The organism is Streptomyces sp. NBC_01431 (assembly GCF_036231355.1).
In the GTDB taxonomy this organism is placed as follows: Bacteria; Actinomycetota; Actinomycetes; order Streptomycetales; family Streptomycetaceae; genus Streptomyces.
Genome location: NZ_CP109496.1, coordinates 1,491,005 through 1,548,187 on the forward strand (window position 1 = coordinate 1,491,005; position 57,183 = coordinate 1,548,187).

Genomic DNA, 57,183 nt, shown 5'->3' on the forward strand with positions numbered 1-57,183 from the left:
TGCCGGAGGAGAGGACTACGGATGCCTCCGTGCGGTAGTGCCCGCCTGGGGTGCCGTCAGAGGGGTGGTCCGGCTTGACCTGCACCCACTTGGATCCGTCGACACAGTCCCGCAGTTCGACCTTGTTCTTGGTCGACTTCACAACGGTCGGCGCGACACTCGCCTCGCCCCTGCTCGTAGCCCCCTTGTCACGGATCTGCTCCATCATGTACTGGAGCAGCCCCAGCGCACCGCCCTCCGCATGGTCCGCCAGTCTGGGAGACTTCGGATCTGACGTGAGGGAAGCTTCTGCTGCGTCCTTCCACATCGCCCGGTACACCGCAATCGCCTCGCCGTCCACGCCAGTAGGCGAAGCAGACAGCGAAGCTGACGCGTTCGAAGTCGGCAAAGCCTTCGCACCCTCTGCGCGGGAGGCATTCTGCGTGCAGGCACCTAACCCGAGCCCCAGCACAACAACCGTAGTAAGAGCCGCAGCCCCTCGCACTCCATTCACTCTCACGACTCTCCCACTCTCATCAGCCACCCATCACGCAGCGTGCTCGAACCGTCACTAGTGCATCGCTGATGCCCCAGGGTTCTGGCGAGATAAACCCCATGCGGAGGGCTTGCCTCCCTTTCACCCTTACGGTGCGAATATCGTCAAGCCCGCACCAGGCAGCGTCACTTCAACTCACCTGAATGAGTGCAGAGTTCTCGGTGTCAGAGGCCCCCCGTCGGGAATAGGGGCTCATCTCCAGCGCAGCGGACGTCCCCCGCCTGCAGCGCAACGCGCCTCATAGTCCGGAGGCAGCCAGCCGGGCCGCGGTGCAGGGTTTGATCAAGTTCCCTGTGCGTCGGGCTTGGGTGTGATGCCCAGGATGGGGAGTGTTCGTTCTGGTTTGTCGCGGATGGCGCGGGTGGTCTTGGCGATGTTGGTGGCTCCTCGGGTTTTCAGGGCGCCGATCGCAAGGTTGCGGAAGGCGGCCATGACGCGGAGTGCGTTGCCGGTGTGGACGGTGGAGGCGTCCTCGGCGAAGACACGGTCCCGGATGTGGTGCTGCGCCTCCACGGTCCAGTGTCCGCGCAGGTGGGAGGAGAGCTCGGCGGATTTCGTCTGGTGGGCGTCGAGGCTGGTGACGGCGTAGACGCTCTCGCGGGTCTCCTTCGCGCCGGCCGTCTTGCGGCGGCGGTGGACGCGGATGGCGAGTTTCGCGTAGGGGAAGGCGATGCCGCCGAGGTTGTCGGCGATGGCCAGGGTCTTGATCGAGCGGGACTCGCGGCGGCCGTGTCCCTTGTTCGAGGCGGTGTGCTGGACCTTCACGGCGTTCCAGTCCAGTGCGTCCAACTGGGCCCATGCTGTGGGCTGGTTGGGCTTGACCACGGCGACGTAGTGCGCCTTCTTCGTCTCCACCAGCCAGGTGACGTTGGCCTTCACCGAGTGCAGCGCGTCGAAGGTGACCACGCCGCCTTCCAGATCGAGGGGTGAGAGCAAGGACTGGAAGTGCCGGGTCTCGTTCGTCTTGGACCCGACCTCGGCCTGGGCCAGGGTGACCGCGAGGCCGTGGGTGACGGCGGACAGCAGGTGCCGGCGGGGCCGGTCCAGGCGGGCGGAGCCGCGCAGTGCCTTGCCGTCCACGGCGATCACCCGCCGCCCGCCCTCGCCAGGCGCGGTCGCGGCGGTATGGCGCTGGGCGAGCCAGGCGCCCACAGCCGCGTCGAGCGCGTCGGCATCGAGACGCTCCAGGACCCGCCCGATCGCCGAGCGGGACGGCGCGTGCCGCCATCGCAGAAGGTGACGGCGCACTCCAAGGACGGCGAGGAGCCCGGCGTCTGCGCGGGCGCCCCACTCGGCGAGCTCGTCGATGGTCCTCGCGCCCGAGACCGCGGCAGCCGCGCAGACCAGCAGGATCGAGGCCAGCGAGTACCAGCGCCCCCGCCGAGAGCGCGGATCGGGAACCGCTTCCAGGAAGACGCGCAGGTCAGCCACATCGTCCGGGTTGACGGGACCCAGCTTGGCCAACACGGCAGGGATCGGGGAAGATGAGACAGCGGACACGGGAACCTTCTTGATCACTCGGCGTAGACACCTGAATGATCACGGATCCCGTGTCCGTTCTGTCATCCACCCCAACCCGCGCCATCCCCAGGCCAGTTGGGCGATCCCGGGAACTTGCGCAAGCCCTGGCCGCGGTGGGGACCTGCGGGCCATCCCCAGGCGATCCCCCCTCCTTCCAACCAGCTCGTTGGTCCCCTGACAGGTGTAGAGCAGGCACTCATCCAACGCCGGCCAGGCAAGCGGCTGCCCGACGTACGGGCGCACCGCGTACGGGTCAGCGTTCATAAACCCCTGGCGCCCAACGCCAGCACCCCACATGGCAGGGACGCTCACTCAGTGAACCTCCGCCATCTTGATTTCGGCTGGTCACGGCCGCTGGCGTGAAGGCGTGCGGGGCTGCTCGGGGTGGTGGTGAGGCAGTGTCCAGCGTGTAGATCGTCGGGCACGGCGGTTCCTGTGTTCCGGCCCGCTGTCTCGTTCCCTTCACTACGATCCGCCGCATGGTGGATCCCAAGGTGACCGAGCGGATCGCGGTACGCCGCGCGGAATTGGACGATCTGGAAGAACAGCTGGCCAAACAGCTGACGGAGGTGCGAGGCGAGCGCGATGAACTCGCCGCGGCCGAGCGGGTCCTGGCCCGAATGGGCGAGCAGATCGCCGCCGAGCGGGCCGCAACGGCGCCCGCTGCCGCGCAGGTGGGCGGGAAAGCGGTGCTGCTGATCCCGCACCGCGCGCCGGAGGTCACCGAGACCGCGCTTCCGCCGGAGTACCAGCGCATTCTCGCCGCAGTGCGTGACGCGGGCGGGCCCGTCACAGTCCGTCACAATCGCTGAAGCGCTCGGGCTGGATACCGGGGTGCGGGGCAAGCTGGAGCCGCTGCGCGGGAAACTGACCAAGCTGGCCGATCGGGGTTGGCTGCAAAAGCGTCCCGACGGACGGTTCACCGCCCGCCCGTGAAATGCGAGCCGATGGTGGCGGACGTAACTGCGGTGCCCCCGGAGCTCGTTGGGAATGTGTGAGCAAAACCGAAGAGCACGCCGGGGACACCGTGTCCCTTGTCTACCAGTGCCGTCTGCCGCTGTCCACGAGCACCGTCAACCACCTCGCCGACCTGCTGCGCCGTCACCTGAAATCGATAGGTTCCCGCTGGCGGTCCCTGCCACCGGGGAAGATCGCAGTGATCGTCCTGGCCGTGCTCCGCCACGACCAGCGCCTGGCCGACATGGCCGGTGGCAACAACGTCGCCGAATCCACCGTCCGCCGCTGGCGCGACGAAATGATCCACCTGCTCGCCGCGAAGGCCCCGCGTCTGGGCCGGGCCCTGAAGAAGATCGCGAAACGGGGCGGGGAAGTCGTCCTGATCAACGGCACCCTCATCCCCACCCAACGCCGCACCGGACGCGACGATCGGAAGAACTTCTCCGGCAAACATCACCGCCACGGCCTGCACTTCCTCGCCCTGACCGACGAGAAGGGACGGCTACTCTGGATCTCCGCCGCCCGGCCCGGCCGCACCCACGACGCCACCGCCGCCCGCCACGACCACCTCGTCGAACACCTGAAAGCGGCCGGCCTCGGCGCGCTCCCCGACCTGAGCTTCCTCGGCGTGGACAAGCCCGACGACCTGGTCATCGTCACCGGCTTCAAGGCCACCCGCTACCGCAAGCTAACCGCTGGGCAGAAGGAAGCGAACCGTGTGCTGGCCGCCGGACGCGCCCCGTCGAACACGGCTTCGCCCACCTGAAGAACTGGCGGATCCTCACCAAGCTCCGCACCGACCCCGGCCGCGCCACAGCCCTCCTGCGCGCCCTGCTCGTCCTGACCAACCTCGAGGTCAGCCGCTGACGGACATCGCCGGGGCCTCGTCAGATCGAGCCAGGATCCGGCATGGTCGGCAGCAACACGATTCCGGCCTGGGCGTAGGCACCCTGCGGATCAGGCCGCCGCTGACGGAATCCGAGCGCCGTCAGACGGCAGTCTTCTTCCTTGGTAATCCACGCCAGTCGCAGGCTCTCAGAGATCAGGACTACGACATCACCCGCGCACTCCGCTGCACCCAGGCGGGACACGATCTCCCCGACCGGGTTCATGTGCTCGTAGTGGAACACCGCGCGCCCGGGGTCGAACTTCGGCTGGGAATGCCACGTTTCGCGGCGCAGGTCAACTCCGAGCCCCGCGGCCAACTCGGCTGCGGCGGTGCTCACCTCGGGTATCCGGGCATCGGGGCATCGGGGCATCGGGGATGTCGCAGAGCTTGCGCACGTCGACGGAGACGGACTCGCGAAGCCGGGCCCGCTGGTGCTGGTTGAGGTCGAGCTCGATCAGTGCGCGAGCCTTGTCGAGCAGTCCCTGGGCGAAGGGACGGCAGAGGTACTCGAAGCGAGCTGTGGCCATGTAGATCCCGTTCAGGTGTTCCAACGGTCGGCGGCGTCGATCCTCGTCGCCGCGAGAGGATACCGTCCAACAAGGTCGCCGAGGAACCGCCCGCTCACCGCTGCCACCTGTTGCTTCGAGAACCTTCTCGGCTTGGACGACGGCCCACGATTCGCCGGTCTGGTCCCAGCGGCGGTCCCAGGCGCGCGTGAACTCTGCGGTGAAGTCGGTCGCCGACGATCCCCGCTGCGGCGCACAGGGCGCCGCAGACGGCGAAAACATCGGGATGCCGTCTCGGCCTGCAGTGCGCGCCACCGCGCCAGCGAGGAGCAGCAGCGCCCCGATGGCAGCGAAGCCGCCGTAGGCGGCCTTGAGCCCGAGACGCGGAGGAACGGGCGAAACCGCCCCACCCCGTCAAACGATCAAGACCGCAGACTACCGCCCACGACCAGCACGAGGACGCCAGTCAACCGCCACGCCAAACCCTCCGACCAGCACGTTCGAAGATGGCGAAGGCTCAGTCACCGCGCTTGGTCGCAACCACTGCCATCCGGCCGTCGAATGGCTATCGGACGTGACCGCCGGGCGTCAGAGGAATGGCCAACCACGCCGCCTTCGACCTCGCCTCTCGGCGGAACCCCCATGCGCCTTTGGTGAGTTCATTGACGATGAGCAAGCCGCGTCCTCGCTCGGACAGCAGTGCACATAGTGCATCGAGCCCGCCCCCACGGCCCTCCTCCACCGGGGCGAACGGAGCGGCAGCCGGAAAGGCCGGGAGCTCGGGAACGCGGGGGTCGCAGTCCCAGATCTCACAGATGACCTCTGCCGCCGTGCTCCGAAGACGCATCTCGTACGGACCCACTGCGTGCTCGGTGGCATTTGCGACGAGCTCCGAAACAGCCAGCACGGCATCGCTGATCACTTCGCCTTCATAGCCGAGTTGATCCAGTGCGCACCGCAGAGCCGCGCGTGCCCGAGTTGTCGGGCTGGGGGTGCAGTTGGTCCAGCGCCACACGACGTGGATGGTGTCCCGAGGCGGACGGGCGGGGCTCATCGGCTTCCCCCCTGCGTACGGGCTGCGTGTCGGCCACGGCGAACGCGGCGGTGGCGCCCGGTCCCTCGGCGGGCACACGCCTGTGCCTCGGTGAGCATGAGCGGGCCGGTCGACACCGCGAAAGGTGCCAGCAGTAGGGCAGTGAACAGGAACGGAGCCATCACAGGACCTCCACGGCATTGATCACGCTAGGACGCGACCACAACACCGTGGAGTGGCTGAAGAGCGGAACCGCTCTCGACGAAGTACTTTCAACGGCGGACATCTCGACGTGTGGGCCGGCGGCTGGACCACACAACGTCGACAAGCTCCCAGTGCCCGTTCGGATATGAGGAGCGGCCTGGTCGACCTCGGGCCTACGACCGCTTCGAGCACGTGCAGTGTTCCAGACACTCTATGGTCCCGCTCGCCCTGGCCACCGCCGCGCCGGGGATCTAGGTCTCATCGGCGCGGAGGGGCCACCGATCCATGGATTCTGCATGGATGGCCCGATCCATGGCCCTGCTGGCCGCTACCGCCCAGCGGCATGGGCGGGCTCGCTATCCGTTGTGCTTGAACCAGGGAATGGCCGTCGGCGACTACGGCTTCGAATCTGTAGCTCAGCCGGGCTCCATAGCCAGGCGCCCGGGCCCCGGGACCCCCGGCGCAAACCTCAGACGCTGCCCAAAGTGCGCCCTCACGCCATAGGCGTAAGGGCGCACTCTTTCGTCATCTCCCCTTCCTCGAAGGGGAGTAGCGTTCTGAGTGTCTAGGTCAGAACGGAGTTCAGTATGCCCAATCCGAACGACACCGAGCCCGAGACAACGTCGACCTTCGCCCAGCGCGTACGCCGCGCACGGGAGCACAAGGGTATGACGCGCGTTGCGGCAGCTGCACGAGTGGGCCGCTCCTACGAATGGTGGAAAGCCATCGAGACAGGCCGCCTGCGTATGCCTCGGCTGCCCATGCTCCTGAGGATGGCCGATGTCCTCGACGCTGCTTCACTCGCTGCTCTAACAGGCGATGACCGTGTCACCGCGTCCACGTACAGCAATCTCGCCCATCCCTCGCTGCAGCGAGTAAAGGACTCCCTCACCTCGTACACGCTCGGCACCAGCAACGAGGAGCCGCAGAGCCCCAAAGCGCTGGCGGCCCGCGTCCGGCAGGCGTGGCAGCTCTGGCATGGCATCGGCGACCACCGCACGCATGTCGCTGACGTGCTGCCCGGCCTGCTTGCAGACCTTCAGCACTCCGCCCGGGCCTGGGACGGGGTGCAGCGGCGGCATGCCCTCGTCGACCTGGCCCAGGTCTATCACCTCGCGCAGCTCTACCTGTCGTTCCAGCCTGCTCCCGAGCTGGTGATGCTGACCGGGGACCGGGCCATGGCGGCCGCGCAAGACGCGGACAGCCCGCACGCCATCGCCGCCGCCGCTTGGTACATGAACCACGTGTATCGGGACGCCGGAGAGGCACATGAAGCGCGTGTGGAACTGGCCATGCAGGCATCGGAGTTGCTCCAGAGGGACCGTAGCGACGAGGACCTGGCCTGCTGGGGACTGCTGCACCTCGCAGCCGCCCTCTCGTACGCGAAGATCGGCCAGGCGGGGAGCGCGGACTACCACTGGGACAAGGCCGATGACGCGGCCAAGGCCCTCGGAGCCCCGTACTCCCATCCTTGGCTGATCTTCGGGCGGGGCATGGTCGATGCCTACCGGTTGACCATGAACATCGACCTTCCTCGGCGCGGGCCCGCGGTGGATGCGGCTGCCGGCCTGAGCTTGGAGGCAATGCCGTCAGCGACCCGGCGGGGGTTCCACTCGATCGAGCAGGCGCGCGCTTACTCGCTGGCCGGGGAGGACATCGCGACCGTGCACTTCCTAGAAGCGGCGAACCGGCTCAGTCCGGAGACGGCACGGTTCAACCTCTTCGCTCGAAGCTCGGTGGCGGACCTGATGGAGTCGGGTGCGGCCTCGATCCGCCCTGGTGCGCGTGCACTGGCTCGGGAGTGGGACGTACAGGCCGCGTAGGTACAGGCCGTACCCATAATTGAGGGGGCATCGCGCGTACCCATGAACTGAGTCACACCCTCCTACGGTCGGTGGAAGAACAACCACCGACCGAGGGGTTCTCGTGGATACCACGATCGACGGACAGAGAGCAGCCGTCGCCGCATGGCTCGCCAGCAGCCTCAAAAGGCCCAGTAACGCCGGTCAGGAGTGGACTGACGTTGGCATCGCTGTCCTCGCGCTGGGGCGCCGCTTCTCGGCTGTCCGCATCGCGGAAGAGCTGGTGTACGCCGTCACCGCCGACACGAACCACGCCACGCTGGCCCACCTCCTGCGCGACATCCTGCACGGACCCGTCATCCACGACCCGCGGGGGCAACGGTTCTACGCACTTGTGCCCCCTTCACCATCCAACGGGAGCCTAGGCCGGTACGCGACGTACCTCGGCCTCGGTCACTACGTAGGCGTCCCCAGGGTCGAACGCACCGGGCCTCACGAGTCCCTCGCAAGCTACTGGGCCGTACCCATGATCCGGCCCAACGACCTGTGTGACCCGATCCGGCTGGATGGCATGCTCACGGTCGGCTCGGCCGAGCTGGCCAGTCAAGGCGAGACGTGACACCGACACAGAGCCCGAGCACCTACGTGACCCCCGAGTGCCGAGAGGCTCGAAAACTCCGCTGGGAGGCGGGACACCTTCACTGCCCTGGGCCACTCGAAGTACGGCAGCCGTCGGGCACTGTGGCCCTCGAACTACTCAAGTGCGCATGCCTCTGCCACCAGAAGAAGCCCGAAGTCGCACCGACCAAGTCGGTCTGGGCGACCTTCGAGATGGCACAGCCGACCAGCACTTGATCCCTGGCTTCAATTCGATGTAGAGCGACAGCAGTTCAGTCCGCTCCGCCGGCGGGCGGGTTCGTACGGCTCGCCCACCGGCACGAACGACATGCAGCCCGGAGAACCTTCCGGTGGGGCGCACGACCTCAGGCGGTACTGCTGTTGACTCGGTAGACGATCTTGCCGTCGAACTCTGCGAACCCAAGGTCTTGGTAGAAGGAGCGAGCGGCGGGGTTGTCGCGGTCCGTGGTCCACTCGACCCGGCTGCATCCCGGGCGGCCGTCCGCGATGGCGCGGAGCTCGTTCATGAGGCGGGCGCCGATACCCTGCCGGCGGAGGGTGTCGCGGACGTAGAGCTCTTTTAGGTAGAGCGAGTGGGTCGACCCTGCCGAGGGCCAGAGGTAGGAATAGGCGGCAAGGCCGACGATGTCGCCCGCCTCGTCCTCTACCAGTAGTGCGGAGGCCAGCGGCGGAGCCCCGAACAGGGCCTCCTCCACCTGCGCCTGTCGCTCGTCGAAGGGCTGGATCTCTGTCGAACCGTAGAATCGCTCGATCTCTTCGATCAGTTGGGCCACGGCCCGGACATCGCTTTTCTCGGCAGGTCGGATCGTCACGCTCATCGGCGTCTCCTATTGTTCGTCGTTCGCACGCACCAGTGGGGTCTCCCATCCTCGCAGCGCAGAGGGACTCGCGGTCGGCCAAGGGAATCAGGAGGCTGGTGCGCCCAGCTTCCAGTCGTGCCGCCGGAGCGAGTCCTGAATGTGCCGTATGAGGTACTCCAGGTCTGCGCAGTAGACGGAAGGGTTGCGGTATCCGCGGGCCGCGCTGAAGCGGTGCGGGAGGTAGCCGCCTCCGCATACTTCCACCAGCGGACAGCTCTGGCACTGCTCGGCCAGTGCGCTCTTGCCGTGCTGCCGGTGCAGGAGTTTGGGGTGGTGAATGGCTTCGTCAAGGGACTCGTTGTAGACATCGAGCCCGAGCCAGGAGGCGCCTTCCTCAACGGAGCGCAGAGTGTCCACGCCCTCGATCGAGCCGTCGGACTCGATCACGATGCTGGTCGGCGGTGCCAGCCCGAGGGATTCCACCGCACTGTGCACGCCGGAGCTGAGGGCCACGATGTCCTCCAGCATCCGGACGCTGTGCCGGCACTGGGGGCGAGCGAGCCAGGCGTCATAGACGCGGCTCATCCAGAGTCCGTATTCGGGGAGCGCGGGATCGTTCCGATGTGGTGGTTCGTCGTGTGTCCCGTGCGGCAGGCCGAAGTCGATCGTCGGAGGCTCAAAGGATGCCAGGTAGTCGTGGACCTCTACCGGGTCGTTGGCCAGGTCCACGACGGCGAGCAACCCGGCGAACAGATGCGGCCGGCTGCGCAGCAGCTCGATACCTCGAACCGCCGAAGCCGCGCTGGAGCGGGAGGCATGCGTCAGGCGGTGCCGGTCATTCGCGGCGGGCGGTCCATCGAGGCTGACACCGACGGAGACTTCGTACTGCTCAAAGAGATCGAGCCAGGCCGCCGAGAGGAGCGTGCCGTTGGTCTGAAGCTCGAAGCGAACCTCGGTGTCCGGTGGGATTCCCTCCCGGAGCGCACGGAGGAGGTCCTCCAGGTGCCGAGGGCCGGCGAGCAGCGGCTCGCCGCCGTGGAGCACAACATGCACGGTCCGCAGGCCGTACTTCGTTGTGTGCTCGGCGATTCTGCGGGCCGCCGCACGGGCCACGTCCACGCTCATACGCGCTGGGAGGGTCCGCCACGCCTGATCTTGCGAGTTGAAGACGTAGCAGTAGTCGCAGTCGATGTTGCAGCGATTCGCGACCTTGAGGATGAATGACCGGAAGGGCGTATGAGGCGGCGTCATTTTAGCGAGAACAGTCAGACAGGAAAGGGCCAGATGATCGAGGCCATGTGTGCGCCTTCACCGACCTTGTTCGAGGCGGCCTGTTCCGCTGCCAGGCGCTGGTGGACTCGGGCAGCGACCCGGTCCAGGACCACGTTGCCGAGCGGCACTTCCATGGCCTCGGCGGGGGACAGCCCGGGAACAGTCGTAGGTGACGGCATGCAACGCTCCTCGTGGTGTGCGCCAGCGATCGGGAAGGATCATAAAGCAGCGCGGTACAAAGGCAGTTGGGGCTGACTGATCAGCTGGCAACGTAGCAGCGGGCGGGGCGCACTGGCATACAAAATTCAGCCACATGACCTTGCTGTTGGCATGGCCGCGACCAAGGCCAAACCGAGCACGCACGAGAGGGGCTGTCTACCGCGCCTGTGTGGCCAGCAGACGCTCGACCTCATCAACTGCCCGGGTTGAGCCCAAGCGTCCGTATATGGCCAGTGCTTCGCGTAGCGATTCCCCTGCGAGGTCGGCTGCGCCCGTCGCCAGCCCGCAGCGGCCGATTCCCTCCAACGCCCGAGCTTCCTCAAGCGGGCACTTGATGTCCCGAGCGAGGCTCAGCGCACGGCTAGAGCGCTCTCGGGCTTCAGCCGCTTCGCCGGAGGTACACAGCAACAGTGCCTGGTGGTTCAGCACCTCTGCTTCGCCGCACCGATCACCCAATTCACGCAGAATCGCCAGGCTCTGTCCGAACGCGTCCGCAGCGCCCGCCCTGTCTCCTGCGACTCCTCGCGCCGCGCCCAGTTCGCTCAAAGCGGCGGCCTCGCCGCCCCGGCTTCCCAGGTCGCGATAGAGGCCAAGCGCTTCTTCCTGCGCGCGCATCGCGTCCGTCGGCCGCTCGGCAAGTCGCTCCAGGACTCCCAGGTACCGGATGCTGTTTGCCCGGCCGAACTGGTCACCGAGGTCCGTGAAGTTCTCGAGTGCATGCGTGTGCGCTTCCCGCGAACCGGCCAGATCGCCAGTCAGCCGATGCACCACACCGAGCTCGTTCAGTGCATAGCCCTGGTGGACCCGGTCGTTGAGCTCCCTATAGATGTCGTACGCCTCGCCATGCCGCTGAGCAGCCAGGTCGTACTCACCCATCAAGCAGTGGACAACACCAAGGTCACGCAGCGAGTTCGCCTCCCCATACCGATCAGTCAGCTCTCGGTAGATGGACAGCGCCTCGGACTGCGTCACGACGGCCTCGTCGAACTTGCTGGTCTGGCGGCGCACCATGCCGAGATCCGCGAGAGCGTTGGCCTGCCCAAGTCGGTCTCCCAGGTCTCGGTAGATCGTCAGGGCTTCTGTCTGCGCTTGGGCGGATGCCTCGTTGTCTGCCGTCAGGTACCAGACGATACCCACCTGGTTGAGCGCGTTGGCCTTCCCTCGTAGATCACCGACTGTGTTGTAGTGCGACACCGCCTCGTTCAGCGCCTCAGCCGCCTTGGCGTAGTCCGCCGTGAACCGGCGGATGACACCGAGTTCGGCCAACGCATCAGCCAAGGCCTGCTCGTCTCCTGTGCGTTGGGCCGCGTCGGCAGCAGTGCGGTGGAGGCTGACGGCTTGATCCCACGGTCCCGCCTGCCGCAGGAAGGGAGCCATGGCCCCGGCCAGTCGGATGACCGTGGAGTGCAGGGCGAGGTTGCTCGCCTGCTCGATACAGGCCAATACATTCGGGCGCTCGTTCTCCAACCAGCCCAGAGCAGCCTCCCGCGTTCCCAGGTCGGGAATCTGCACACTCGGTGGCACCTCAGGGTCAGGCCCAGACCGGGAAACGGCTCCGGCCCGAACGAGATGCCGGTTCACGCTGGCCAGAGTGGCCAGGTAATACGTGCACACCCGCTGAACTGCCTGAACTCGGTCCATACTGTCCCCCTCGTCAGCGAGGCTTCGGGCATAGTCACGGAGCAGGTCATGGAGGCGGTACCGGCTCACCGGGTTCTCGTCGATCAGATGGTCCTCGTAGAGCGCGTCGAAGTGCCGGCGCGCCTCCGCCACCGATACCGAGTCAAGCGCAGCGCCGACGTAGGCGTCGATATCCGCGCCCGGATAGAAGCCCAGCCGACGGAAGAACCGCTGTCGCTCCGCCGGAAGATCCGCGTAGGAGAGATCGAACGCCGCCGCCACCGCACGCTCACCGGCACGCATCTCACCCAGTCGCCCCTGTGCGGCCGACAACCGGTCACGCAGGTCCTCGGCACTCCAAGCCGGGTGGTGCCGCAGTCGGGCCGCCAGGAGAGAAACGCCCAGCGGCAACGAGCCGCACAACCGGACCAGGTCCTCCAGCACAGCCCGGTCAAGACTCTCCGGAGGCCGTCCACTGAGCTGCGTGAACAGGGCCATGGCGTGGTCAGACGGCAGAGCCTCGACCGCCAACACCACCTCCTCGTGCACAGCCAGCCGCTTGCGACTGGTCACGAGTACGAGGCAGCCACCACCGGCGGGGAGGAGCGGTTCCAACTGCCCATAACTGGCCGCGTTGTCGAGGATGAGCAAGGCCTTCTTGCCGGCAAGGCGACTGCGCCACATGGCGGCACGGGCCTCGCTGACCGCGCCCACGTCGTCGCCGACGGGGATGCGCTGTGTGGGCACCCCGGTAGCCGTCAGCAGGGACGCCAGCGCCTCGGTGGCCTGGACCGGAGTTCGGCCCGGGGTGTGCCCGTTCAGGTTCACGAAGAGCTGGCCGTCCGGAAATCGCTCCGCCAACGCATGCCCGGCATGCACAACGAAAGCGGTCTTCCCAACGCCCGGCATGCCGTCGATCACGTGAACCGGCAGCGGCTCCCCGCTGTCCTGAGAAATCTCCACCAGGTCGGTCAACCGCTCAAGCTCCGCAGACCGGTCGGTGAACGCGGCCGTGTCTCTCGGCAGAGCCCGCAGCACCAAAGCGGCCCCCGGCGGCTCCACCCCGTCGTCCGGGCGGACGAGGGGGTTCGGCGCACCGTCAGGGGCGCCGCTGTCCGAAAGGACCGCGAGCAGTGCCGTCAGTCCAATCAGTACCGCCCCCAGCACTCCCAATGACAGCCATCCATGCTGCTGCACCACACCGAGCGCACCAGGCCAATGCGCCTGCGCCGACACCGCGTTCGTGACCAGCCCGACCAACATCGTCATCAGAGCCCCACCGCCGGCGAGGGCGATGACCAGGACTGTCCGTCGTGGCCTCATGAGCCCACCGCCCCAAGGCGTGTAAGCCGCTCCGCGACCGCTCCCGGATCAGTGCCCAGATAGCCACAAGTCGCAGTGCGCGGCTTTGCCAGGCGTTCTGGATGCCCTCCCCGTACGCTGAACCCCGATGGTCCCGTCGGAGTTTTGCCCTTCGTGTCGACCGCCAGACAGGTAGGGCGGTCCACCGCCCTCCCTTCCCGGTCGTCGGACCGGAACGGTGCGCACCCACCTGGTTTGGACACCTAGAAAGCCCCCGAGATCGACTGCCCAATCGTCACAGCGCATCAGGTCCCCCAGCAGTGGGTCAAGGGCTCCACAGGCCAACATCCGCAGTAGCTTCCATGCCAGAAGCAAGCAGCCAGCAGCACCTCCCAGGTCACAAATCATCCTCTGCAAGGTTCGACGGTCATCGGTGATCGATCCCGGCAGGACTTGCGCAACCATGACGCTTGGCCGCCGCCGCGGCGAAGGCGGTCAGAACTTTGCGTTCGACGGCGGGGGTGGGCGCCGTGGAGGTGAGCGGTTCGCGCTCGGACACCACCCCGCCCGGCCGGTCCTGGGCGCCAGCCGGGCAGACCCCGACCGTGAAGGTCAGCGCCCGCCGGTTCCGCGTGAACATCATGTCCGCGATCGCCTCCCGCGGCTCGCTCTGGTTCACCGTGTTCACCGGGAAGTTCACCGCGAAGGTCTTCATCACCTTCCTCGACCGGCTCGCCCGCCAGGCCGGACGGAAGGTCCACGTCATCGCCGACCGGCACCCCGTCCACGGCGCCAAGGCCGTGACCGCCTGGCTCGCCGACAACACGGACTGCGTCGAGCTGCACCCGATGCCCGGATACAGCCCCGAACTCAACCCCGACGGGCTCCTCAACGCGGACATCAAGCGGAACGTCCACGCCGCACGCGCCGCCTCCGCCGACAATCTCGCCCACGAGACCCGCCGCTTCCTCCACCGACGCCAGCACCAACCCCACCACGTCCGCGGCTACTTCCACGCCCACCACGTCCGATACACCCTCGAATAGGCAACCAGACAGTTTCGGCTCAATAAGTCAAACCCTGGAGTTCACGCCCAGTGTCTCCGCACTTCGTCGGGTCGCCCAGCAGAACGGCCTTCGGTTGATCGCCGAGGCCGACGGTGAGCAGCAGACCACGATGCTCACCCAGCCTTCGGTGCAAGAGACCCTGACCACCGTGGTGGCAAAGGCCGACGTCGGCGAGGGCGCGGAGTTGTACCTGAAGGTCGGCCGGAAGGTCGCACGCGTAGAACGCTGAGAACCGGTTCGGGGAGGTGTGCGCACGCCTCCCCGAGCCGGTCGGCGCAGTGTTACTCGGCCGTCTCCGCTTGAGTGGAGCGCCGAGTGAGCAAGGACCGCACGCGCTTCAGGTTCGCGATCGCGCACTAGGGCCTACGAGCGCTGTCTCGCCGACCCCGCGGCTGGGCCCAACGAACCCCGTGGGGTCATTTTGAAGGGCCCGGGAGGGTCAAGGTTGAGTGAGCGGTGCCACGGTCGGCTGCTCGAGAAATAGCGGATGAGCGGTGGCGGCGTACACGAGTTGCGCGAGGGTGCAGTCCTCTGGCGTTGGGGACCTTGGACCGTCTCCTCAGCGCGAGTAGTCCGCGAGGGTGAGTAGCAGGTGTGCCGACTCATCGCGCACGTGATCGGAATGGGCACCTGCCGGATTGAGGTGGCGCCCGCGAACATACACGTCGGAGGCGTCGACGTTGACGAAACGGTGGTCGAGCGCGGAGTGCGGATACCGCTCGTCGAGTGGCAACAGGGTTGTGGTGAACATGGGCGCGGGGGCCGGACCAATTCCGGAGTGCCCGATGCCGGGTTGCTGCTCGGCCCGCAGGTGCCAGAACCCTGTCGCCCGGTCGTGACGGGAGTAAGTGGCGACGACAGGCCCCCTCAGCGGAGCGCCATCATGCGCCTCGCTCGGCAGGATGTTCGGAAAGAGCGAGAGGAACGCGTCCCGGCGTGCGGCCATCTGGAATAGCAGCATGCTGTCGGCGGTGAACGGGCGGGATGGCGAGTGGTCTGTCACGCTCCAGCCGAGTGTGTCATCGAGGCGGGCGTCTGCCGACCATTGGACCGCCTCGCACAGGAAGCGGCAGCCGAAGGAGTGCCCGACGAGGTGGAGGTACTGCCCGTCTCGGTTGGCGAGCACGGGCGCTGCTTCAGGGTCGGCGCGCTCGGCGTCCAGATAGCCGAGGAGTCGGCCCAGGATGTGGGCGGCGTGGCCTCCTCCTTCGCGTGCGCCCATAGCGTGCGCCCGGTCCCGGATCCTGCGGTAGCCGGTGGGGGTGACCAGGCTGGATGATGGCCAGCGCACGACGACACACCATGGGCTGAAGCCCTGGGCCGCTAGGGTCGGATACCGGGCCGGGGCTGTCACAAAGACGTCTTGCATCAGAGACAACAGCCGCTCAGCGGTGTGGTAGGCGGAGTCGGGCGAGGTCTGCCAACCATGGACATAGACGAGTATGTCCGTCGCCCAGACAGGCGGGGCGAGGCGCTCCGCGAAGTAATGGCGCAGCCAGGCCTCAGGCACAGGCTCACCCGTGTCAGCGTCGAGCAGCCAGCCCGTCGCGTCCAGGTCAACGACCTCCACCGTGCCGACACGGCTCACGCCTCGCCTCCACTTGTCCGATCCAGGCGAGCATCCATGCCGCAGTGCAGACCATAGGCGAACCCCAGGGGATTTCGGTATCGGGCGGCGAACTCCCGGGCCAACTCATGAGTGATCTGGCCAGCGCTCGCCGCCCCGCGCAGGTAGCGGGTGACGAACTCGAGCGCGTACTCGGCGGCAAACGCCTGCGGCATCGCGATCTGCGGCCCGAGCACGCCTTGCGCGCCGTGCTCGATGAGCATGCTCCCAAGGAACGCTCGGTCCGCGCTCGCCGCGGAGACTCCAGTGTGGCAGGCGTTGAGTAGCACAAACGGTCGGAAACAACCGTGCCGATAGTTTGCCCTTAGCTCGCGTATGGTGTGGCCGTCGAAGGGCCTGCCGTCGGTGAGCTTGATGACCAGGGTCGGGGGTTCGGGAACGTTGCCGACGAACTCTCCGTGGCACCAGAAGTACATCAACTGCTCGTCCAGCTCGGGCTTCCCCAGATCGCGGACGAGTTCCTCATAGGTCGTTCGTACGGTGTACTCCGTGCCCGTCGTCAGTGCCTTCGTGACTTCATCCGCACGGGTGGCGCTGCCCACGCGGACGTCGTGGTTCAGGCTGACCGTGGGCCGCTCGTGGGCTGCTCCGGGCGGACCAATCCACGCGTATGCATCACCGGTGTGCTCGATCTGATGCCGATGGCCGAGGAAGCGAGTGAAGAGAACCTCCAAGGTTGCAGGCTCGGTGGAATCATCGGTTGTACAGAGCAATGGCCAGGGTAGATGGAGATCAGAGTCGAACCGTACCCGCAGCCCCTCCTGGGACAAGGCCGAACGCAGGGAGTTGCGGAATATCTTGGTCGGTTCGTCGTCACCGCGCAGCAGAGTGCCAAACAGCAGTGATTCCCCGCTTCGTGCCAGATCGGCCACTATCCAGCGCAGCTTCTCCTCAGGTTCGGTGCTGAGGTCCGCGGACGTTGCGTACGGGCGCCGTCGACTCTGTAGAAACCGACCCTGGTCGTCGACCGGCTGGAAATCAACGAACTCCGATTTCCATCGGGCACGAAGCCTGGCCGCCGTCCCATGGACCTCATCGGGCCGGGCATGCAGGTCAACCTTATGCTCGGTGCCGTGGAGTGCCGGAACGGCCGATCCTGACATCCGTGCCCGGATCCGGCCTCCGCCGAGGACGTCAAAGCTGACGAGGAGGTCGGGAGCCTCCGTCGTCAGGTGCGGCAGGAAGCGGAAGCCGTCGCTGGGGTCCTGGACAATGCGGGTGGTCAATTCACGGGGCATCGGTCAGGCCCTCCCCGTGCGTGGCCACGGCTGTCTATTCCCCGACCCACTGGGCTTCGTCTCCGTGATGGACAGGTCGGACTCCACCTGCTGCAAGACGGTGCCTGTGTCGTGATGCACCAGGGTGAACCGGATCCGGTGTGTGCCGGGCTCCAGGGCCGTGAAGCGGAACTGTTCGGATTCGGCGTCTCCAGGGCGGTACGCCATCGTGGCTGGTGCAACCTCCGCGCCACTCAAGGGCACGGCCACGATGTCCAGCGCGGGCCGCTCACCCGGGCGCGCCCATGGATGCTGGGGCTCAGCGATCAGCTTCAGTGTCACGTGTACTGGAGTCCCCACACTGGGGTTGTCGTCCAAGAGCGTCAGATGCGCTCGGCAGCGTGGCGGTGCCCAAAGCGCCGGAGGAACCACGTCAACATCAACCACGCTGCCGGCGACTGCGTAGGGGGCGACCGCTGCTTCGTAGAAGGCATCCGCGAGGGCAACGATGATCGAGTTGATCGCCGGCCCGTCGGTGAAGAAGTAGTTAGCCATCGTGTTGTGAGCGTCCTGGTTTTCTGCGACTGCCTCCGTAACGGCGGCTTGGAAGTCCTGCGACTCCAGGAACTGCTTCTTAGAGTTCACCTTGGTTTGCTGGACCAGGTTCGGGTCGGCGAGCAGCCGCTGCACGAGACCATGCACGAACTCCCTGACCTGGGAGGCAGCGAACGTTTCGGCGCCGAAGAGGTCGTTCATCTTGTCTATGACGACCTGAAGCGCAACGTACTTCGGATCCTTCTTCGCACCGGTACCGGCGGCGCTGATGCCCTTCAGCTGCCCGTCGCCCACGAGCGAGATGTCGACCGGGTTCGCCTTGGTGTGCTTGACCCCGACCAGCACCACATCGGAGAGGTCCACGTCGGCTGCCCAAGCGGACTCGGCGATCACCTTCTCTAGCAGGCGCAGGAAGATCGAGAGCATCTCCATGTAGGGGTCGCCGTAGTCGACGATCTGGGACATGAAGTCGTAGAGCCGTACGTAGGTGGAGACGTCCTTGCGGAACAGGTCGAGCTCCTGGAGCTTTACCTGGTCTTCCTCCTCGATCGCCCGCGCGTAGCGGCGCCGGAAGTCGTGCTGTGCCGGGCTGATCGCTGCCGAGAGAGCGTTGTTGCCCTTCCGTGTCACCCACAGTTCGGCGACCTTGCGGACGTCGTCCTCGGTGTAGATCCCGGCCTGGGCAAGCTTGTTGGCCAGGTGGACGACAACGTACGGGTCGGTCTCGGTCTCCAGAGTCGCGTTCTTGAAGTACGGCTCGAAGGCCGCCTTGATGTCCTCGGGCTTGTTGGCGAAGTCGATGACGAACGTCTTGCGCTTCTGCTCCCCGCCTGCGGTGCGATGGGTGCGGTTGAGCCGCGAGAGCGTCTGCACCGCGGTGACCCCCGACAGCTTCCTGTCGACGTACATCGCCGAGAGCAAGGGCTGGTCGAAGCCGGTTTGGAACTTGTTGGCGACCAGCATGATCTTGTAAGTGTCGCCCCTAAACGCGGCCGCCAGATCAGCCCCGGCGCCGGGGTTCATGTTGGCCTCGGTGAACTCGTCGTCCTTCGATGGCTGCGGGCCCCAGTCGCTGTGCCAGGTCTCATCCTCGGGCATCGTCACCCCGCCAGAAAAGGCGACCAGGGTGCGGTAGTTGTACGAGGCGTCCTCAGCGCGGCGCTTGGCGATGTAGGCATCTATCGCAAGCTTGTACTTCACCGCGGACTTGCGCGAGTCGGTCACCACCATGGCCTTCGCCTTGCCTTCGAGGAGGTAGGCGACGTTGGCGTGAAAGTGCTCGACGACGATCTGCACCTTCTGGCTGACGTTCGTCGGGTGAAGCTGAACCCATCTCATCAGCCCCTTGCGGGCGGCGGCCTCCTCGACCTCGCCTCCGTCACCGGCCTCGGCCTTGCCGGCGATCTGCAGCGCGGTGTCGTAGGACTGGTAGCCCTTGAGGACGTCGAGGATGTAGCCCTCCTCGATCGCCTGCTTCATCGAGTACAGGTGGAACTCGCGCGGCTTGCCGTCGGGGCCTTTGCGGCCGAACAGTTCGAGGGTCTTGTTCTTCGGCGTCGCGGTGAAGGCGAAGTAGGAGATGTTCTCCGACTCGGCACGCTCGGTCATCTCCGAGGCCAGCACCGACTCCACATCGACCTCGCCGCCCTCCTCGATCTCCTTGAGCTCCTCGGCCGTCAGTACCTGCTTCAGCTTCGAGGAGATCTGCCCCGACTGGGACGAGTGCGCCTCATCAGCGATCACGGCGAATCGCTTGCCCTTCAGGCCGGCGTCGGTCCGGATCTCTTCCAGCGCATGCGGGAAAGTCTGCACCGTCACCGCGATGATGAGCTCGCCGTTTTTCAACGCCTGTGCCAGCAGACCCGACTTCGACTTCGCGCCGGCCTTGCGGACGTCCTCAGGGCTGATCGTCGCGACAATCTTCTTGTTCCCGTCGATCTGCCGGATCGCATCCTGTAGCTGGGAATCGAGCACGGTTCGGTCCACAACCACGATGACGGAGTCGAAGACCTTCTTGTCTTCGGCATCATGCAGTCGGGCCAGCCCGTGAGCTGTCCAGGCAATGGTGTTCGTCTTTCCTGACCCGGCCGAGTGCTCGATCAAGTACCGGTGCCCGACACCCTCCTCCTTCACTGCGGCGACGATGCTCGTGACAGCCTCCCACTGGTGGAAGCGCGGGAAGAGCATGCTCGTACGTCGCACTGAGGTGCCGGTGGTGACGTCCCACTCCTCCTTGATCTGCACGATCATCAGCCGCCCGATGACGTTCAGCCAAGCGTGCTTCTCCCAGACTCGTTCCCATAGGTACGTCGTCGCCGACCCGTCGTCCGCGCCAGGCGGGTTGCCGGCACCACTGTCGAAGCCGATGTTGAACGGAAGGAAGTGGGTCTTGTCCCCCTCCAGCTTCGTGGTCATGGCTGCTAGGCCGTTGGAGACCGCGAAGTGCACCAGCGCCCGGTGACCGAACGAAAGCAGCGGCTCCAGGCGCCCGTTCGTCAGCGGGTTGCGGTCGTGCTTGTACTGGTTGATCGCCTCGTCCAGCGACTGGGTAAAGTCGGTCTTCAGCTCCACCGTGGCCACCGGGAGCCCGTTGACGAAGAACACCAGATCGATGGTGCGCTGATCGGCAGTCGAGAAATGCACCTGCCGCACCACCCGCACCCGCATCGCCTCGTAATGCGACACGGTGGTCGCGTTGAGAGTGGTTTCGGGGCGGAACTGCGCCATCTTCAACCTGCCGCCACCGATGTACTGGACCCCGTTGCGCAGGATGTTCAGTGTCCCGCCGCCATGTTCCAGGGGCTTGTCCAACGCTGCGGTCAGCACGTCAAGGAACTTTGCCTGCGACCCCGCCGCCTTCAGCGCCTTCTCGTACGCCGTCTTCTGCGTCGCTTCCAGCCACGCGAACAGATCCGCCGGGAACAGCGCTCGCTCGCGGTCGTACTCGCCTCCGTCGTGGTCATTCACCGAGTACAGCCAGCCGCGGGTCTCGAGGTACTCGCAGATCTCCTTCTCGAAGATCGCCTCGTTGTGGTCGGCCATCACGCCACCTCGTGTACGTCGATCTGTCCCGTCACTGCCGCCGTGATCAACGCTGACCGTCGCTCTCTAGAGAGCTCAATGAAACGATCTGACTCGGCGATGAGTCTGTCGATCTTCGTGGACTCTTGGTCCAGCATGGCGGCTACGCGCCGTTGCTCCTGAGGCTGCACCACGGGAATACGCATCGCTCGCAACTTTTCAGCCGTTAGATGCGGAATGGTCGACTTGTTGCACACGATGTCGATCACTCCCACGTCTCGATAGGTCCGCAGCACGTAACCCAGCCAGGAAGATGACCAGTTATTCAGCGGCCGGAGTCGATTGACGGTCTTCTGGAAGGACCATCCGGGCATGTCGCGATCGACAACCACATTCGTCCCGACTGCGCCGCCCTCGACAACGAGCAAGTCGCCCTTGAGCAGGTTGAGACTTACTGCCTCGGTGACTGAGTAGGGCATTTTCTTGACATCGCTAAGCCGCAGCCCGGAATCTTGGATGTTCCCGGCCCTGATGTACGGGAGCATCAGATCCCCGGCGCGGGTCTCTTTACTTCCGTCCAGCATCTTCCCCAGCGTTACCGAGAAGTGATATCCGATGGCGGTGAAAGCGACATCCGGCGGGGGCGAGAACGGATTGATCGCACCGAGGACCGCGTCCCGGATAAGGTCCTGTCGACGCTCACGGAGCATCTCGATCAAACGCTGCTGTTCCTCGATGAGGGTGTCAAGGCGAGCCGTTTCACGGTCGAGGTAGTCGGCGATGGCGCGCTGTTCTTCCAGCGGCGGCACTGGGATCGCCATGCTGAGGAAGACGTCAGGGTAGATCCGAAGGCGCGACGACCAGATGCCGCGGGAGAGGCGAGTCATCTCCATCACGTACGGCGTCGATCGGTAGAGGTAGTCGTAAAACCCAGGACAGAAGGCTGCGTTCGGACGCGGCCTGTACACACCGTACGCAGGGCTCACGATGCCAGCCTGCTTCGAGACGCCGAGCGCCCCCATCCACGCCCACATCGTATTAATGACGAGATCGCCCGCCTCCACGAGGCGGTAGCCATCGAGGCTCTCCGCTGCAGTCATCGTCACGGTCTTCTCTGACCTCGGGGTGATCCCGGTCAGATGCGACACGCTGAGGAGTTCCTCTGTACCTTCGGGTGAGACAGACAGCGACTCTGCCAGGAGTTCTTTGTTTCTACTCCAGCGCCAGTGGGATGGGACGTTGCCGGCCCATGCCTGCTCAAGATCAAACTGGGCTTGTGTCATCCCTCAACCTCCCGCAGCAGATCGAGGATCTTGGCAACCTGCTTCTCCAGGTCGGCGTCGATCTCCGCGAGCGGACGAGGCGGAACATACTTGTAAAAGTGCCGCGCGAAGGGGATCTCGTAACCCGTCTTGGTCTTGGCCCAGTCGATCCAGGCGTCGGGAACGTGCGGCTTCACCTCCGCATCGAAGTACGCCTGGATGACTTCGCGCTCCGCCGCCGCGCCGGCGGTCGAGCCGCCGTAGGTGAAGGGCACGTTCTCCGTGTCGCGCTTCTTCGAATCGGGCTTCGGTTCGCCCTTGCGGTTGACGACAGGGTTCCCGCCCTCGTCCAGCAGGGGGCGCTCGACGGTGACCGTCCAGTAGCCGAACTCGTCGTTGCGCAGCACCTTGGAGAGCTCGGGATCGGCGTCCTCGAAGTCGTCGTACAGCCGCAGGACCTCGGCGCGGTCGGCGTCGCTGATCTCGCGTCCCTTGGCACCGAGGTTCTTGCGCATCTTGGTCCAGAACGACGTGCCGTCGATCAGCTGCACCTTGCCCTGGCGGTCGGCGTGCTTGGTGTTGTCCAGAATCCAGATGTAGGTGGCAATGCCGGTGTTGAAGAACATGTTGGTCGGCAGGGCCACGATCGCCTCGACCAGGTCGTTCTCCAGCAGCCACCGGCGGATGTTGGAAGGGCCGGATTCAGCTCCGCCGTTGAAGAGCGGAGAGCCGTTCATGACGATGCCGACGCGGCCGCCGCCGTCCTCGGGTGCGCGCATCTTGTGGGCTAGGTGAAGCAGGAAGAGCATCTGCCCGTCGGAAGTCGCGGGGAGGCCCGGTGCGAAGCGGCCGTAGGGGCCGGCGGAGTCTCGCTCCTCCTTGACCGCCTTGGCGTACTGCTTCCAGTCCACGCCGTAGGGCGGATTGGACATGCAGTAGTCGAACTGGCGGCCCTTGAAGGCGTCGTCGGTGAGCGTGTTGCCGAAGGCGATGTTGGTCGCGTCGTGGCCCTTGGCGAGCAGGTCGGACTTGCAGATGGCGTACGACTGCGGGTTGTACTCCTGGCCGTACAGGCCCAGCTTCGCGTCGGGGTTCCCTGCGAGCAGGTGCTCCTCTGCCAGGGAGAGCATGCCGCCGGTGCCGGCGGTGGGGTCGTACAGCGATCGGATGATGCCGCCTTCGGTGAGGTCGACATCCTTCTCCGCGAAGAGCAAGTCGACCAGCAGTCGGATCGCGTCGCGTGGCGTGTAGTGGTCGCCGGACGTCTCGTTCGCTGCCTCGTTGAACTTGCGGATGATGTATTCGAAGGCGTCGCCCATGTCGGAGTTCGACACCACATCAGGGTGGAGGTCGACCTTGCCGAAGGACTTAACGATCTCGCGTAGGAGCCCGGCCTTCTCCAGAGCCAAGATCTCCTTCTTGAAGTCGAAGTACTCGAACACGTCCACGTCGCCGGAGAACCGGTCGATGTAGTCGGCCAGGTTGTCCGCCAGCCCGTCCGCGTCGGCCAGCAGGTTCGCGAACGAGTAGTTGGAGGTGTTGTAGAAGGTCCGTCCTGTAGCCTTCTTGACCTCGACCTTGAGCCGGTTCGGGTTCTCGAACTTCGCTGCTAGCTCTCGCACCGTCGCGTGATCGGGTTCAAGGATGCAGTCGAGCCGCCGCAGGATCGTGAACGGGAGCACCACTGTCCCGTACTGGTTGGGGCGATATGGGCCCCGAAGCTGGTCAGCGATGGACCAGATGAAGCTACCGAGCGTGCTCACAAGTTCCTCACGAGAATCGTCTAGCAGTGCCAATCACTTTGCCAGAGTCAGCAGCCACCGTCCCACGGTTCAGCCACTCACCGGTGTGGATCCCAGCACCGGTAGGACATCCACGTCCCAGCCCAATCCCAGCACGGTACGGATGACCAGGGATGACGACAGGTGACGATGGGTCAGCTATCCCAGCACCATCCAAGCACGGGAAAACGCAAAGGACCCGACCCCGAAGAGCCGGACCCATCTGACCTGCATGTTTGCCATATCAGTGACGTGGTGATAAGTCACCCGCTATACCCGGGTCGGCTTCCAACTGTCGAGCCCTGGAAGCCGATGGCCGAAATTCACTGACGGGCCGCCAGCCGACCCCGTGGCGCATTTCATGGTCCAAATTCTCCTTAGAGGGTAGCCGCGCACGCCCCTTGGAGATCACCGTGGACCAGCCGACGCACCCCTGCACTCCGAGACAGACCAATCGGCAAGAACAACCTGCTGACCGCTGCTGCGATCGTCAGCCTGCTGCAGGGAAGCACGCCGATGGCTGTCCGTCCTCCACCACATCGGACCGGCCTCAGCTCCGCTGCCCAGCCACGGACCATACAGGCCGCCTCGAAGCGGTACTCCCGCACGAGCCTCCCGCTCTCACGCCCGCGACGGCGGCCGCACTCCTGCGGATCCTCCTGTCCACGTACGAAACACAGGTCCGGAAGGCCCCCCGGCTGCCCTGAGTCACGCCCTGGGTTCCAGCAGCCCCCAACTGGACCTTCTCGTCGATCAGAGGTACCACGGACGACCACCGGCCGCCGGTCGCACCACAATCTCTGCAGGAGTACGACGTGACCCGATTCGCTTTCGCCGGACGCTGCTCGACCGAAGACCTCCAAGACCCGGAGGCGTCAAAGAACTGGCAACTCCTCCGGGCCAAAGGGCTGATCGAACCGGCCGGCGGCCGGATCGTGGCCGAGTACTTCGACTCCGGCCACTCACGCGCCCTGCCATGGAAGCGCCGGCCCCAAGCCGCAGCCCTCCTCCAGGACTTGCGCAACCCCGAGCGGGGGTTCGACGCCGTTGTCATCGGAGAGCCCCAGCGCACCTTCTACGGCAACCAGTTCGGCAACACCTTCCCCCTCTTCGTCCACTTCCACGTCCCCCTGTGGGTCCCCGAAGTCGGCGGACCGATCGACCCCGACAACGAAGCCCACGACCTCGTCATGTCCGTCTTCGGCGGCATGAGCAAAGGCGAACGCAACCGCATCAAAATCCGGGTGCGCACCGCCATGGCCTCCCAGGCCCAGCTCGAAGGCCGCTTCCTCGGCGGACGACCGCCCTACGGCTACACGCTCGAAGACGCGGGCCCGCACCCCAACCCCGCCAAAGCCGCCGACGGCAAACGCCTGCACCGACTCGTACCCGACCACGCCGTCGCGGCAGGCGTCGTGCAGCGGATCTTCGCCGAGTACCTGCACGGCATGGGCTACCTGGCCATCGCCATCCGGCTCACCGACGACGGCATCCCCTGCCCATCCGCCCACGACCGAGCCCGCAACCCCCACCGCTCCGGCCTCGCCTGGTCGAAAAGCGCCGTCGCCACCATCCTCGCCAACCCCCGCTACACCGGCCATGAGGTGTGGAACAAACAGCGCAAGGACGAGGTCCTGCTCGACATCGACGACATCACACTCGGCCACCACACCAAACAATCCTGGAACAAGCCCGACCAGTGGATCTGGTCCGCGCAACCGGTCCACGAACCACTCGTCAGCCTCGAGGACTTCAAAGCCGCCCAGGCGCAGCGCACCTCACGGCACGAGCGGCGCGACCACCCGCGGCCACCGCGCACCACCACGCACCCCTACCTGCTGCGCGGGCGCATGCGCTGCTCCATCTGCCGCCGCAAGATGCAAGGCAGCTTCAACAACGGCCACCCCCACTACCGTTGCCGCTACACCGCCGAGTACGCCCGCACCACAGCCCTCGATCACCCGCCGACCATCTACGTCCGCGAGGACGCCGTACTCCCCCCGCTCGACGCATGGATCGCCCAGTCCTTCGCCCCCGCCCGGCTCGACCGGACCCTCCACGAACTCCAACGCAGCCAGGAGATCACGCTCACCACTGCCCCCGCGCTCGAAGTCGCCCGCATCACCATCGCCGACTGCGACCGCCGCATCGCCCACTACCGCGCAGCCCTCGACCGCGGCACCGACCCCGAACTCATCACCCGCTGGATCACCCAGACCCAAGCCGAGAAAGCAGCCGCCCAACGACAGCTCCACGAGACCGACCAGGCGCAGCGCACCGTGCTCACCGAGGACCAGATCCGCGAGCTGATCGAACAACTCGGCAACATTCACGCCGCCCTCGCCGCTCCCGCACCCGAAGACAAACGGCAGCTCTACCTGGCCCTCGGGCTCCAGCTGACCTATTACGCAAAAGAGCGGATCGTGACCGTTGAGTCACAACCCGCTCTTCTATGTGCACAAACTCTGTGTCCGAGGGGGGACTTGAACCCCCACGCCCGATAAAGGGCACTAGCACCTCAAGCTAGCGCGTCTGCCATTCCGCCACCCGGACAAGGTGTTGTCTTCGCGGGGCGTTCCCCGCGGCGACATAGAGAACTCTACCAGGGGTTCGAGGTGCCGTTCACCTGCATATTGCGTGGTCAGGCGAGCGTCACCCCTTGTTGGCGGCGGTCCAGTCCTCGTTCGCCTGCCACGCGTACAGAGTGTCCCCGTCCATGTACGCGTAGTACAGGTCGCAGCGGGCGGTGGTGCGGGCCTCGGCGTGCTTGGGGAACCAGGGCGGCTTGATCGCCGGGGGTCGCGGGGGCGTGGCCGGCTGGTGGGGTTTGCAGGTGGCGGGAAGGGCGGCTGAGCGCAGGGTGGCCTTCAGGAGGCGGTCGCCGCCGGTCGTCTTCATCGCGTACTCGATGTGCCTCGCCTCGTCCGGAAGCCAGCGCGGTACGGACGCCCGGTCGTGCTTCGCCTCCTTGCCGGAGTGGTAGGAGGAGGCCTCGTCGTGGCGGTTCTGGTACCAGTCCTTCGCGGCCGGTACGGCCACGAAGGCCGCGAAGCCCAGAGCCACCGCGACCGAGGCGACGGCGAGGACAAGGGTCCGGGTCTTGGGGCGGGCGGCGGTCATGGGGCTCCTCGGCTCGGCAGGTCGTCGTCAGCGGGATGTTTTCCATTCTTCGGGCGCCGGTGTGCCGATTCGTACGCCGTGAGGACCAATGTGTGTACGACTGTGGGACCACACGGCGGCGCGGAGAGCTGCGAGCCGGAGCCCGGCTCTAGCCTTCGCCGGGTGGACACGGGCAAGGGATACCGGCGGCCGCGGGCGTTGTCGCCGCTGCGGGAGCATCTGCGCGACACCTTCTGGTTCGCGCCGACCGCGGCGATGGTGCTGACCTTCGCACTGTGGACCGGCGTGTCCGAGGCCGACGCGGCCATCATTCGGATGCTCCAGGACCGTCAGGCCTACGACGAGGTCACCGAGCTCATCCGGCTCGTCGACGACGCCAAGACCGTGATCACCACGGTCAGCTCGGCGATGATGACCTTCATCGGAGTCGTGTTCAGCATTTCGCTGGTCGCCGTCCAGATGGCCAGTGGGCAGTCGCCGCGGGTCGTGCGGATCTTCGTGCGGTCCCGCATCACCAAGCTGACCTTCGCCGTCTTCCTGGCCACTTTCACGCTGACGCTGCTCGTGCTCACCTCGTTCGACAGCGAGACCGACCCCCGTCTGGTGACCAGCGTTCCGTTTCTGCAGAGCGCTTTCACGCTCCTGATGGTCGCGCTGAGCCTGTTTCTCTTCATCGCGTACGTGAACTCGACGCTCCGGCTCATGCGGGTCGGGCATGTGGTCGACCGGATCACCGGAGAGGCGTTGCGCGTGGTGGACAAGATGCCGCGCGGCGATGTCGGCGGGCTGCCCTTCGGGCCGGAGACGGCCCGGATCGGGTACAGCGGGCGCGGCGGGGTGCTGCGGGACGTGAACATCGCCCGGCTCGTCCGGGCAGCCCGGCGCCATGGCGTGGTGCTCCGGCTGATCCCCCGGATCGGGGACTTCGTGGTGGCGGGCACTCCGCTGCTCGCGGTGCACGGGGGTGAGAAGGCTCCCTCGCTCCGCGGGCTGCGGTACACGGTGTCGGTGGGTGTGGAGCGTACGTTCCACCAGGATCTGGGGTTCGGGCTGCGGCAGCTCGGCGACATCGCGCTGCGGGCCCTGTCGCCCGCCATCAACGACCCGACCACCGCCGTGCAGTGCCTGGACCGGATCGTCCAGCTCCTGACGGCGCTGGTGAACCGGCCGCTCGGGGCGGTGGGACACCGGGACGGCAAGGGAGAGGTGCGGCTCGTTCAGAACGTGCCGGACTGGGCCGATCTCGTTGATCTGAGCTTCTCCGAGATCCGGCTCTGCGCGGTCGGAAGTCCCCAGGTCACCCGGCGGATCGCGGCCGGGCTCGACGATCTGCTGCGGATCGCGCCCGAGGCCCGGCGCGCGCCCCTGTTGCGGCACCGGGCGCTGCTCGGGCAGGCCGTGACGCTCGCGGTGCCTCAATCCTCGGAGTGTGCCTTCGCGCTGGAGCCGGACCGGCAGGGGATCGGATGACACTCCCCGGCCGGTCCGAAACGGAGAAGGCGAAGGTGGCGCAAGACCTGCCCCGGCCCCGCTCCCCCGCCGGTCGGGGGCTGCGTGCCTCGGGCGCCAACCCCCGTTACGGGATCAGCCGGTAGTCGGGGAAGTTGCCCGGGCCCCGCTCCCCCGCCGGTCAGGGGCTGCCTGCCTCGGGCCCCAACCCCCCTTACGGGATCAGCCGGTAGTCGGGGAAGTTGCCCGGGGCCCGCTCCCCCGCCGGGCCCTCGGTCACGGCCCGTACCAGGAGGTCCCCGCCGACGAAGGCGCCTCGCCAGGACGCTCCGTATCCGCCGAACAGTTCCTCCCGGTCGCCCCGTGAACGGGGTTTGCCACGGCCCACCTTGAACGCCCGTATCTGCGGGGCCAGTCGGTCGTAGGTGTCCGGATCGTCGGTTGACAGGGTGGCCACCAGTGCTCCGTTGGACGCGTTCATGGCGGCGAGCAGTTCGGCCTCGGTGTCGACCAGGACGATCGTGTCGACCGGGCCGAACGGTTCCGCGTGGAACAGCGGCGAGGACGGCGGCGGGTTGAGCAGGGTGACCGGCGCCAGATAGGCGCTGGTGTCCTGGCCGGGCAGGAATCGGCCATCGGACAGGGACGCCCGGTGCAGCGGGACGGCGCCCCGGTCGACGGCCTCGGCCACCTGGTCGCTCAGCTCCTTGGCCTTGGCCGCGTTGATGAGCGGGCCGAAGTCCAGTTCCGGCAGGGGGTCTTGGGGGTCATCCACGGCCAGGGGGTGCCCGGCGCGTACGGAGCGTACGGCCGGCAGGTAGGCGGCCAGGAACTGATCGAACAGGGTGCGCTGGACGACGAACCGGGGGTAGGCGGTGCAGCGCTGCTTGCCGTAGTCGAAGAGCTTGGGGATGACACAGGCGAGCCCGGCCCAGTCGGTGAAGTTCCAGATGCCCCAGGTGTTCAGGCCCTCCTGTTCCGGGATGTGCGGTTTGCCGAGGTCGGCCACGGCGGTGGCGATGCGGGCGCCGGTGTCGCGGCCGCCGACGAAGGAGACGCAGCCGATCTCCGGGGAGCGGACGAGTGCCTCGGAGAGCTCGCCTCCGCTGCCGCTCACCAGGGTGACCGGAATGCCCTCGCGCACGGCGAGCGCACTGGCCAGGGTGAGGCAGGCGACGCCGCCGTCGGTCGGGGTCTTCGCGATCACGGCGTTACCCGCGAGCGCTTGGACCAGCATCGCGTGAACGAGTACCGACATCGGGTAGTTCCAGCTCGCGATGTTGGACACCGGGCCGGGCAGCGGGGTCCGGCCCGCCAGCATCACGTCGATGTTCTCGACGTACCAACGCACCCCGTCGATGGCGCGGTCGACGTCCGCCGTGGCCAGCCGCCAGGGTTTGCCGATCTCCCACACGAGGAGCAGGGCGAGCAGCTCGCGGTGTCCGGTCAGCGCGTCGAGCGTGGCGCCGACGCGGGCACGGCGCTCGGCGAGCGGGACGTGCCGCCAGGCGCGGTGCTGGTCGAGTGCGGCCCGTACGGCCTGTTGCGCGGCGGGTCCGTCGAGACGGGGCGGGCCGACGATGGGGCTCGCGTCGAGAGGGCTGGTGGCGGCCAGGACGCGACCATCGGCGTGCCACCGGCCGTCCCAGAGGTTCAGGACTCGGTCGTCCCTGAAGGCCTCGGGGGCGGCGGCGAGGCTGCGCCGCCAGGCATCCTGCCAAGCGGTGCCGGGCTTGAGGGTGAGGGGGGCGGGGGTGGGTGCCATGTCTGGATCTCCGCTCTCGGTGCACGGTCGGGGCGGGGTGTGCGATGGCGCTGTTACCGGACGGTAGTGAGCCGGACGGGCGTTGGCACGCACGCGGCGTGAAGTATGAGTGACGTCACGTGATCACGGGCGGGGGTGCGGATGAGGGTGAGGGTGAGGGCTTGGGTGCGAGCTCGCGCTCGGGCACGGGTGAGGCGGGGGCTCGGGTGAGGCGCGGGCTCGGGCTCATGGCGGGCGCGGGCACGCACTCATGGCGGGCGCGGGCACGTGCTCATAACGGGCGCGGGCACAGGCTCGCCCACCCCTCGGCCGTGCCCCAACAAGCTTGCTGCGAAGTAGGGTTGCTGCCCGGCGCGCCCTTCCGGCGAGCGCTAAGCCCCTTCCCTCCGCGACCCGGACGAGCGAGTTGACCGAGGCACGACCGCATCCCCATCGGCGCGACCGCCAGGAAGACCCGGGCCGAGCAGCCAGGACGCGTTGGGCGTACAACTCCACTCCAGAATTGGCCAGTTGAGCCGACGCCGCCTTCCGGAAGACGTGGCCCTTGCCTCCCTGCCGGTGAACCTGGCATGCCGTCAGTTCAGCGGCTGCCGAGGCCGCAGCGGGTTTCACTCCGCACGCTTGCCGCGACCGCGTGCCTTCACCTGGCAACACCCTCGCCGCAACCCTCGGCTTCGGCGCCGTAGGCCCGACACATCGTGGCCCCAATCCCAGACCCAGCACCGGGAGTTGGCGTAAGCCCACATGTGCGCGGCTCCACCCCGGAACCGAGACGGGCCGGGGCCACTGTCGCGCGCTCGGCTAGGGTGTCGGCCGCACATCCGTACGACATGCCTGCTGGGGGAACGTATGTCTGCCGTCGACGGCATGACGGCGGGGGCCGGGAGCGCCGCCGGGCGCCGGGTCTCCACCTTGGAGCTCTTCTTCGACCTCGTCTTCGTCTTCACGATCACACAGCTGACCGTGCTGCTCACGCACGACCTCTCGTTCGCCCAGGCGGGCCGGGTGCTGCTGATCTTCGCCGTCCTGTTCTGGATGTACGGGGCCTACGCCTACCTCACCAACCAGGTGCCGCCGGAGACCAACGCCCGCCGCATTCCGCTGATCCTCGGCATGTGCGGCTTCTTGACCTGCGCCCTGGCCATACCTGGCGTGTTTACCACCAACGGCGTCGCGTTCGGGCTCGGCTTCCTCCTGGTCACCGTCGTGCACAGCGCGCTCTACGCGCTGCTGCACGGGCGGTACGTCCTCAGTTTCGCGCTGACCAATGTGCTCGCGGCGCTGTGCGTGACGGCGGCGGGCACCGTCAGCGGGCGGGCGGCCGAGGGGCTGTGGCTGGCCGCGCTGGTGCTTCAGAACATCACTCCCATCCTGTCCAGCCGCATCAGCGCCGACGTGAACGGCGAGCGTGTGCCCGTCACGGGGCGGGTCGGCGGCCTCGACCCGGCGCACTTCGTGGAGCGGCACGGGCTGCTCCTGATCGTCGCGTTCGGCGAGTCCGTCATCGCCATCGGCGTCGGTTCCGGCGAACTCAAGCTGGACTGGGGGATGTTCGGCGGGGTGGCTCTCGCGCTCGCCCTGGCTACGGCACTGTGGTGGACGTACTTCATCCGGGACGAGGAGGCCGCCGAGGCGGCGCTGCGGGCCGCGTCCGGGCTCAGCCGGTTCCGGCTGACGATGCTCGCCTACTACTACAGCTTCGTGCCGATGCTGCTCGGTGTCGCGGTGCTCGCGGCCGGGGTCAAGAAGTCCATCGGGCAGCTGCCCGAGCACCTGCCGACCGCGCCTGCCGTCGCCCTGGCCGGCGGGGTGGCGCTGTTCCTCGCGGGCAATGCCGCCTTCCGTGCGACGCTGCGCATCACACCGCTGCGTTTCCGCGCCGGCGCCGCGGTGGTCGCGCTCGCCACCGTGCCGCTCGGCACGCACGTCTCCTCCCTCGCCGAACTGGTCGCCCTGGTGCTCGCACTGGTCATGATGCTGCTCGCTGAAGCACGATGGGCGCCTTGCACCCATGACGAGAGGGGAAGCGCATGATCCTGGTGACCGGGGCGACGGGGAACGTCGGGTCCGAACTGGTCCGGATTCTGGGCGAGTTGCTCGGCGGTACCGGCGAGGAGGTACATGCGCTCAGCCGTTCCGGAAGCCCGGCGGGCCTGCCCGCGAACGCGCGGGCGGTGGCCGGTGACCTCAACCGGCCCGAGTCCTTCGCCGCCTCCCTCGCCGAGGCACGCGCACTGTTCCTGCTGCCCGGCTACGAGAACATGGCGGCGACGCTGGCCGCCGCCCGCGCGGGCGCGGCCGAACGCGTGGTGCTGCTCTCCGGCGGCTCGGCGGGCGGCGGCGACCTCACGAACGCGGTGTCCCGCTACATGATCGAGTCCGAAACGGCGGTACGGGAGTCGGGACTGCCGTGGACGATCCTGCGCCCCCGGATGTTCATGTCCAACTCCCTTGAATGGACTGAGCGGTTGAGACAGGGCGATGTGGTGCGGGCGCCCTTCGCGGACGTACGGGCCGCGGTGGTCGACCCGTACGACATCGCCGCGTGCGCGGCCGTGGCGCTCAACGGCGCGGACCACGAGGGGCGGATCCACACCCTCTCCGGTCCCGAGTCACTGCTGCCCGCCGACCGGGCGCGCATTCTCGGCGAGGTACTCGGCCGCGAGCTCCACCTCGAGGGCGTCCCCGACGACGAGGCGTACAAGGAGATGTCGGCGCGGATGCCGGTGCCGTACGTCGACGCGTTCTTCAGCTTCTACGTGGACGGCACGCTCGACGAGTCGGGTGTGGTGGACACGGTGCGCGAGGTCACGGGACGCGAGCCGCGCACGTTCCGGCAGTGGGCCGAGGCGCACGCCGACGCGTTCCGGTAGGCCCCGGGCCCAACAGCCCGCCGCGCGCACGGCGCCCGCGCCGGAGCTGACGCATGGCCACCGGGACGCCCCGTCCGGCCGGGTCAGCCCGGCCGGACGGTCCGCAGACGGCCCCGGGGAACCGCCCGGGAAGGCTCCGGGACGCCTGGCCCACCGGGCGCCCCGGCCCGGGTCGGCTGGTCGGAACGGTCCGCGCACAGCCCGGTGCCGCGATCCCGGCCAGTACGAGGCAACGGTGAGCCGGCTGTGCGGCTTCGAGTCGGCCAGGGGCACGGCGGGCGTGACCAGGGGGATGGCATCAACGCCGCATCCGGGCAAGGGAGTTGGCCATGCCAACAGCGTGCGCCTCTTCGACGGCGACAACTTCTGGGTCAACGTGACCCTCCCGCCGGCCAACTCCCCGGCAGCCATGGGGCCGCTCGTCCAGTGCCCGTAACACCAGCCCGGTGGCGTAAATCCCGAGGGGGCAGCGAAAATGCTGTCCCCTCCCGGCGCACAGGAGCCCCGCCATGAGCAGTCTCATCCATCGCGTCAACGAACCCCAGCTGTTCATCGACGCCAACACCCTCGACCTGCTCGACCCCGAGACCATGGAAACCGGCGTCCTCGACCACACCGGCAACGGCCTCGTCGCCGTCACCGACCAAGGCGCCGCAGCCATCGCCACCGCCACCGAGTCCGGCCACATCCACGTCACCGCCGAACTCTGGGACGGCGCCCCGCCGCTGCGCCTCGACGGCTGGCAAGACGCAGCCGAAATCTCGATCAGCTGGACCGGACAGCGCATGGAGCTCGGCTGCGACCCCGACGACGCACCCCACCTCGACCTGCCTCCCGGCAGCTACCGCCTCCTCGCCCACGGACGCGGGCGTGACAGCGGCGACGTCGAAGGCGGCGACCCGCCGGAAACCTATCTCCTGCAACTGTGGCCGGCGCCGGCGCAAAAGCCGGTGGTACACAAGGCCACCAGCCATTACGGCGCGAGCATCCGCAGCCCCGACACCACCCCGAAGGGCTGGCCCGCTTGGATGACCCCGGACGAAATCGCCGCCATCCGCGCCGCACGAGGCCAGTAGAAACGCGCGCTTCGACGGGCTCCGATGCGGCCGCGCAGAAGCCAAGCTTGAGCCACCCGATGCGGCCGCGCAGAAACCAGGCTTGAGCCCACCATGTGCAGCCCCGCATGAGCCGGGATCGGGCAGGCCTATGCGGACATGCAGGAACCAGGATTAGGCAGGCCCGGCGCAGCCGTGCAGGAACCAGGATTAGGCAGGCCCGGCGCGGGATGCGCACGGGCCGGGTCTCTCACGGGCAGCGGATGACCTGGCCCGCGTACGAGAGGTTGCCGCCGAAGCCGAAGAGCAGGACCGGGTCCCCGGTGCGGATCTCGCCGCGTTCGACCAGCTTCGACAGCGCCAGCGGGATGCTGGCCGCCGAGGTGTTCCCGGAGTCGACCACATCGCGGGCGATCACCGCGTTGACGGCGCCGATCTTGCGCGCGACGGGTTCGATGATGCGCAGATTGGCCTGGTGCAGGACGACCGCCGCGAGGTCCTCGGGGGTGAGTCCGGCGCGCTCGCACACCTGGCGGGCGATCGGCGGCAGCTGGGTGGTGGCCCAGCGGTAGACGGACTGGCCCTCCTGCGCGAACACCGGCGGGGTTCCTTCGATGCGTACCGCATGACCCATCTCGGGCACCGAGCCCCACAGCACCGGGCCGATCAGCTCCTGTTCACTCGCCTCGACAACCGCCGCCCCGGCGCCGTCGCCAACCAGGACGCAGGTGGTGCGGTCGGTCCAGTCGGTCACCGCCGTCATCTTGTCCGCGCCGATGACCAGCGCGCGGGTGGCGGTTCCGGTGCGCACCAGGCTGTCGGCGGTGGCCAGGGCGTGGGTGAACCCGGCGCAGACGACGTTGAGGTCGAGGACCGCGGGCGAGCCCATGCCGAGGCGGGCGGCGACCCGGGCGGCGGTGTTCGGCGAACGGTCGGCCGCGGTGGACGTCGCCACCAGGACCAGGTCGATGTCGGCGGGGGTCAGACCGGCACTGGCCAGGGCCTTCGCCCCGGCGTGCGCTGCCAGCTCGTCGACGGGTTCGTCGGGGCCCGCGACATGGCGGGTGCGGATGCCGACCCGGCTGCTGATCCATTCGTCGCTGGTATCGACCAGCTCGGCGAGGTCGCCATTGGTGAGCACCTTGGCGGGCTGGTAGTGCCCGACTGCGACAACGCGCGAGCCTCGCATGCCGGTCATGACGGATCCCCTCGATACGAGCGTTCTGCTGACATCCGGAGCCATCCAGTCTTCGTGGCTACTGATGGGTACAGGGGCGCGAGATCCAACAGGATTCACTGCCGCACCTTTGGAGCCTTGTGTCAGCGTTTCGTCCCCGCGGGTGGTTACGGCGCGCGTCGGACACCCTGACCGGACATCCTTGACCCTCCGATGACCGGCCGATGACCGTCCTAAAAGGCATTCTGTACACATATCCGTCGGCGTTACCGTCACCCCGGGCGGCCCGGACACGCTGATCGCCGCCCGTCCGGCATCGGGCGACGCCCGTCGGCATCGGCTGCAACCGCACCCTCCCCGTGCAGGACAATGAGATCGTCAAGGTCACCGCGCCGCACGACAACCCGGTGACCCACGGCAACCCGTGCGACAAGGGGCGCTTCGGCTTCCAGCGCGTACGAACCGAGACCGACCAGAGCGACCGAGGGACTGAGCACATGGGACGGGTCACCGAACGCCGCCGCGTCATCCGCATCCGGGACGGGGCGGTCTCGACCCGCCCGGACACCCTGGTCGCCGAGGAGCCCCTGGAGATCCGGCTGGGCGGAAAGCCACTCGCGATCACGATGCGTACGCCCGGCGACGACTTCGCGCTCGCCGCGGGGTTCCTGGTCAGCGAGGGGGTGCTCGGGAGCGCCGCCGAACTCCAGTCGATCGTGTACTGCGCGGGCGCCACGGCCGACGGTTCCAACACGTACAACGTGGTCGACGTGAAGCTGGCGCCGGGCGTCGCGCTGCCCGACATCACCCTCGAACGGAACGTGTACACGACGTCCTCGTGCGGTCTGTGCGGCAAGGCCAGCCTGGACGCGGTCCGTACGCAGGCCCGCTTCCCGATCGCCGACACTCCCCCGGTCCGGGTGGAGCCCGAACTGCTCGCGAGCCTCCCCGACCGGCTGCGCGCGGCGCAGCGGGTCTTCGACCGGACGGGAGGCCTGCACGCGGCGGCGCTGTTCTCGCCGGAGGGCGAACTGCTCGACATACGCGAGGACGTGGGCCGCCACAACGCGGTCGACAAGCTGGTGGGGCGCGCTCTTCAGGACGACCGGCTGCCGCTGTCGCGCTGCATTCTGCTGGTGTCGGGGCGGGCCTCCTTCGAGCTCGCCCAGAAGGCGGTCATGGCGGGCATCCCGGTCCTCGCGGCGGTTTCCGCGCCGTCCTCGCTCGCCGTCGACCTGGCCGTCGAATCGGGCCTCACCCTGGTCGGCTTCCTGCGCGGCAGCTCCATGAACGTGTACGCGGGGGACGAGCGCATCGCGCTGCGCTCGGGCGTCTGACACCGCCCGGAACCGGCCCGGTGAGCGGGAAGCGCCCCGTGTGGGGACAACCCCGCCCTGCGCCACGCCCACGCCCACACCCGCCCTCTCGAACCTGCGCTCCAAGCGGCGTGCGGGAGCAACCGGCGTACCGTTGAGATCGCGGGAACCGCACCGCGCCGAGCGGCGGTGACCAGATACGAGCGCACCGAGTTCCGGAGTCCCCATGGCACCCCGAACGCAGAACGGTCGCAGTGACCGGCCGAGCTGGGACGAGCGGCTGTCCAACCGCAGAAGGTGGCCGGCCACCGCGGTCCTGTGCGGGCTGGTGGTCGTGGTGGCCGCCATCGACCTCGCGACCGGCGAGGGGTCCCAGACCATTCAGGTGTCCGGACTGGCGGCGCTCGTGGCGGCGATGCTCTGCACCACCGGGCAGGTCGTGGTGGTGGGGATGTTCTACACCGCCGCGGTGGCTGTCGTTTACACCAGTGAGCTGGCCGCCTCGGGCGCCCCCACCATGATCGCGTCGACCGGGGGCTCGATCGTGGCCGGCATCGCCTGCGTTCTGCTGTGCCAGTCCCGGTGGGAACGCGAGAAACTGCTTGCCCGGGTCCGGTTCACGGCCGAGGCCGCCCAGCGGACCCTGTTGCGCGAACTGCCGCTCCACACCAACGACGCGGTGGTGGACGGGCTGTACATGTCGTCCGCACGGGACGCGCTGATCGGTGGTGACATCTACGAGGTCCTGCCCACTCCGTATGGCACCCGTGTGCTCATCGGGGACGTACGCGGCAAAGGGCTCCCCGCCATCCATGCCGGGGCCGCCGTGCTCACCTCGTTCCGGGAAGGCGCCTACCACCAGGCCTCGTTGCTCGGCGTGTGCACCCAGATGGAACAGGCGCTGCTGCGGCACAACCACTACGCCCAGGACACGGGGGACGGCGAGCGGTTCGTCACGGCGCTGGTATTGCAACTGGAGCCGGGGGGCCGGGCGGAGCTCGTCGGGTGCGGGCACACCACCCCGTTCAGTCTCGATGGCGGCAAGGCGGCGGAGATCTGGCTCGCCGACCCCGGACTCCCGCTCGGGCTGGGCGACTTGGCGGGGCAGGCGCGCACGACACAGGAGTTGCGCTTCCCCGCCGGGGAACGGATGGTGCTGTGCACGGACGGGGTGACCGAGGCCCGCGACGCGAAGGGGGACTTCTACCCCCTCGCCGAGCGCCTCAGCACATGGGCCGACCTGCCCTCGCCCGAACTGGTGGAGCAGCTGCGGCTCGACCTGATGCGGCACACCGGCGACCGGCAGAGCGACGACGCCGCCATCCTCGTCGTGCGCCGCAACGGCCCCTTCGACGCCGGGAAGCCGGACCGGGGGCCCGTGCCCGACGGCCGGCCGTCGACCGGCGGCCGGATCTGAGACCGGCCCGGCTACCGCGCGCGCCTGCGCGCCTCGGACGGAGCCGGGATCATCTGGAGTGCGAGCGTGGCCGGGGGTTCGGCCAGACCCGGGCCGCCCTGCTCGGCCCAGGACACGATGTCGTCGGTGGCGTCGTCGTCCAGGACCCAGCCGATCCAGGCCGCGCGGGCGCCCCGCGCGCGGGCACTGCCCGACGGCTGGACCACCATCACGTTGGCCTGGCCGCAGGGCCCGAGGCAGTCGGTGGTGCGCACCGCGATCCGGCCGCCCGACGCGGCGGCCGCCGCCCGCAGCCGGGCCAGCTGGCGGGCGTGGTCGGTGCCGGGGTTCTTGCGGGCGTCGCCGCAGCAGCAGCCGCGGCAGACGACGAGGGTGCAGGGACGTGAACCGGCCGCGGATATCGTGAACTTGGGCATGTGCTCAGCCGAACCCGATCATGGATGCGGTCACGACCGTGCCGAGGCGCGGGAAGTTCAGCCGGACCGCCGCCCGGTGCTCGTCCTCGGTCAGCGCGGCCATGGCGTCCTCGGCGAACAGCAGCTGGTAGCCGTGGTCGGCAGCGGCGCGGGCCGTCGACTCGACCCCGAGGTTGGTGGCGATGCCGCCGAAGACGAGCGTGTCGACACCCCGTTGCGCGAGGAGTTGGTGCAGGCCGGTCCCGTGGAAGCCGCCGATGGTGCGCTTCACCACGATCAGGTCCCCGTCGGCCGCGAGCCCCTCGACGAGCCCGCTGCCCGGCGGCTGGGTCTCCACGCCGGGCCGCTCCACCCGCACGAGCACCACGGTCGCACCCGCCGCGCGAGAGGCTCGCGCCAACTCCTTTGACACGGCGACGACTTGATCGCCGGTACGGGGAGCCAGCGGCAGCGCCGCGATCCGGTCCATCAGGTCGACGAGGACGAGCGCGGTGCGCGCGGGGTCGAGGGTGGCGGGCGCGCCTGGGAAAGCGGTCATGGCTGGCACCGTACCGGCCTCGATGATCTAGACCGTACGGCGGGGACCGGTTCAGGCCACGGGGGGCGCCCGATGCGGTCCACTAGGCCTCGTGCAGCCGCGTGAGCAGTGCCATCAGCTGTCGCGCCTCGGCGGGGGCGAGAGGTGCGAGGAGCTGGGCGTTGGCCGCTTCGGCCGCCGTCGCGCAGCTTCGCAGGACGTCCCGGCCTGCCGGAGTGACGGTGACCGCGTTCTTGCGGCGGTCCCTGGGGTCGGGTTCGCGGACGGTGAGGCCGTCGGCCTGGAGGTCGTTGAGGATGCCGACCAGGTCCTTCGGGTCGATGGCGAGCCTGCGGCCGAGATCGGCCTGGGCGACCGGGCCGAGTTCGCAGACCGCGGCGAGCACCGCGTGGTGCAGCATCTTGACGCCCTCGCGCGCGAGGGCGTCGGCGACCAGGCCCCGCCCGCGTGCGGCGACCCGGCCGATCAGCCAGCTCGGCAGCGCCTGGATGCGCTGGAGTGCGGGCAGCGGGGCGCCCGCGCTCCGCTCGGTCGCGTCATGCCTCGCGGCCGCGTCGAGAGCGTCTTGTTCCGTCATGCCGGAAGCCTATCGCCAATTCATTGGACACCCCAACGGTTCCCCTCTACTGTCATCCCAGTTGTTGGAACTCCCAACGAATTGACTGTCCCGGAGGTGCCATGCGTCGCGTTCGCTATGAGGTCAACGGCGGCCCCGAAGTCCTGTTCACCGAGGATGTCGCCGCACCCGAGCCCGGCCCGGGTGAGCTGTTGGTACGCACCGAGGCGATCGGAGTCACCCTGCCCGTCGTCCGCAAGGTCCGCGAGGGCGCCGAGCCCATGCCGCTCGGCGGCGAGGTCGCGGGCACCGTGATCGCACTCGGCGAAGGTGTCGGCCAGTTCGCGCCGGGCGACCGGGTGACGGGGCTCTGCTTCACCCACGGCTACGCCGAACTGGCCGTCCTGCACTCGGCGATGACCTCCCACGTTCCCGCCCACGCCACCGCGGTGGATGCCATCGCGCTGGTGCGCAGCGGGCTGGTGGCGCGCGGCGCGTATGAGGCCGGCCGCGCCGAACGCGGCGAGTCCGTCCTCGTGACCGCCGCCGCGAGCGCGATCGGCACGCTGGCCCTGCAGTTCGCGAAGTCAGGCGGTGCGCGGCGCGTCGTCGCCGCCGTCAGCTCACCCGAAAAGGAGGCCTTCGTACGGGAGTTGGGGGCCGATGAGGTCGTCCTGTACGGGGACGATTCGTGGGGCGAGTCGGTCGACGTGGTCATCGACGGAGTCGGCGGCGAGCTGCTCACCCCGGCGGTGCGAGCACTCGCGCCCGGCGGGCGACTCGTCGCGTTCAGCTCCGTCGGCGGCACCTTCGAAGCGTATGACCTGCTCGTGGGCGGCAAGTCCGTCATCGGCTTCCAGATGGCCCTGATCGCCCGCAACAAGCCTGCTCTGTATGCCAGTTGGCGGGACGAGCTGTGGGAACTGCACGCCGCCGGGAAGCTGCGGACCTCCGTCGCCGCGGTGCTGCCGCTTACCGAAGCCGCCGCGGCCCATGAGCTGATCGAGTCCCGCCGCAACCTGGGCAAGGTGGTCCTCGTCACCGGGCAGGGCTGACGACTGGCCCGCCCCATGCCGCTCACCGGGCGGAGCCGACGACCCGCTCGTCCCAGTCGATCCGGTGCGTGTACTGCCAGGCCGCCCGCTTTTCCGGCTTGAGCAGCTTCATCATCGGCGGCATCACGAGGTCCCGCACCACCCGGCCGACCGGCCCGGCCGCCTTGTCGTTGTTGATGCGGGCCGTCTCGGCGATGATCCGCTCGACCCGGGGCCGGCGCAGCTCCTCGTACGCCGCGAAAGCCTGCCCGTACGGCAAGTCCCGCAGACAGCGCGCGAGTTGGACCGCGCTTTCGGCCGCCAGCGAGGCGCCCTGACCGGAGCTGGGCGAGGCGGCGTGCGCCGCGTCCCCGATGAGCACCATCCGGCCCCGGCTCCAGTGCGGCACCCTGAGCATGGCTTCGACGGGCCCGGTGAGCGCGAGGTCCGCGGGGTCGGTACGGGCCAGCAGCTCCCGGGCGGGCGTGCGGTCACCGGCCACCAGAGCGCTGAGTTCGCTCAGCCACTGATCCGCGCCGCGCTCCGCCGCGCGGGCCGCGGAGACCGGTTCCGCGCTGGGCAGGTTGACGAACCAGGCCCCCGAGGCGTCGTCGAAGACCTGGTAGCCGAAGAACACCCGGCGGCCGTACGTCATGTGCATCTTGCCGCCGCTGGAGGCGAGTTTGCTGTCCCGAACACCGGCCCCGATGCCGATCAGTCCCGCGTAGGTGGGACCGGGGGCGGCCGGGTCGATCAGGGTGCGGACGGTGGAGCGTATGCCGTCGGCGCCGACGAGGATGTCGGCGGTGGCCGTGGACCCGTCGGCGAAGTGCGCGGTGACCGCGTCGCCGGACTCCTCGGCGCCGACGAGCCGCTTGCCGTGGTGGACCCGCACGCCGCGCCGGGCCGCCTCGTCGTAGAGCGAGGCGTAGAGCTCGGCACGCCACACGAACTGGCTCGGGTGCGCGCCGGTGCCGAACTCGGCGAGCTTCCTGCCGTTCCAGCTGTGGACGACGATCGCGTGCACCGGGGTGCCGACGGAGCGGACGATGTCACCGGCTCCGATCGCGTCCAGCGCGGCGATGCCGTTGGGAGCGATGCTCATGGCGGCCCCCACGCCGTCCGACCTGCTGTCGTACGCCTCGTACACCTCTGCGTCGAAGCCTGCCCGACGCAGGGCCATCGCGGCGATCGGGCCGGCGATGCCACCGCCGACGACCAGGGCGCTGCGGGTGCGGGGTGTGGTGGTCATGAGGTCTGCTCCTTCTTGGCCTCGTGGGCGCGGCGCATCGTCCGCAGGTGGGCGCGGTCGGTCATCGCGGCCAGGATCGCGATGCCGCCGCGGTTGACCCGGATCTCGCCGACGCCGACACAACCGGTCAGCGTGATGCGGCGGTTGGGGGTGGCGCCGGTCGAACGCGAAGGGCCCTGCGCGTCCTTGACCTTGCCGCGACCGGTCCAGTTCAGGTCCCAGTGCTCGATGACGGCGTCGTCGTCGACGAGCAGCTTGACCGTCGCACGGCTGAGGTCGAGGTGGATCTCGATCTCCTCGGGGAGCCGCTCGGAGCGGAGGTCGAGGACAACGAGCCCGGACCGGGCGCGAACCTCGAAACGGCCGGCGGCGGTCCAGTCGCCGATGCGCTTCACGAGCGCGTGGTCTGCGTGGATGCGCTCGACGGGCCCGGGGGCCTTGGTGACTGCCTCGGTGAGTGTGGTGGTGGTCATGGCTGTGGCCTTCCTTCCGGTGACATGGAGGCGGGCCCTCGTTTTGGAGGTGCTCCCTCATTCCGACCCCTCGATAGTTGCACTGCAACTAGTCTCAGGTCAACTAGTTCTGTCGGGAGTATTATCCGGATCATGGCCTCGCTCCCCCGCAGCTCCCCGCTCGCCCTGACAGTGCTGGCACTGCTCCACTACAAGCCGCTGCACCCGTACGGGATCCAGCGGCTGATCAAGGAGTGGGGGAAGGAGCAGGTGGTCAACGTCGGCCAGCGCGCGAGCCTCTACCGCACCATCGAGCGGCTGCTTGAGGCGGGCCTCATCACCGTCCGCGAGACGGAGCGCGACCAGCAGTACCCGGAGCGGACCGTGTACGAGGTGACCGAGGCCGGGCGCGAGGTCACCAGGAGCTGGCTCGACGAGATGCTGGCGGTGCCGAAGGCGGAGTTCCCGCAGTTCCCGGCCGCGCTGTCACACGCGCTGATGCTGGCACCGCACGAACTCCTCGACGCACTGGAACGCCGGCTGACCTCGGTGAGCGCGACGCTGGAGGCCCTCGACGCGGGCCTCGCCGCGGAGTCCGCGTCCGGCCTGCCCCGGGTCGCCTCGCTGGAGAGCGAGTACCTGCGGGCGATCACCGCCGCCGAGGTGACATGGCTGCGCGCGGTCACCGACGACCTGCGCGAGGGACGGCTTCCCTGGTCCGCGGCCGACCTGATGGCGTTCGCCGCACAGCAGGAGGGCGGGACGGCGATCCGCAAGGGCAACGCCTGACAGGTTTGAAGGGGCGACGAGCACGAAGAGGGGGGCCGAGCACGAAGAGGACGTCCACGGGCCCGGGTTGCGAGGCCTGCGCCCCTTAGGTCCCGCGGGACATCCAAACCGGCTTGTGGAAGTCCGGTACGGCAACGCGCTCCGAGCGGCCGCGGGGAACCGCGCGGCCGGCCGCGGCGGACCCGCAGCCGACGAACGCCACTTCCCGCGGCGCGCTCAGCGGGCCGCCCGTGCGGTCCCGCCGCGGCCGACGTCGTGCTGGGCCGGGCGCGTTTCGGGCGCGGGCAGCGGGTCGCGGGCCCGGCGTCTGGCGATCACCGCGCAGACCATCAGCTGCATCTGGTGGAAGAGCATCAGCGGCAGCACCGCCAGCGAGGCCTGCGCGCCGAACAGCACGCTCGCCATCGGGAGCCCCGAGGCCAGGCTCTTCTTCGATCCGGCGAACTGGATCGCGATCCGGTCGCCCCGGTCGAAGCCGAGCCGTTTCGCGCCGTACCAGGTGGCCCCGAGCATCGCGGCGAGCAGTACGGCCTCGACGGCCAGCAGGGCGCCGAGCCTGGCCGCGCTCACCTGGTGCCAGACACCGCGGACCACGCCCTCGCTGAACGCGCTGTACACGACGAGCAGGATGGAGCCACGATCGACGTAGCCGAGCACCCTCTTGTTGCGGGTGAGGAAGCCGCCGACCCAGCGCCTCAGGAACTGCCCGGCCACGAACGGCACAAGAAGCTGGAGCACGATCTTCAGGAGCGAGTCCGCCGAGAAGCCGCCCCCGCTGTTGCCGAGCAGCCCGGCCGCGAGCAACGGCGTGACCACGATCCCCGCGACGCTGGAGAAGGATCCCGCGCAGATCGCGGCGGGCACATTGCCGCGGGCGATCGAGGTGAAGGCGATGGACGACTGGATCGTCGAGGGCACCAGGCAGAGGAAGAGCAGACCGTTGTGGAGCTCCGGTGTCAGGACGAACGGGACCAGGCCCTTCGCCGCCAGACCGAGCAGCGGGAAGACCACGAACGTGCAGACCAGGACGGTGACGTGGAGCCGCCAGTGGCGCAGGCCTTCCATCGCCTCGCTGGTCGACAGCCGGGCCCCGTACAGGAAGAACAGCAGGGCCACGGCCCCGGTGGAGGCACCGCCGGCCACCGTCGCGGCCGCCCCGGACGCCGGGAGCAGCGCGGCGAGCGCCACCGTGCCGATCAGCGCCAGGATGTACGGGTCGACCGGCAACCAGGACGGCAGCTTCGGGGTGCGGCGGCTCATGTGCTCCACTTACGTGCTCGGGCGTTCCGCTCGCGGCGGTCCTGCGGGCGTGCGGTCTGCGGTGGTGGGCGGTCTGCGGTCGTGCCATCTGCGGTCTGCGGTCGTCTGCGGTCTGCGGTCTGCGGTCGTGCCATCTGCGGTCACGCGCTGGGCCCGGACCGTGCGCTCTCGATGCTGCCCCTTCCCCGAGCGATCGGGAATCCCGTACACCGCTCTCACTGTCATCACGCTTCGCGATGACCGGCGTACCGTGGACGGCATGTACGACGCGAACCAGCTGCGGACGTTCCTCGCCGTCGCTCAGACGCTGAACTTCACACAGGCCGCGCGGCGCCTGGGGCTGCGGCAGTCCACGGTGAGCCAGCACGTGCGGCGTCTGGAGGACGCGGCCGGGCGGCCGCTGTTCAGCCGGGACACGCACAGCGTGCGGCTGACCGAGGACGGTGAGGCCATGTTGGGTTTCGCCCGGACGATCCTGACCGCACACGAGCGGGCCGCCAACTACTTCACGGGGACGCGGCTGCGCGGCCGGCTGCGGTTCGGCGCCTCCGAGGACTTCGTGCTCACCCGGCTGCCGGAGATCCTCCAGTCGTTCCGCCGCGACCACCCCGAGGTCGACCTGGAGCTGACGGTCGAGCTCTCCGGGACCCTCCACCGGCGCCTGGAAGCGGGCCGGCTCGACCTGGTGCTCGCCAAGCGGCGCCCTGGTGACAGCCACGGCGAGCTGGTCTGGACGGACGAGCTGTGCTGGATCGGCGCACCCGGCCTCCGGCTCGACGCGGAGCGCCCGGTACCGCTGATCCTCTTCCCGGCGCCCGGAATCACCCGGGCGCGGGCGCTCGAAGTGCTGGAGGAGCACGGGCGCCCGTGGCGCATCGCCTGTACGAGCGGAAGCCTGAGCGGGCTGATCGCGGCGGCCCGCGCCGGGCTCGGTGTGATGGCCCACACCCGTGGCCTGATTCCGCCCGGCCTCGACCCGCTGCCGGGCCGGGCGGTCCTGCCGGATCTGGGCGGCGTCGACTTCGTCCTGCTGCACAACCGACGCGCCTCGGCGGCCCAGGAAGCGGCCGGCGCCCTGGCCTCAGCGATCCTGGCCGGCGGCGACCGGCTCCACCCGGGTCGCCGGACCGGATAGGGCTACGGACGGACGCGGGTGTCCCGCCCCCGCGGTTCCGGCCAAATCCCGCACACCCCGTGGGGCGAGGGTGACTGGAGCGTACAGATTCCGTGGAGATTGCCTTCCGCAGAACCTTCCTCTGAGTTAGCAATGTGCCCGAGGACACCCCATGTGGGCCCCTTTCGGGCCCTGACCTGTGAAGATGGCGTACGTCTCGACTTGGGGAAGTCCCCTGCCGCCGGAAGTGGGCGTGGGGTACGGTCACCGCGCTGTGCGGAGCGCCACCGGGGGTGGCCACCCCGGAGGGAGGCAGGTCATTGCGCGAGTTCACGGTCCCACCCATGGCGACGGCGCCTCAGGTCGGTGGGCTGGCGGACGCCGTCTTCGACCACGCCCTGGACGACCCTCAGCGCGTGGCCCTCTGCCGCAAGGACGAGTCGGGCCGCTGGCGGGACGTGACCGCCGCCGGATTCAGGGACGAAGTGTTCGCGCTGGCCAAGGGGCTGATCGCGGACGGGGTGCGGTTCGGGGACCGAGTCGCCATCATGGCGCGCACCCGCTACGAGTGGACGCTGTTCGACTTCGCACTGTGGACCATCGGGGCCCAGTCGGTACCGATCTATCCGACGTCCTCCGCCGAGCAGGTCTTCTGGATGCTGCACGACTCCGAGGTCACCGCCTGCGTGGTGGAGCACGAGGACCACGCGATGACGATCGGCTCGGTCATCGACCGCCTCCCGCACCTCAAACGGCTGTGGCAGCTCGACGTCGGGGCGCTGGAGGCGCTGCTTGGGGCCGGGGAGTTCATCGACGACGAGGTGGTGCACCGGCACCGGCGGGCGGTGACGCCCGAGTCGGTGGCGACCGTCATCTACACCTCGGGGACCACGGGCCGTCCCAAGGGCTGTGTGATCACACACGCCAACTTCATGTTCGAGACGGACATGCTGATCTCGCGCTGGGAGCCGGTGTTCCACTCCCGGCCCGGTGACGAGGCGTCCACCCTGCTGTTCCTGCCGCTGGCTCACGTGTTCGGACGGATGGTGGAGATCGCCGCGATCCGGGGGCGGGTGAAGCTCGGCCACCAGCCCACGCTCTCGGCCTCCGCGCTGCTGCCCGACCTCCAGTCGTTCCGGCCGACGTTCATCCTCGCGGTCCCGTACATCTTCGAGAAGGTCTTCAACGCGGCCCGCCGCCGGGCCGAGGCCGAGGGGAAGACGGGACCGTTCGACAAGGCGGTCGACATCGCGGTGAAGTACGCGCAGGCCGTCGAGCAGAAGGCCTTCGGCCTGGGCCCCGGCCCGTCGGCGGGGCTGCGGATGCAGCACCAGTTCTTCGAGAAGACGGTGTACGGCAAGGTCCGCGACGCGATGGGCGGCCGGGTGCGGCACGCCATGTCGGGCGGCTCCAGCATGGGCCGCCAGCTCGGCCTGTTCTTCGAGGGCGCGGGCGTCACGGTCTACGAGGGGTACGGCCTGACGGAGTCGACCGCCGCCGCGACCGCCAACCCGCCCGAACGCACCCGGTACGGCACGGTGGGGCAGCCGATTCCCGGCACGACCATCCACATCGCGGACGATGGCGAGGTGTGGATCCACGGCGGGCAGGTGTTCTCCGGCTACCTCAACGAGCCCAAGGCCACCGAGGCGGTCCTCAGGGACGGCTGGCTGGCGACCGGGGACATCGGGGCGCTGGACGAGGACGGCTATCTGACCATCACCGGGCGCAAGAAGGAGATCCTGGTGACCTCGGGCGGCAAGAGTGTGTCGCCGGCCGGCCTGGAGGAACGGGTGCGGGCGCATCCGCTGGTCGCGCAGTGCATCGTGGTCGGCAACGACCGGCCGTACATCGCGGCCCTGGTCACCCTCGACCAGGAGGGCATCGACCACTGGCTCGCGATGCGCGGCAAGCCCTCGCTCACCCCGTCCGAACTGGTCCGCGACCCGGACCTGGAGACCGAGGTGCGGCGTGCCGTGGTCGCCGCCAACACCCTTGTCTCACAAGCCGAATCGATCCGCACCTTCCGCATCCTGGCCTACCAGTTCACCGAGGAGCACGGTCTGTTGACCCCCTCCCTGAAACTGAAGCGCCGCGCCATCGAGGAGGCGTACGAGGTCGAGGTGGACGCGCTCTACAGGTGAGGGCGCGCGGTGGTCACCGGCACCGGACGGTGACCACCGCGGCCTCGCCGCCCCTCAACCCGCGTACTGCGCGACGATTTTGGTGAAGGCGTACGGCGACTGGCCGACCCCGCCGCACGAGTCGCCGGCACCACCGGAGGAGCACTGCCGGTCGCGGTTGACGGCCCAGAAGGTGAAGCGCGCGAGGTGGTGCTGCCTGGCGTAGCCCAGGATGGTCTGGAAGTCGCCGGTGCTGACGGCCTCGTCGGCCTCGTCGGTCTTGCCGTTCATGGAGGAGACGCCTGTGTGGCGGTAGGCCGCGTCGTCGCTGTAGCCGTAGGCACTCTTCACCGCCGCCTTCAGGCCTTCGAGAGCGCTCACCGTGGCCGCCCCCATGGAGCCGCTGTGGCTGCCGAAGTCGAACGGCATGATCGTCCAGCCGTCGTTGGCGAGACCGGCGGCAGCGCCCTTCTTGATGAGGTCCTTGCCGTTGGCGTCGGGGCCGTTCGGGGTCGTACCCATGGTCACGTAGGTAACGAGCCCGGGGTTGTTGGTCTTGACGATCTTCAGCGCGCCGACCACCCGCTGCCGGACGGTGGCGTTCGAGAACTCGGTGGCCTCGATGTCGATGTCGAGCGCTTTCAGGTGGTACGCGCTGATCACCTTCTGGTAGGCGCCCGCGAGCGCCGAGGAGCTGGTGCACTTCTCACCGAGTTTGTTGCCGCTCCAGCCGCCCACCGACACGACGACGTCTCCGCCGGCGCCGCGGATGGACTTGATCGCGCTCTCGTCGGAGCCGCCGGTCAGCGCGCGGGAGCCGTCCCACTTCGGGTTGCAGCCGCCGTCGGAGAGGACGAAGGCCAGGGTGAACCACTTGACGCCGGTCGCCGCCATCACGTCGGTCGGCTTCTGGGGGTTGCCCCAGCCGAGGTACTCGTACGGGGCTGCCGCCATCGCGCCGGACGCGGCGGGGGCGGCCGGGGCGGCGTCCGTGGCAGTGGCCGCCCCGGCCTTCGGCGCCGAGGCGATCAGGGGCAGCAGCAGACAGCCGAGCCCGGCGAGGACCGGGGCGAGACGGCGCGGGGGTGCGGCAGTGAACACGGGAGTTCCTCTCGTGGGGCTTTCGCGGGATGCGGGGATGCGGGGACCTGTCGAGGGGGATGCCGGGGAATCACTCACGGAGCGTTAGGAAAGCTTCCTAACCATCACTGCCTAGATCAGCCCCTGGAGCGCCTGTTGTCAATGACTCGCGTGAGACCAAATCCCTTGCGGCATACACGAGTTGAGGCGATATCGGTCAGCGCCGGGCCGTCGAGGCGCGGGTCTCCGAACCGTGCCCCGTCGATCCGCAGCCGCTCCTGGCGGGTTGTTTCGGTCGCGGCGGCGCGGGTGCCCGTCACCGCCGGACGGGCGCGCGGGGTGGAGACGGTCGGCGGGTCGATGAAGCAGACGCCTCGCGCACTGGCAGCGTGCCGAGCCTCACCGCGCTCCCCCACGTGGGAATGCGTCGCTCGTGGGAATGCGTCGCTCCGCCCGTTCGTTGACCATGGGAGTACCAACCGACGACGTAAGGATCGACCGCTCGTGAGCAAGGTCCCCTCCATCACCCTCAACAACGGCGTCGAGATGCCGCAGCTCGGTTTCGGTGTCTGGCAGGTGCCGGACGACGAGGCCGCGAAGGCGGTCAGCACGGCCATCGAGTCCGGGTACCGGAGTATCGACACCGCCGCGATCTACGAGAACGAGACGGGTACCGGCAAGGCCGTCGCCGCCTCGGGGGTCGCCCGCGAAGAGCTCTTCGTCACGACGAAGCTGTGGAACTCGGAGCAGGGGTACGACTCCACCCTGCGGGCCTTCGACGCCTCGCTCGACAAGCTCGGTCTCGACTACGTCGACCTGTACCTCATCCACTGGCCGGTGCCGGCCAAGGACGCGTACGTCGACACCTACCGCGCCTTCGAGAAGATCTACGCGGACGGCCGCGCCAAGGCGATCGGCGTCTCCAACTTCCAGCCGGTCCACCTGGAGCGGCTGCTCGGCGAGACTTCGGTGGTCCCGGCGGTCAACCAGATCGAGCTGCACCCGCAGTTCGCCCAGGCCGAGTCGCGCGCCCTGCACGCCAAGCACTCCATCGCGACCGAGGCCTGGTCGCCGCTCGGTCAGGGGCGCGGCCTGCTTGAGGTGCCGACCGTCGTTGCGATCGCACAGAAGCACGGTCGCACCCCGGCGCAGGTCGTGCTGCGCTGGCACCTTCAGCTCGGCAACGTCGTGATCCCGAAGTCCGTGACGCCGTCGCGGATCAAGGAGAACATCGACGTCTTCGGCTTCGAGCTCGACAGCGACGACCTGGCGGCGCTCGCCGCGCTGGACGAGGGCAAGCGCCTGGGGCCGAACCCGGCGGAGTTCAACCCCGGGGCCTGACCACCACGTCAGCACCTGACCTTCTGAGCACCACGTAAAGGGGTGTCGTCCGGCCAGACCGGACGACACCCCTTTCGTCCGTTTTCTTCCGCTGATTGGCACAGGTTGGTCAGGGAGCAATCAAGAATGTTCATTCAAGTGCGTTGTCCAGGCAAAGCGTTCGACATCAAGCGCTAAATCCTCTTGTCCTGCGCATGACCTTCCCGATGGGATCTCGAAGACCGCCTCGCGCGGCTTCCACCCCACTCAGGGAGCATTCATGCGCATAGCCCGCCCCCGGACTCGTTCCGCAGCAGCGACAGTTGGGGCCACCGCCCTCGCCGCTGCCGCGGTGATAGCCACCCCGCTGACCGGGTCCGCCACCGCCGCGCCTGCCACACCGCAGGTGAAGCCCGTACCGGCGATCGCCGGGCACCAGCTCGCCCACTCGACCAGCGGCCCGCTCAGCACCGAGCAGTGCCAGGCCAAGTGGAAGATCGCCTGCTACGGCCCGCTCCAGTACCGCCAGGCGTACAACCTCAACCCGCTCTACAAGGCGGGCATCACCGGCAAGGGCCGCACGATCGTGATCGTGGACTCCTTCGGCTCGCCGACCATCCAGCACGACCTGGACGTCTACAGCAAGCAGTACGGCATTCCCAGTAGCAAGGTCGACGTGGTCAAGTGGGGCAACGTACCCAAGTGGGACCCGAAGAACAAGGACATGACCGGCTGGGCCGGTGAGTCCACGCTCGACGTCGAGATGGCTCACGCCGTGGCGCCGGACGCGAAGATCGTCCTGGTCGAGACCGCGGTCGCGGAGACCGAGGGCGTCACCGGTCTGCCCGAGATGATGGACGCCGAGAAGTACCTGATCGACCACGGCGTCGGCGATGTCATCACGCAGAGCTTCGGCGCCACGGAGAACACCTTCCCGGGCTTCGACAAGGGCGACTTCTCCAGCATCAAGAACCTGCGGTACGCGTTCAAGGACGCGGCCGCGCACGGTGTGACCGTGCTCGCCTCCTCCGGTGACGGCGGCGCCACCGACAACACCGCGGACGGCAGCGGCTACTACAAGGAGCGCGTGAATTCCTGGCCGTCCTCGGACCCGCTGGTCACCTCGATCGGCGGCACCCAGCTGCACCTGGACGACAAGGGCAACCGGCTCAGCCCGGAGAGCGTGTACAACGACAACGGAGCGGGCGGCGGCGGCCAGTCGCACGTCTTCGAGCGCCCGTCGTACCAGAACGGCGTGCGTTCGGCCACCGGCAACCGCCGCGGCACCCCGGACATCTCGATGGCCGCAGCGGTCAACGGTGGCGCCTGGGTCTACTCCAGCTACGACCCGACCGCCGTGGGCTGGGACGTCTCCGGCGGCACCAGCGAGGCGAGCCCGCTGTTCTCCGGCATCGTCGCCCTCGCCGACCAGGCCGCCGGGCACCGCCTCGGCAACATCAACGACGCGCTGTACTCGCTGTACAAGCACCAGGGCTACAAGCCGAGCAGCGGTCTCGTGGACGTCAACGACGGTACGAACAACAGCTACCAGGGCGTCACCGGCTACACCGCGGTGAACGGCTACGACATGGCGACCGGCGTCGGCACCATCGACGCCGCCCGTTTCGTGCCCGCGCTGGCCCGCGAGAGCCGCCACCACTGACGGCACCGCACCCTCGCATGATGACGCCGCCGCCCGGACCCCGGGCGGCGGCTTCGTCGTGAGGCACTTGTTCGCGGAACCCCGGGGCCGCCCCCCGCGTCAAGCGGGTTGGCACGGCCGCGTGGGCCGCGCCGGAAGAAGAGGTACGAGCGTGATTCAGCGGAACGGCCCGACACGGCGGACGATGCTGATGGGTCTGGCACTGGCCGCGCCGGTCGTGGCAGCGGGCTGCGGCACGAGCCATGACGCGCCTTCCGCGTCCAGGAGTCCGGCGGCGCCGCCCGACGCCGGCCACGACACCACCATCATGATCATTCGGCACGGCGAGAAGCCGGGCTCCGGCGATCCGGGGTTCGACGAGGCCGGCAAGCAGGACAAGAAGTCGTTGACGCGGCGCGGCTGGGAGCGCGCGCATGCGCTGCCCGCGCTGTTCGCGGCCGGGGCGGCCGGCGCGAGCGGAGCCCCCGCCTCCGGATCGTCCGCCTTCCCCCGACCCGCGGCCCTCTACGCCGCGGCGGACCAGGGCCCGCACGCGGGGGCCCACCGGATGCGGCAGACCGTGACGCCACTTGGCGCGGCCCTCCACCTGCGGGTGAACACCGATTTCGCGGAGGGCGAGGAGAAGGAGCTGGCCGCCGCCGCTCTCGCGGCGACGGCCCCCGTGCTCATCTGCTGGGAGCACTCCCGGATCCCGCCCATCGTCGACGCGCTGGGCGCCTCGCGGGCCGCCGGGGTGCCGAAGGTGTGGCCCGACCGCTTCGACCTGGTATGGGTGTTCACGCGCCGGGCCGGGGTGTGGACGTTCCGGTCGGCGCCGGAGCACCTGCTGACCGGCGACGCCTCGTGACGTTCTGTGCCGCTCGGCTCCAGCGGCACAGAACGTCCGACCGGGACGGCCCCGGGCTCAGCCGATCTGCGCGCCGTACGCCTGGAGCGCGTCCGGCACGGGCTGGAAGAACGTCTCGCCGCCCGAGCTGCAGTCGCCGCTGCCGCCGGAGGTGAGACCCAGCGCCGTACCGCCGTCGAAGAGCGAACCTCCGCTGTCGCCGGGTTCCGCACAGACGGTGGTGTCGATCAGGCCGTTCACCTGGCCTTCCTGGTACGTCACGGTGGCGTCCAGGCCGGTGACCTGACCGCCGTTGACGCCAGTGGTGGATCCACTGCGCTGGACCTGCTCGCCGACGGTGGCGTTTCCGGCGCCAGTGATCTGCTGCGCGGAGCCGTTGTACAGGTCCACCGCGCTCGGATGGTCGATGTCGCTGGTGTAGCGCACCAGGGCGTAGTCGTGGCCGGGGAACGTGGACGCCTCGGTGACGGCGATCTCCGAACCGCCCTGCTGGTCGGACCAGCTGGAGACCGCGTTGCCGCAGTGCCCGGCGGTCAGGAAGTACGGTTGGCCGCCCACGGTGACGTTGAAGCCGAGCGAGCAGCGGGCGCTGCTGCCCCAGATCGCGTCGCCGCCCGCGATGAGCGGCTGGAAGCGTCCGGCCGTTCGCTTCAGGGTGACCGTGTCGCCGAGGCCGCGGACCACTGTGTTGAGCTTCGCGAGCCGGTCACCGGTGACGGTGCGGTCGGCCTTGACGACCAGCTTGTTGCTCACCGGGTCCATCGACCACGCGGTTCCCGGTATGGACGCCTTGGCCTTCAACTCCTGGCGCGCTGCCTTGAGTTGGGCCATCGAGTGTGTGACGGTACGGGGTTCGCCGCCCGCCTTGCGCACGCTGTCGGCGGCCGCGGCGTCGACCACGTTCACCACGAGCTTCTTGCTCCGGGCGTCGTAGTACGAGCCCGCCGTGCGGCCCGCGAGAGTGGTGTCGATCCGGTGGGCCAGCTGTCCGGCCGAGCTGGCGGACTGCGTATCGGCGGTTGGTGCGGGGGTGGCGGCGGCGTTCTGCATCGTCAGCGTCGCGCCGAGCGCCAGGGCTCCCGCCGCGGCGGTGGCCGCGCGTCTGCCAGAGATCCATCGCTGCTTCAACTCGAAACCTCCTGTGGGGGGTTGAGCCCGGACGCGGGTGTTCGCCGGGCCCGTCCGATGCGTCGGCCTGCCCACGCGTCGACCGGGATCCCCGGGACTTATCGCGTGCATGCCAACTCAACGGGTCGAGTATCCCACCCTTGCAGCCTTGCGCAAGTAATGAACTCGCGTGCTATGTGAGGGAGTTGGGCCCACTTGCGGCAAGAGTGGGGCGACACACGGAGGAGCTGTGCCTGCCGGTGACGTAACTCTGTTGAACCGCACGGGAGTTGGCCCGAAACGCGAGAGACGCCTCGGGCGCCGGTTACCGCTTCACGAGGGCGATGTGGACGGACTTGGCCGTCAGCATGAAGACATCGGGGCGGTTCGCGAGGCCCTGGGGGTCGGCCGGGTCGAGCAGCCGGTCGAGCGTGGCCAGATCCTCCTTGGACAACCCGTCGGCCAGTGACTCCCGGCGCCGGGCGAACCCGGCGATCACGAAGTCCCGTACGGACGTGTCGACGGGCGCAGGGTGGTCGGCCAGGTAGGAACGCGCGCCGGTGGGCTCAAGGCCGGCGGCGGTGAACAGCGCGGCCCAGTCCTCCGTCTCGTGCTTCACGCCCGGCAGTCCGGCGCGCATGCTCGCGAACCCCTCCTCGGCGGCGACCTCCATCCTCGCCTCAAGTCCCGGCCGCCCGATGCCGAGGTCGCGCGGCAGGTGGCGGGCCTGAAGGCCGCCCTCGACGAGCAGCAGCGCGCCGCCGGGCCGCAGCAGTTCCCCGACAGCCGTCAGGGCCGCGCGCTGATCGCCCATATGGTGCAGCGAATTACCCATCCAGATCAGGTCGGCCCGCCCCAACTCGCCCAACTGGTCGGGCACTTGCGCCTCCAGGGTATGGACCCGTGCGGCCAGTCCGAGTCGCTCGGCGCGCATGCGGGCGCGCGCCAGGAGTGCGGGCGTCGAATCGACGGCCACCACGTCCGCCGCCGGGAACGCCTCGGCCAGCAGACAGCTGACCACTCCGGGCCCGCTGCCGATGTCGATGATGCGCCGGATCCCGGCGGCGGGGCGCAGTTCGGCGAGGCGGGCGGCGGCCTGTTCGTAGACGGGCCGGAGCACTTCCGCCTCGTTTTCGAGGAGGGGAGCCAGGCGCTCCCAGTCGATGTCGGCCCCATCCGCGCCGTGGCCGTGGTGCGGGGCGTGCGACTGCGGTGGGGCAGACGACTGTGGAGCGGGTGAGTGCTGTGGGGCAGGCGAGTGCCGCTGGTCGCGAGAGCGCTTCATGCCGCCACAGTCACGTATTCCTCGCCAAAACCGGAAGCTCATTTGCTGTTTTCGCAAAGATCCCCGTGTTTTGCGGGAGGATTCGGCCTACTTGGATTCGACGCGACCCAGGGCGGCCGGTCCGGTGGTCAGCCTGTCGCGCTCCGTCTGCCAGGCGGCGTCCCCGGGGTAGAGCTCGGTGCGGAGGTAGGCCAAGGTGAGGCGCTGGACAGCGGATACGCGCTCGGGGTTCTCGTCCGTGGTCTCGGCGACGTCGTACCCCGAGATCCCGCCGAGGCCGTGTTCGGCGTCGAACAGGGTGAGCAGGGACTTGGGCCCCGGGGAGAGCACATACGGGTCGGCGTGCCAGTCGGGGCCGCGGACCGTCAGGTGGGCGGAGGCGTCCTTGTCACCGGCGACCACCAGGGCGGGCGCCGTCATCGTGGAGAAGTCCGGGGTCAGCAAGAAGGGGAAGTGCTCCGCCATGGGCCGGGTGAGGGCGTCGCCTCCGGCGCCCGGGGCGGCGAGCAGTACACCCGCCTTGATGCGCGGCTCGGTCAGGTTCACTTCCCTGCCGTCGTCAGGATCGGTGAGGCGGGCGCCCAGCAGGAGACTCGCCGTGTGGCCGCCCATCGAGTGCCCGGCCACCACGACCCTGCCGTGGTCCAGACGGCCGCGGAGCGTCGGGACGGCGGCTTCGATCGCGTCGAGCCGGTCGAGGATGTGGCACATGTCCTCGGCGCGCGATCGCCAGTACATGGGCGCCCCCGGGGTGGCGGGGTCCAGCTTCAGTTCCGTGGAGCTGAGATGGGTGGGCTGGATCACGGCGAAGCCGTGTGCCGCCCAGAAGTTGACGAGGGGGGCGTAGCCGTTCAGCGAGGAGAGGTGGTGGGAGTGGCCCTGGCCGTGCGAGAGGAGGATGACGGGCAGATCGCTCCCGGTCAGGGGCGCGGAGACGCGTACCTCCAGATCCACGGCTCGGCCGGGAACGGACAGGACCACCGGACTGACCGAGAGGACCGGCCTCGGCTCCTTGAAGGTGTCGATCCGGGAGGCTGTTTCACTCATGACGTGCGGTTCCCTTCGAAGACCACTGCTCCGCCGCCGGTTTCGGATCGGTGGCAGGCATGGCGATGAGGATCGGCTACGCTGGAAAATGAAGCGGAGCGCTGTTCCGTTTAATATACGGAGCGCTGTTCCGTTTAGTCAACGACTGTCGGAAGGAGAGCGCGGTGTCCCCTGCGAGCCAGCCCGGGGAGGTACCGGCCCGGGGCAAACGGGCCGATGCGCTGCGGAACCAGCAGACGCTGCTCGACGCCGCCGCCCGGGTGTTCGTCACCTCGGGCATCGACGCGCCGATCCGTGAGATCGCGGCGAGCGCGGGGGTCGGGATGGGGACGATCTACCGCCACTTCCCGACCCGGGCGGACCTCGTCGTCGCCGTCTACCGTCATCAGGTGGAGGCATGCGCCGAGGCGGGCCCGAGCCTGCTGAGCAGTGCCGACTCTCCCCTCGCGGCACTGCGCCAGTGGGTCGACCTCTTCGTCGACTTCCTGGTCACCAAACACGGACTCGCCAACGCGATGCAGTCGGACAGCAGCGGCTTCGACGCGCTGCACGCCTACTTCCTCGACCGGTTGGTGCCCGTGTGCGAGCGGCTGCTCGACGCCGCGGTCGGCGCCGAGGAGATCAGGCCCGGTACGCACGCCTACGAACTGATGCGGGGCATCGGCAACCTCTGCATCGGGCGTGACAGCGATCCCCGCTACGACCCCCGCCGACTGGTCGAACTGCTCCTTCAGGGACTACAGCGGTCGCAGCCTTCCTGACGGCGAGCCGCATCCTTCCGGACGGCGAGTCGCAGTGCTGCTGACGGCGGGTCCTTCCTGAGGGGTAGTCGCAGCCTTCCTGACGGCGACGGGCGCATCGAGGCGAGGTCGCCGGGCAGGCCCGTCCGCAGGCAGGCGCCCGCTTCCCTCAAGCCGCTTTCCGTAGCGCCAGCAACCGGTATTCCGGGTCCGCGCGAGGGAGTTCCGGGTCCGGCAGTGCGGCCAGGGAGGCGGCCAGCTGCTCGGCGGGCCGACCGGTCAGGGACAGCCAGGACTCGAAGCGGCCGCGCCGGACCGCGTCCGCGGCGGCGAGCGGGGTGCGCCCCTGGCCGTGGCCGGGGAAGCGGGCCTCAGCCACCGGGACGAGACCGTGCCGGGCGGCGTAGGACGTGATGAGGTCGGCGCGGTCGGAGGGGGTGCCGGTGCGGTGCGGGGTGAGCAGCCCGTCGATGTCGGAGCCGACGTCGTGGCCGGCGTCCTTGTCGACGGTCGTGACGAACACTCCGCCGGGCCTCAGTACACGTGCCGCCTCGGCCAC

50 protein-coding genes and 1 tRNA gene (2 of these 51 only partly in view) are annotated in these 57,183 nt (G+C 68.5%); 22 read left to right on the forward strand and 29 right to left on the reverse strand.

The features are described 5' to 3' along the window. Together OG522_RS06975 and OG522_RS06980 are read right to left on the reverse strand one after the other, a co-directional pair. Positions 1-340: the 5' portion of a hypothetical protein gene (locus tag OG522_RS06975; RefSeq protein ID WP_329462066.1), read on the reverse strand. Its footprint begins 53 nt before the window's first position; 340 of the gene's 393 nt are visible here — the first part of the coding sequence; the start codon lies at positions 338-340; its stop codon lies beyond the left edge, outside the window. Between the two features lie 477 nt (positions 341-817). Beyond that, positions 818-2,035, reverse strand: coding sequence for an ISAs1 family transposase (locus tag OG522_RS06980; protein ID WP_329462067.1), 1,218 nt, complete (start codon positions 2,033-2,035; stop codon positions 818-820). A gap of 500 nt (positions 2,036-2,535) precedes the next feature. Between OG522_RS06980 and OG522_RS06985 the strand changes: the two genes are divergently transcribed. Both OG522_RS06985 and OG522_RS06990 read left to right on the forward strand, forming a co-directional pair. After that, complete coding sequence (locus tag OG522_RS06985) at positions 2,536-2,868, forward strand: hypothetical protein (RefSeq protein ID WP_329462068.1); 333 nt, start codon at positions 2,536-2,538, stop codon at positions 2,866-2,868. Positions 2,869-3,050: 182 nt separating this feature from the next. Beyond that, a complete protein-coding gene (locus tag OG522_RS06990) occupies positions 3,051-3,779 on the forward strand; it encodes a transposase family protein (protein ID WP_329462069.1) in 729 nt (242 codons plus the stop codon). A gap of 121 nt (positions 3,780-3,900) precedes the next feature. Here the strand turns inward: OG522_RS06990 and OG522_RS06995 are convergent, their stop codons facing one another. From OG522_RS06995 to OG522_RS07005, 3 genes are all read right to left on the reverse strand, one after another. Next, on the reverse strand, positions 3,901-4,239 hold the full coding sequence (locus OG522_RS06995; protein ID WP_329462070.1) for a hypothetical protein: 339 nt from the start codon (positions 4,237-4,239) through the stop codon (positions 3,901-3,903). Beyond that, complete coding sequence (locus tag OG522_RS07000) at positions 4,196-4,429, reverse strand: hypothetical protein (RefSeq protein WP_329462071.1); 234 nt, start codon at positions 4,427-4,429, stop codon at positions 4,196-4,198. Before OG522_RS07000 ends, OG522_RS06995 begins: the two co-directional genes overlap by 44 nt. Before the next feature lie 544 nt (positions 4,430-4,973). After that, positions 4,974-5,642 carry an ATP-binding protein gene (locus tag OG522_RS07005; protein WP_329462072.1) on the reverse strand — a complete coding sequence of 223 codons (669 nt, stop codon included), beginning with the start codon at positions 5,640-5,642 and terminating at the stop codon, positions 4,974-4,976. Between the two features lie 590 nt (positions 5,643-6,232). On the opposite strand from OG522_RS07005, the gene OG522_RS07010 reads away from it, so the two are divergent. Further along, entirely contained in the window at positions 6,233-7,468 is a 1,236-nt protein-coding gene (locus OG522_RS07010) for a helix-turn-helix domain-containing protein (protein WP_329462073.1), read from the forward strand. A gap of 103 nt (positions 7,469-7,571) precedes the next feature. Continuing rightward, positions 7,572-8,066: a hypothetical protein gene (locus tag OG522_RS07015; RefSeq protein ID WP_329462074.1), complete on the forward strand. Its 495-nt coding sequence runs from the start codon at positions 7,572-7,574 to the stop codon at positions 8,064-8,066. Between the two features lie 364 nt (positions 8,067-8,430). Here OG522_RS07015 and haaN read toward each other — a convergent pair whose 3' ends face one another. The 4 genes from haaN to haaT form a co-directional block, all read right to left on the reverse strand. Continuing rightward, complete coding sequence (gene haaN, locus OG522_RS07020) at positions 8,431-8,904, reverse strand: cyclophane-containing RiPP N-acetyltransferase HaaN (RefSeq protein ID WP_329462075.1); 474 nt, start codon at positions 8,902-8,904, stop codon at positions 8,431-8,433. A gap of 87 nt (positions 8,905-8,991) precedes the next feature. Then, positions 8,992-10,137 (reverse strand): FxsB family cyclophane-forming radical SAM/SPASM peptide maturase, encoded by a 1,146-nt coding sequence (locus tag OG522_RS07025; RefSeq protein WP_329462076.1) that lies wholly within the window; start codon positions 10,135-10,137, stop codon positions 8,992-8,994. A 14-nt stretch (positions 10,138-10,151) separates the two neighbouring features. Further along, complete coding sequence (gene haaA, locus OG522_RS07030) at positions 10,152-10,337, reverse strand: HaaA family cyclophane-containing RiPP peptide (protein WP_329462077.1); 186 nt, start codon at positions 10,335-10,337, stop codon at positions 10,152-10,154. A gap of 196 nt (positions 10,338-10,533) precedes the next feature. Beyond that, entirely contained in the window at positions 10,534-13,320 is a 2,787-nt protein-coding gene (gene haaT, locus OG522_RS07035; protein WP_329462078.1) for a cyclophane-containing RiPP biosynthesis TPR protein HaaT, read from the reverse strand. Between the two features lie 482 nt (positions 13,321-13,802). Between haaT and OG522_RS07040 the strand changes: the two genes are divergently transcribed. Both OG522_RS07040 and OG522_RS07045 read left to right on the forward strand, forming a co-directional pair. Next, positions 13,803-14,345: a transposase gene (locus OG522_RS07040; RefSeq protein WP_329462079.1), complete on the forward strand. Its 543-nt coding sequence runs from the start codon at positions 13,803-13,805 to the stop codon at positions 14,343-14,345. A gap of 94 nt (positions 14,346-14,439) precedes the next feature. Beyond that, positions 14,440-14,595, forward strand: a complete 156-nt coding sequence (locus tag OG522_RS07045) for a hypothetical protein (RefSeq protein ID WP_329462080.1) — start codon at positions 14,440-14,442, stop codon at positions 14,593-14,595. 330 nt (positions 14,596-14,925) lie between these two features. Here OG522_RS07045 and OG522_RS07050 read toward each other — a convergent pair whose 3' ends face one another. Genes OG522_RS07050 through OG522_RS07070 form a run of 5 tightly spaced genes read right to left on the reverse strand, consistent with a single transcriptional unit; the run spans position 14,926 to position 23,811 of the window. Beyond that, the gene (locus OG522_RS07050) at positions 14,926-15,954 is read right to left on the reverse strand and encodes a hypothetical protein (RefSeq protein ID WP_329462081.1); all 1,029 of its coding nucleotides are present in this window, start codon (positions 15,952-15,954) and stop codon (positions 14,926-14,928) included. Continuing rightward, entirely contained in the window at positions 15,951-17,231 is a 1,281-nt protein-coding gene (locus OG522_RS07055) for a CHAT domain-containing protein (RefSeq protein WP_329462082.1), read from the reverse strand. Before OG522_RS07055 ends, OG522_RS07050 begins: the two co-directional genes overlap by 4 nt. 3 nt (positions 17,232-17,234) lie before the next feature. Further along, the gene (locus OG522_RS07060) at positions 17,235-20,807 is read right to left on the reverse strand and encodes a type I restriction endonuclease subunit R (RefSeq protein WP_329462083.1); all 3,573 of its coding nucleotides are present in this window, start codon (positions 20,805-20,807) and stop codon (positions 17,235-17,237) included. Beyond that, positions 20,807-22,069 (reverse strand): restriction endonuclease subunit S, encoded by a 1,263-nt coding sequence (locus tag OG522_RS07065; protein ID WP_329462084.1) that lies wholly within the window; start codon positions 22,067-22,069, stop codon positions 20,807-20,809. Before OG522_RS07065 ends, OG522_RS07060 begins: the two co-directional genes overlap by 1 nt. Beyond that, on the reverse strand, positions 22,066-23,811 hold the full coding sequence (locus tag OG522_RS07070; protein ID WP_329462085.1) for a type I restriction-modification system subunit M: 1,746 nt from the start codon (positions 23,809-23,811) through the stop codon (positions 22,066-22,068). Before OG522_RS07070 ends, OG522_RS07065 begins: the two co-directional genes overlap by 4 nt. A gap of 833 nt (positions 23,812-24,644) precedes the next feature. On the opposite strand from OG522_RS07070, the gene OG522_RS07075 reads away from it, so the two are divergent. Beyond that, complete coding sequence (locus tag OG522_RS07075; protein WP_329462086.1) at positions 24,645-26,333, forward strand: recombinase family protein; 1,689 nt, start codon at positions 24,645-24,647, stop codon at positions 26,331-26,333. Here the strand turns inward: OG522_RS07075 and OG522_RS07080 are convergent. Both OG522_RS07080 and OG522_RS07085 read right to left on the reverse strand, forming a co-directional pair. Further along, a tRNA-Leu gene (locus tag OG522_RS07080) sits at positions 26,298-26,382 on the reverse strand. The two genes, OG522_RS07075 and OG522_RS07080, sit on opposite strands and share 36 nt — an antisense overlap. Before the next feature lie 99 nt (positions 26,383-26,481). Beyond that, positions 26,482-26,949, reverse strand: coding sequence for a hypothetical protein (locus OG522_RS07085; protein ID WP_329462087.1), 468 nt, complete (start codon positions 26,947-26,949; stop codon positions 26,482-26,484). A gap of 162 nt (positions 26,950-27,111) precedes the next feature. Here OG522_RS07085 and OG522_RS07090 point away from each other — a divergent pair, with 162 nt between their 5' ends. Beyond that, positions 27,112-28,419, forward strand: a complete 1,308-nt coding sequence (locus tag OG522_RS07090; RefSeq protein WP_329462088.1) for a DUF2254 domain-containing protein — start codon at positions 27,112-27,114, stop codon at positions 28,417-28,419. Between the two features lie 193 nt (positions 28,420-28,612). On the opposite strand, the gene OG522_RS07095 is transcribed toward OG522_RS07090, so the two are convergent. Then, positions 28,613-30,163: an aldehyde dehydrogenase family protein gene (locus OG522_RS07095; protein WP_329462089.1), complete on the reverse strand. Its 1,551-nt coding sequence runs from the start codon at positions 30,161-30,163 to the stop codon at positions 28,613-28,615. An 849-nt stretch (positions 30,164-31,012) separates the two neighbouring features. On the opposite strand from OG522_RS07095, the gene OG522_RS07100 reads away from it, so the two are divergent. The 4 genes from OG522_RS07100 to OG522_RS07115 all read left to right on the forward strand — a co-directional run bounded on the left by OG522_RS07100 (position 31,013) and on the right by OG522_RS07115 (position 34,112). Next, positions 31,013-32,197, forward strand: coding sequence for a low temperature requirement protein A (locus tag OG522_RS07100; RefSeq protein WP_329462090.1), 1,185 nt, complete (start codon positions 31,013-31,015; stop codon positions 32,195-32,197). Then, the gene (locus OG522_RS07105; RefSeq protein WP_329462091.1) at positions 32,194-33,036 is read left to right on the forward strand and encodes an NAD(P)H-binding protein; all 843 of its coding nucleotides are present in this window, start codon (positions 32,194-32,196) and stop codon (positions 33,034-33,036) included. Before OG522_RS07100 ends, OG522_RS07105 begins: the two co-directional genes overlap by 4 nt. Before the next feature lie 235 nt (positions 33,037-33,271). Then, complete coding sequence (locus OG522_RS07110; protein WP_329462092.1) at positions 33,272-33,472, forward strand: hypothetical protein; 201 nt, start codon at positions 33,272-33,274, stop codon at positions 33,470-33,472. A 73-nt stretch (positions 33,473-33,545) separates the two neighbouring features. Next, positions 33,546-34,112: a hypothetical protein gene (locus OG522_RS07115; RefSeq protein ID WP_329462093.1), complete on the forward strand. Its 567-nt coding sequence runs from the start codon at positions 33,546-33,548 to the stop codon at positions 34,110-34,112. Positions 34,113-34,341: 229 nt separating this feature from the next. On the opposite strand, the gene OG522_RS07120 is transcribed toward OG522_RS07115, so the two are convergent. After that, positions 34,342-35,280 (reverse strand): beta-ketoacyl-ACP synthase III, encoded by a 939-nt coding sequence (locus OG522_RS07120; RefSeq protein WP_329467509.1) that lies wholly within the window; start codon positions 35,278-35,280, stop codon positions 34,342-34,344. A 323-nt stretch (positions 35,281-35,603) separates the two neighbouring features. Here OG522_RS07120 and fdhD point away from each other — a divergent pair, with 323 nt between their 5' ends. Together fdhD and OG522_RS07130 are read left to right on the forward strand one after the other, a co-directional pair. Then, positions 35,604-36,605: a formate dehydrogenase accessory sulfurtransferase FdhD gene (fdhD, locus tag OG522_RS07125; RefSeq protein ID WP_329467510.1), complete on the forward strand. Its 1,002-nt coding sequence runs from the start codon at positions 35,604-35,606 to the stop codon at positions 36,603-36,605. Between the two features lie 205 nt (positions 36,606-36,810). After that, positions 36,811-38,001, forward strand: a complete 1,191-nt coding sequence (locus OG522_RS07130) for a PP2C family protein-serine/threonine phosphatase (RefSeq protein WP_329462094.1) — start codon at positions 36,811-36,813, stop codon at positions 37,999-38,001. A gap of 11 nt (positions 38,002-38,012) precedes the next feature. Here the strand turns inward: OG522_RS07130 and OG522_RS07135 are convergent, their stop codons facing one another. The 3 genes from OG522_RS07135 to OG522_RS07145 all read right to left on the reverse strand — a co-directional run bounded on the left by OG522_RS07135 (position 38,013) and on the right by OG522_RS07145 (position 39,532). Then, complete coding sequence (locus OG522_RS07135; protein ID WP_329462095.1) at positions 38,013-38,417, reverse strand: (2Fe-2S) ferredoxin domain-containing protein; 405 nt, start codon at positions 38,415-38,417, stop codon at positions 38,013-38,015. A 4-nt stretch (positions 38,418-38,421) separates the two neighbouring features. Then, positions 38,422-38,955, reverse strand: a complete 534-nt coding sequence (locus OG522_RS07140) for an isochorismatase family protein (RefSeq protein ID WP_329462096.1) — start codon at positions 38,953-38,955, stop codon at positions 38,422-38,424. A gap of 82 nt (positions 38,956-39,037) precedes the next feature. Then, the gene (locus tag OG522_RS07145; protein ID WP_329462097.1) at positions 39,038-39,532 is read right to left on the reverse strand and encodes a MarR family winged helix-turn-helix transcriptional regulator; all 495 of its coding nucleotides are present in this window, start codon (positions 39,530-39,532) and stop codon (positions 39,038-39,040) included. Positions 39,533-39,633: 101 nt separating this feature from the next. Here OG522_RS07145 and OG522_RS07150 point away from each other — a divergent pair, with 101 nt between their 5' ends. Next, entirely contained in the window at positions 39,634-40,566 is a 933-nt protein-coding gene (locus tag OG522_RS07150) for a quinone oxidoreductase family protein (protein ID WP_329462098.1), read from the forward strand. Positions 40,567-40,588: 22 nt separating this feature from the next. On the opposite strand, the gene OG522_RS07155 is transcribed toward OG522_RS07150, so the two are convergent. Continuing rightward, a complete protein-coding gene (locus tag OG522_RS07155; RefSeq protein WP_329462099.1) occupies positions 40,589-41,797 on the reverse strand; it encodes an FAD-dependent oxidoreductase in 1,209 nt (402 codons plus the stop codon). Beyond that, complete coding sequence (locus OG522_RS07160) at positions 41,794-42,270, reverse strand: hypothetical protein (RefSeq protein ID WP_329462100.1); 477 nt, start codon at positions 42,268-42,270, stop codon at positions 41,794-41,796. The genes OG522_RS07155 and OG522_RS07160 overlap by 4 nt, the downstream gene beginning before the upstream one ends. Positions 42,271-42,402: 132 nt before the next feature. On the opposite strand from OG522_RS07160, the gene OG522_RS07165 reads away from it, so the two are divergent. Beyond that, positions 42,403-43,038 carry a PadR family transcriptional regulator gene (locus tag OG522_RS07165; protein WP_329462101.1) on the forward strand — a complete coding sequence of 212 codons (636 nt, stop codon included), beginning with the start codon at positions 42,403-42,405 and terminating at the stop codon, positions 43,036-43,038. A 216-nt stretch (positions 43,039-43,254) separates the two neighbouring features. On the opposite strand, the gene OG522_RS07170 is transcribed toward OG522_RS07165, so the two are convergent. After that, on the reverse strand, positions 43,255-44,298 hold the full coding sequence (locus OG522_RS07170) for a bile acid:sodium symporter family protein (RefSeq protein ID WP_329462102.1): 1,044 nt from the start codon (positions 44,296-44,298) through the stop codon (positions 43,255-43,257). 259 nt (positions 44,299-44,557) lie between these two features. On the opposite strand from OG522_RS07170, the gene OG522_RS07175 reads away from it, so the two are divergent. Both OG522_RS07175 and OG522_RS07180 read left to right on the forward strand, forming a co-directional pair. Next, on the forward strand, positions 44,558-45,433 hold the full coding sequence (locus tag OG522_RS07175) for a LysR substrate-binding domain-containing protein (protein WP_329462103.1): 876 nt from the start codon (positions 44,558-44,560) through the stop codon (positions 45,431-45,433). A gap of 323 nt (positions 45,434-45,756) precedes the next feature. After that, the gene (locus OG522_RS07180) at positions 45,757-47,556 is read left to right on the forward strand and encodes an AMP-dependent synthetase/ligase (protein WP_329462104.1); all 1,800 of its coding nucleotides are present in this window, start codon (positions 45,757-45,759) and stop codon (positions 47,554-47,556) included. Positions 47,557-47,610: 54 nt separating this feature from the next. Here OG522_RS07180 and OG522_RS07185 read toward each other — a convergent pair whose 3' ends face one another. Further along, entirely contained in the window at positions 47,611-48,636 is a 1,026-nt protein-coding gene (locus OG522_RS07185) for a chitinase (protein ID WP_329462105.1), read from the reverse strand. 483 nt (positions 48,637-49,119) lie between these two features. Between OG522_RS07185 and OG522_RS07190 the strand changes: the two genes are divergently transcribed. The 3 genes from OG522_RS07190 (at position 49,120) to OG522_RS07200 (ending at position 52,445) form a co-directional block, all read left to right on the forward strand. Further along, positions 49,120-49,956, forward strand: a complete 837-nt coding sequence (locus OG522_RS07190; RefSeq protein ID WP_329462106.1) for an aldo/keto reductase — start codon at positions 49,120-49,122, stop codon at positions 49,954-49,956. Between the two features lie 259 nt (positions 49,957-50,215). Beyond that, complete coding sequence (locus OG522_RS07195; protein ID WP_329462107.1) at positions 50,216-51,598, forward strand: S53 family peptidase; 1,383 nt, start codon at positions 50,216-50,218, stop codon at positions 51,596-51,598. A gap of 151 nt (positions 51,599-51,749) precedes the next feature. Then, entirely contained in the window at positions 51,750-52,445 is a 696-nt protein-coding gene (locus OG522_RS07200; RefSeq protein WP_329462108.1) for a hypothetical protein, read from the forward strand. Positions 52,446-52,502: 57 nt separating this feature from the next. Here OG522_RS07200 and OG522_RS07205 read toward each other — a convergent pair whose 3' ends face one another. The 3 genes from OG522_RS07205 to OG522_RS07215 form a co-directional block, all read right to left on the reverse strand. Next, positions 52,503-53,573 carry a S1 family peptidase gene (locus tag OG522_RS07205; protein WP_443074669.1) on the reverse strand — a complete coding sequence of 357 codons (1,071 nt, stop codon included), beginning with the start codon at positions 53,571-53,573 and terminating at the stop codon, positions 52,503-52,505. A gap of 304 nt (positions 53,574-53,877) precedes the next feature. Then, the gene (locus OG522_RS07210; protein WP_329462109.1) at positions 53,878-54,837 is read right to left on the reverse strand and encodes a class I SAM-dependent methyltransferase; all 960 of its coding nucleotides are present in this window, start codon (positions 54,835-54,837) and stop codon (positions 53,878-53,880) included. A gap of 87 nt (positions 54,838-54,924) precedes the next feature. Beyond that, positions 54,925-55,884, reverse strand: a complete 960-nt coding sequence (locus OG522_RS07215) for an alpha/beta hydrolase family protein (RefSeq protein WP_329462110.1) — start codon at positions 55,882-55,884, stop codon at positions 54,925-54,927. A 164-nt stretch (positions 55,885-56,048) separates the two neighbouring features. Here OG522_RS07215 and OG522_RS07220 point away from each other — a divergent pair, with 164 nt between their 5' ends. Beyond that, the gene (locus OG522_RS07220) at positions 56,049-56,645 is read left to right on the forward strand and encodes a TetR/AcrR family transcriptional regulator (protein ID WP_329462111.1); all 597 of its coding nucleotides are present in this window, start codon (positions 56,049-56,051) and stop codon (positions 56,643-56,645) included. Positions 56,646-56,793: 148 nt separating this feature from the next. Here OG522_RS07220 and OG522_RS07225 read toward each other — a convergent pair whose 3' ends face one another. Beyond that, a protein-coding gene (locus OG522_RS07225) for a class I SAM-dependent methyltransferase (protein ID WP_329462112.1) crosses the window boundary here: on the reverse strand, positions 56,794-57,183 show its 3' portion. It continues 345 nt past the right edge of the window; only the last 390 of its 735 coding nucleotides appear in the window; the start codon falls outside the window, past its right edge; it ends in the stop codon at positions 56,794-56,796.

Excerpts from the sequence above, each read along its gene's own strand:
- OG522_RS06985 (WP_329462068.1), top strand. The coding sequence starts at position 2,536 with ATGGTGGATCCCAAGGTGACCGAGCGGATCGCGGTACGCCGCGCGGAA.
- OG522_RS07000 (WP_329462071.1), bottom strand. The coding sequence starts at position 4,429 with ATGGCCACAGCTCGCTTCGAGTACCTCTGCCGTCCCTTCGCCCAGGGA.
- OG522_RS07005 (WP_329462072.1), bottom strand. The coding sequence starts at position 5,642 with ATGCCGTGGAGGTCCTGTGATGGCTCCGTTCCTGTTCACTGCCCTACT.
- OG522_RS07010 (WP_329462073.1), top strand. The coding sequence starts at position 6,233 with ATGCCCAATCCGAACGACACCGAGCCCGAGACAACGTCGACCTTCGCC.
- haaN (WP_329462075.1), bottom strand. The coding sequence starts at position 8,904 with ATGAGCGTGACGATCCGACCTGCCGAGAAAAGCGATGTCCGGGCCGTG.
- OG522_RS07025 (WP_329462076.1), bottom strand. The coding sequence starts at position 10,137 with ATGACGCCGCCTCATACGCCCTTCCGGTCATTCATCCTCAAGGTCGCG.
- haaA (WP_329462077.1), bottom strand. The coding sequence starts at position 10,337 with ATGCCGTCACCTACGACTGTTCCCGGGCTGTCCCCCGCCGAGGCCATG.
- haaT (WP_329462078.1), bottom strand. The coding sequence starts at position 13,320 with ATGAGGCCACGACGGACAGTCCTGGTCATCGCCCTCGCCGGCGGTGGG.
- OG522_RS07055 (WP_329462082.1), bottom strand. The coding sequence starts at position 17,231 with ATGCCCCGTGAATTGACCACCCGCATTGTCCAGGACCCCAGCGACGGC.
- OG522_RS07060 (WP_329462083.1), bottom strand. The coding sequence starts at position 20,807 with ATGGCCGACCACAACGAGGCGATCTTCGAGAAGGAGATCTGCGAGTAC.
- OG522_RS07065 (WP_329462084.1), bottom strand. The coding sequence starts at position 22,069 with ATGACACAAGCCCAGTTTGATCTTGAGCAGGCATGGGCCGGCAACGTC.
- OG522_RS07085 (WP_329462087.1), bottom strand. The coding sequence starts at position 26,949 with ATGACCGCCGCCCGCCCCAAGACCCGGACCCTTGTCCTCGCCGTCGCC.
- OG522_RS07095 (WP_329462089.1), bottom strand. The coding sequence starts at position 30,163 with ATGGCACCCACCCCCGCCCCCCTCACCCTCAAGCCCGGCACCGCTTGG.
- OG522_RS07100 (WP_329462090.1), top strand. The coding sequence starts at position 31,013 with ATGTCTGCCGTCGACGGCATGACGGCGGGGGCCGGGAGCGCCGCCGGG.
- OG522_RS07105 (WP_329462091.1), top strand. The coding sequence starts at position 32,194 with ATGATCCTGGTGACCGGGGCGACGGGGAACGTCGGGTCCGAACTGGTC.
- OG522_RS07115 (WP_329462093.1), top strand. The coding sequence starts at position 33,546 with ATGAGCAGTCTCATCCATCGCGTCAACGAACCCCAGCTGTTCATCGAC.
- OG522_RS07120 (WP_329467509.1), bottom strand. The coding sequence starts at position 35,280 with ATGCGAGGCTCGCGCGTTGTCGCAGTCGGGCACTACCAGCCCGCCAAG.
- OG522_RS07130 (WP_329462094.1), top strand. The coding sequence starts at position 36,811 with ATGGCACCCCGAACGCAGAACGGTCGCAGTGACCGGCCGAGCTGGGAC.
- OG522_RS07135 (WP_329462095.1), bottom strand. The coding sequence starts at position 38,417 with ATGCCCAAGTTCACGATATCCGCGGCCGGTTCACGTCCCTGCACCCTC.
- OG522_RS07140 (WP_329462096.1), bottom strand. The coding sequence starts at position 38,955 with ATGACCGCTTTCCCAGGCGCGCCCGCCACCCTCGACCCCGCGCGCACC.
- OG522_RS07145 (WP_329462097.1), bottom strand. The coding sequence starts at position 39,532 with ATGACGGAACAAGACGCTCTCGACGCGGCCGCGAGGCATGACGCGACC.
- OG522_RS07150 (WP_329462098.1), top strand. The coding sequence starts at position 39,634 with ATGCGTCGCGTTCGCTATGAGGTCAACGGCGGCCCCGAAGTCCTGTTC.
- OG522_RS07155 (WP_329462099.1), bottom strand. The coding sequence starts at position 41,797 with ATGACCACCACACCCCGCACCCGCAGCGCCCTGGTCGTCGGCGGTGGC.
- OG522_RS07160 (WP_329462100.1), bottom strand. The coding sequence starts at position 42,270 with ATGACCACCACCACACTCACCGAGGCAGTCACCAAGGCCCCCGGGCCC.
- OG522_RS07165 (WP_329462101.1), top strand. The coding sequence starts at position 42,403 with ATGGCCTCGCTCCCCCGCAGCTCCCCGCTCGCCCTGACAGTGCTGGCA.
- OG522_RS07170 (WP_329462102.1), bottom strand. The coding sequence starts at position 44,298 with ATGAGCCGCCGCACCCCGAAGCTGCCGTCCTGGTTGCCGGTCGACCCG.
- OG522_RS07175 (WP_329462103.1), top strand. The coding sequence starts at position 44,558 with ATGTACGACGCGAACCAGCTGCGGACGTTCCTCGCCGTCGCTCAGACG.
- OG522_RS07180 (WP_329462104.1), top strand. The coding sequence starts at position 45,757 with ATGGCGACGGCGCCTCAGGTCGGTGGGCTGGCGGACGCCGTCTTCGAC.
- OG522_RS07195 (WP_329462107.1), top strand. The coding sequence starts at position 50,216 with ATGCGCATAGCCCGCCCCCGGACTCGTTCCGCAGCAGCGACAGTTGGG.
- OG522_RS07210 (WP_329462109.1), bottom strand. The coding sequence starts at position 54,837 with ATGAAGCGCTCTCGCGACCAGCGGCACTCGCCTGCCCCACAGCACTCA.
- OG522_RS07215 (WP_329462110.1), bottom strand. The coding sequence starts at position 55,884 with ATGAGTGAAACAGCCTCCCGGATCGACACCTTCAAGGAGCCGAGGCCG.